General features: G+C 73.6%; 40 protein-coding genes, 1 tRNA gene and 1 pseudogene (1 of these 42 running past the window's edge). 26 read left to right on the top strand and 16 right to left on the bottom strand.

What is annotated here, in order from left to right; all coding sequences use genetic code 11:
- The 9 genes and pseudogenes from H5397_RS19170 to secA all read left to right on the top strand — a co-directional run.
- Positions 1 to 513, top strand: a pseudogene (locus tag H5397_RS19170) (MsnO8 family LLM class oxidoreductase) (it extends 50 nt beyond the left edge of the window).
- 58 nt (positions 514 to 571) lie between these two features.
- On the top strand, positions 572 to 1,147 hold the full coding sequence (locus tag H5397_RS12320; RefSeq protein WP_309224361.1) for a YqgE/AlgH family protein: 576 nt from the start codon (positions 572 to 574) through the stop codon (positions 1,145 to 1,147).
- A gap of 22 nt (positions 1,148 to 1,169) precedes the next feature.
- Positions 1,170 to 1,865 (top strand): MtrAB system response regulator MtrA, encoded by a 696-nt coding sequence (gene mtrA / locus H5397_RS12315; RefSeq protein ID WP_182817782.1) that lies wholly within the window; start codon positions 1,170 to 1,172, stop codon positions 1,863 to 1,865.
- Between the two features lie 50 nt (positions 1,866 to 1,915).
- On the top strand, positions 1,916 to 3,415 hold the full coding sequence (gene mtrB, locus H5397_RS12310) for an MtrAB system histidine kinase MtrB (RefSeq protein ID WP_255438884.1): 1,500 nt from the start codon (positions 1,916 to 1,918) through the stop codon (positions 3,413 to 3,415).
- Positions 3,412 to 5,106: an LpqB family beta-propeller domain-containing protein gene (locus H5397_RS12305; RefSeq protein WP_182817775.1), complete on the top strand. Its 1,695-nt coding sequence runs from the start codon at positions 3,412 to 3,414 to the stop codon at positions 5,104 to 5,106. Before mtrB ends, H5397_RS12305 begins: the two co-directional genes overlap by 4 nt.
- Before the next feature lie 25 nt (positions 5,107 to 5,131).
- On the top strand, positions 5,132 to 5,824 hold the full coding sequence (locus H5397_RS12300; protein ID WP_182817774.1) for a ComF family protein: 693 nt from the start codon (positions 5,132 to 5,134) through the stop codon (positions 5,822 to 5,824).
- Positions 5,825 to 5,915: 91 nt separating this feature from the next.
- The gene (gene hpf / locus H5397_RS12295; protein WP_182817773.1) at positions 5,916 to 6,524 is read left to right on the top strand and encodes a ribosome hibernation-promoting factor, HPF/YfiA family; all 609 of its coding nucleotides are present in this window, start codon (positions 5,916 to 5,918) and stop codon (positions 6,522 to 6,524) included.
- 40 nt (positions 6,525 to 6,564) lie between these two features.
- Positions 6,565 to 7,773 carry a winged helix-turn-helix domain-containing protein gene (locus H5397_RS12290; protein WP_182817771.1) on the top strand — a complete coding sequence of 403 codons (1,209 nt, stop codon included), beginning with the start codon at positions 6,565 to 6,567 and terminating at the stop codon, positions 7,771 to 7,773.
- A gap of 100 nt (positions 7,774 to 7,873) precedes the next feature.
- Positions 7,874 to 10,567 carry a preprotein translocase subunit SecA gene (gene secA, locus H5397_RS12285; protein WP_182817781.1) on the top strand — a complete coding sequence of 898 codons (2,694 nt, stop codon included), beginning with the start codon at positions 7,874 to 7,876 and terminating at the stop codon, positions 10,565 to 10,567.
- Positions 10,568 to 10,570: 3 nt separating this feature from the next.
- On the opposite strand, the gene H5397_RS12280 is transcribed toward secA, so the two are convergent.
- Positions 10,571 to 11,065, bottom strand: coding sequence for an Rv3235 family protein (locus H5397_RS12280; protein ID WP_182817770.1), 495 nt, complete (start codon positions 11,063 to 11,065; stop codon positions 10,571 to 10,573).
- 82 nt (positions 11,066 to 11,147) lie between these two features.
- On the opposite strand from H5397_RS12280, the gene H5397_RS12275 reads away from it, so the two are divergent.
- From H5397_RS12275 to pruA, 3 genes are all read left to right on the top strand, one after another.
- Positions 11,148 to 11,606, top strand: a complete 459-nt coding sequence (locus H5397_RS12275; protein WP_182817769.1) for a DUF6912 family protein — start codon at positions 11,148 to 11,150, stop codon at positions 11,604 to 11,606.
- A 5-nt stretch (positions 11,607 to 11,611) separates the two neighbouring features.
- Positions 11,612 to 12,418 (top strand): Ku protein, encoded by an 807-nt coding sequence (locus H5397_RS12270; RefSeq protein WP_182817767.1) that lies wholly within the window; start codon positions 11,612 to 11,614, stop codon positions 12,416 to 12,418.
- A gap of 92 nt (positions 12,419 to 12,510) precedes the next feature.
- On the top strand, positions 12,511 to 14,142 hold the full coding sequence (gene pruA / locus H5397_RS12265) for an L-glutamate gamma-semialdehyde dehydrogenase (protein ID WP_182817766.1): 1,632 nt from the start codon (positions 12,511 to 12,513) through the stop codon (positions 14,140 to 14,142).
- 15 nt (positions 14,143 to 14,157) lie between these two features.
- On the opposite strand, the gene H5397_RS12260 is transcribed toward pruA, so the two are convergent.
- On the bottom strand, positions 14,158 to 14,628 hold the full coding sequence (locus H5397_RS12260) for a DUF2505 domain-containing protein (protein ID WP_182817765.1): 471 nt from the start codon (positions 14,626 to 14,628) through the stop codon (positions 14,158 to 14,160).
- Between the two features lie 104 nt (positions 14,629 to 14,732).
- On the opposite strand from H5397_RS12260, the gene H5397_RS12255 reads away from it, so the two are divergent.
- The 4 genes from H5397_RS12255 to H5397_RS12240 all read left to right on the top strand — a co-directional run bounded on the left by H5397_RS12255 (position 14,733) and on the right by H5397_RS12240 (position 22,558).
- A complete protein-coding gene (locus tag H5397_RS12255) occupies positions 14,733 to 19,493 on the top strand; it encodes an NAD-glutamate dehydrogenase (RefSeq protein ID WP_182817763.1) in 4,761 nt (1,586 codons plus the stop codon).
- Between the two features lie 52 nt (positions 19,494 to 19,545).
- The gene (locus H5397_RS12250; protein ID WP_182817762.1) at positions 19,546 to 20,394 is read left to right on the top strand and encodes a PHP domain-containing protein; all 849 of its coding nucleotides are present in this window, start codon (positions 19,546 to 19,548) and stop codon (positions 20,392 to 20,394) included.
- 176 nt (positions 20,395 to 20,570) lie between these two features.
- Entirely contained in the window at positions 20,571 to 21,701 is a 1,131-nt protein-coding gene (gene trpS / locus H5397_RS12245; protein ID WP_182817761.1) for a tryptophan--tRNA ligase, read from the top strand.
- Positions 21,701 to 22,558 carry a hypothetical protein gene (locus tag H5397_RS12240; protein WP_182817759.1) on the top strand — a complete coding sequence of 286 codons (858 nt, stop codon included), beginning with the start codon at positions 21,701 to 21,703 and terminating at the stop codon, positions 22,556 to 22,558. Before trpS ends, H5397_RS12240 begins: the two co-directional genes overlap by 1 nt.
- Before the next feature lie 45 nt (positions 22,559 to 22,603).
- Here the strand turns inward: H5397_RS12240 and H5397_RS12235 are convergent, their stop codons facing one another.
- The 4 genes from H5397_RS12235 to H5397_RS12220 all read right to left on the bottom strand — a co-directional run bounded on the left by H5397_RS12235 (position 22,604) and on the right by H5397_RS12220 (position 25,732).
- Positions 22,604 to 24,187 (bottom strand): DEAD/DEAH box helicase, encoded by a 1,584-nt coding sequence (locus tag H5397_RS12235; RefSeq protein ID WP_375539446.1) that lies wholly within the window; start codon positions 24,185 to 24,187, stop codon positions 22,604 to 22,606.
- A gap of 127 nt (positions 24,188 to 24,314) precedes the next feature.
- Positions 24,315 to 24,545 carry a DUF3107 domain-containing protein gene (locus H5397_RS12230; protein ID WP_182817758.1) on the bottom strand — a complete coding sequence of 77 codons (231 nt, stop codon included), beginning with the start codon at positions 24,543 to 24,545 and terminating at the stop codon, positions 24,315 to 24,317.
- A 94-nt stretch (positions 24,546 to 24,639) separates the two neighbouring features.
- Complete coding sequence (ligD, locus tag H5397_RS12225; protein WP_182817755.1) at positions 24,640 to 25,551, bottom strand: non-homologous end-joining DNA ligase; 912 nt, start codon at positions 25,549 to 25,551, stop codon at positions 24,640 to 24,642.
- A gap of 4 nt (positions 25,552 to 25,555) precedes the next feature.
- Entirely contained in the window at positions 25,556 to 25,732 is a 177-nt protein-coding gene (locus tag H5397_RS12220) for a DUF6019 family protein (RefSeq protein ID WP_182817754.1), read from the bottom strand.
- Positions 25,733 to 25,918: 186 nt separating this feature from the next.
- Here H5397_RS12220 and H5397_RS12215 point away from each other — a divergent pair, with 186 nt between their 5' ends.
- The 4 genes from H5397_RS12215 (at position 25,919) to H5397_RS12200 (ending at position 35,483) form a co-directional block, all read left to right on the top strand.
- The gene (locus H5397_RS12215; protein WP_182817753.1) at positions 25,919 to 28,999 is read left to right on the top strand and encodes an ATP-dependent DNA helicase; all 3,081 of its coding nucleotides are present in this window, start codon (positions 25,919 to 25,921) and stop codon (positions 28,997 to 28,999) included.
- A gap of 1 nt (position 29,000) precedes the next feature.
- The gene (locus tag H5397_RS12210) at positions 29,001 to 32,144 is read left to right on the top strand and encodes an ATP-dependent DNA helicase (RefSeq protein WP_182817751.1); all 3,144 of its coding nucleotides are present in this window, start codon (positions 29,001 to 29,003) and stop codon (positions 32,142 to 32,144) included.
- Positions 32,145 to 32,154: 10 nt separating this feature from the next.
- Entirely contained in the window at positions 32,155 to 33,021 is an 867-nt protein-coding gene (nudC, locus tag H5397_RS12205) for an NAD(+) diphosphatase (RefSeq protein ID WP_182817750.1), read from the top strand.
- 107 nt (positions 33,022 to 33,128) lie between these two features.
- Positions 33,129 to 35,483, top strand: a complete 2,355-nt coding sequence (locus H5397_RS12200) for an excinuclease ABC subunit UvrA (RefSeq protein WP_182817749.1) — start codon at positions 33,129 to 33,131, stop codon at positions 35,481 to 35,483.
- Here H5397_RS12200 and H5397_RS12195 read toward each other — a convergent pair.
- The 4 genes from H5397_RS12195 to H5397_RS12180 all read right to left on the bottom strand — a co-directional run bounded on the left by H5397_RS12195 (position 35,480) and on the right by H5397_RS12180 (position 44,154).
- Complete coding sequence (locus H5397_RS12195; protein WP_182817747.1) at positions 35,480 to 36,004, bottom strand: CarD family transcriptional regulator; 525 nt, start codon at positions 36,002 to 36,004, stop codon at positions 35,480 to 35,482. The genes H5397_RS12200 and H5397_RS12195 overlap by 4 nt on opposite strands.
- A 76-nt stretch (positions 36,005 to 36,080) precedes the next feature.
- Complete coding sequence (recD, locus tag H5397_RS12190) at positions 36,081 to 37,739, bottom strand: exodeoxyribonuclease V subunit alpha (RefSeq protein WP_182817746.1); 1,659 nt, start codon at positions 37,737 to 37,739, stop codon at positions 36,081 to 36,083.
- Positions 37,736 to 41,050 (bottom strand): UvrD-helicase domain-containing protein, encoded by a 3,315-nt coding sequence (locus tag H5397_RS12185; protein WP_182817745.1) that lies wholly within the window; start codon positions 41,048 to 41,050, stop codon positions 37,736 to 37,738. The genes recD and H5397_RS12185 overlap by 4 nt, the downstream gene beginning before the upstream one ends.
- The gene (locus tag H5397_RS12180) at positions 41,047 to 44,154 is read right to left on the bottom strand and encodes an exodeoxyribonuclease V subunit gamma (RefSeq protein ID WP_182817743.1); all 3,108 of its coding nucleotides are present in this window, start codon (positions 44,152 to 44,154) and stop codon (positions 41,047 to 41,049) included. The genes H5397_RS12185 and H5397_RS12180 overlap by 4 nt, the downstream gene beginning before the upstream one ends.
- Positions 44,155 to 44,259: 105 nt before the next feature.
- Between H5397_RS12180 and H5397_RS12175 the strand changes: the two genes are divergently transcribed.
- Both H5397_RS12175 and H5397_RS12170 read left to right on the top strand, forming a co-directional pair.
- Positions 44,260 to 44,844, top strand: a complete 585-nt coding sequence (locus H5397_RS12175; RefSeq protein WP_182817742.1) for a nitroreductase family protein — start codon at positions 44,260 to 44,262, stop codon at positions 44,842 to 44,844.
- Between the two features lie 30 nt (positions 44,845 to 44,874).
- Positions 44,875 to 46,932, top strand: coding sequence for an ATP-dependent DNA helicase UvrD2 (locus H5397_RS12170; protein ID WP_309224359.1), 2,058 nt, complete (start codon positions 44,875 to 44,877; stop codon positions 46,930 to 46,932).
- 6 nt (positions 46,933 to 46,938) lie between these two features.
- Here the strand turns inward: H5397_RS12170 and H5397_RS12165 are convergent, their stop codons facing one another.
- Together H5397_RS12165 and H5397_RS12160 are read right to left on the bottom strand one after the other, a co-directional pair.
- Entirely contained in the window at positions 46,939 to 47,736 is a 798-nt protein-coding gene (locus tag H5397_RS12165) for a hypothetical protein (RefSeq protein ID WP_182817741.1), read from the bottom strand.
- Positions 47,737 to 47,878: 142 nt separating this feature from the next.
- The gene (locus H5397_RS12160) at positions 47,879 to 48,040 is read right to left on the bottom strand and encodes a DUF5679 domain-containing protein (RefSeq protein ID WP_165490092.1); all 162 of its coding nucleotides are present in this window, start codon (positions 48,038 to 48,040) and stop codon (positions 47,879 to 47,881) included.
- 225 nt (positions 48,041 to 48,265) lie between these two features.
- Between H5397_RS12160 and H5397_RS12155 the strand changes: the two genes are divergently transcribed.
- Positions 48,266 to 48,790 carry a M48 family metallopeptidase gene (locus tag H5397_RS12155; protein WP_182817739.1) on the top strand — a complete coding sequence of 175 codons (525 nt, stop codon included), beginning with the start codon at positions 48,266 to 48,268 and terminating at the stop codon, positions 48,788 to 48,790.
- A 1-nt stretch (position 48,791) separates the two neighbouring features.
- On the opposite strand, the gene H5397_RS12150 is transcribed toward H5397_RS12155, so the two are convergent.
- Positions 48,792 to 50,144 (bottom strand): zinc-dependent metalloprotease, encoded by a 1,353-nt coding sequence (locus H5397_RS12150; protein WP_182817738.1) that lies wholly within the window; start codon positions 50,142 to 50,144, stop codon positions 48,792 to 48,794.
- A gap of 82 nt (positions 50,145 to 50,226) precedes the next feature.
- On the opposite strand from H5397_RS12150, the gene H5397_RS12145 reads away from it, so the two are divergent.
- The 3 genes from H5397_RS12145 to H5397_RS12135 are packed head-to-tail and all read left to right on the top strand — an operon-like array spanning position 50,227 to position 54,697.
- The gene (locus tag H5397_RS12145) at positions 50,227 to 51,276 is read left to right on the top strand and encodes a PDZ domain-containing protein (RefSeq protein ID WP_182817737.1); all 1,050 of its coding nucleotides are present in this window, start codon (positions 50,227 to 50,229) and stop codon (positions 51,274 to 51,276) included.
- Positions 51,273 to 51,788 (top strand): PPA1309 family protein, encoded by a 516-nt coding sequence (locus H5397_RS12140; protein ID WP_375539445.1) that lies wholly within the window; start codon positions 51,273 to 51,275, stop codon positions 51,786 to 51,788. The genes H5397_RS12145 and H5397_RS12140 overlap by 4 nt, the downstream gene beginning before the upstream one ends.
- A gap of 23 nt (positions 51,789 to 51,811) precedes the next feature.
- Positions 51,812 to 54,697: a UPF0182 family protein gene (locus H5397_RS12135; protein WP_182817734.1), complete on the top strand. Its 2,886-nt coding sequence runs from the start codon at positions 51,812 to 51,814 to the stop codon at positions 54,695 to 54,697.
- 22 nt (positions 54,698 to 54,719) lie between these two features.
- On the opposite strand, the gene H5397_RS12130 is transcribed toward H5397_RS12135, so the two are convergent.
- From H5397_RS12130 to H5397_RS12120, 3 genes are all read right to left on the bottom strand, one after another.
- Positions 54,720 to 56,063 carry a pitrilysin family protein gene (locus H5397_RS12130; RefSeq protein ID WP_182817733.1) on the bottom strand — a complete coding sequence of 448 codons (1,344 nt, stop codon included), beginning with the start codon at positions 56,061 to 56,063 and terminating at the stop codon, positions 54,720 to 54,722.
- Positions 56,064 to 56,065: 2 nt separating this feature from the next.
- Positions 56,066 to 57,364: a pitrilysin family protein gene (locus tag H5397_RS12125; protein ID WP_243760766.1), complete on the bottom strand. Its 1,299-nt coding sequence runs from the start codon at positions 57,362 to 57,364 to the stop codon at positions 56,066 to 56,068.
- A 58-nt stretch (positions 57,365 to 57,422) separates the two neighbouring features.
- Positions 57,423 to 57,496: transfer RNA gene (locus tag H5397_RS12120), tRNA-Met, on the bottom strand.
- Between the last annotated feature and the right edge of the window lie 175 nt (positions 57,497 to 57,671).

Genomic DNA, 57,671 nt, shown 5'->3' with positions numbered 1-57,671 from the left:
GAAGGACGCCCTGGCCGACGCGCTGGAGAACGTCCGGCACGCCGAGGGCCTGGGCTACCACCGGGTCTGGTTCGCCGAGCACCACCTGAGCCGCTCGGGGGCATCCCACCACCCCGAGCTGCTGATCGCCGCCGCGGCAGCCACCACGTACCGGATCAGGTTGGGGTCGGGGCGGTCCTGATGAACCACTACAGCCCCTTCAAGGTCGCCGAGCTGTTCGAGCAGTTGGAGGCGATGGCGCCCGGGCGGATCGACCTGGGCATGGGGCGGGCGACCGCCGGCCCGGTGCTCGACCTGGCGTTGCAGCAGAACCGCCAGCACCCCGCGCAGGCCGATCACCAGCAGCAGGTCCTGGAGACCCTGGCCTGGTTGTACGAGTCCTTCCCCGAGGACCACCCGTTCGCCGGGCACCCACTGATGACCACCGTGCCCGAGGTGCCGCAGACCTGGCTGCTGGGGTCCAGCCCGAACGGATCCCACCTCGCGGCGGCGTTGGGCATCGGCTACACCTAACGCGGGGCGTCCGGCCCGGCTCGGACCCCGGGTGGGGGCGCCGTGGCAGGATGGGCCCGTGGACCCGGAGATCACCAACGCGCCGATCGAGCCCGGCACGCTGCTCGTGGCCGGGGTCGAACTGACCGACGGGGTGTTCGACGGGTCCGTGGTGCTCCTGCTCGACGTGGACGCCTCGGGCGCCCTCGGCGTGGTGCTCAACGCCTTCACCGGGGTGGACCTGGCCAGCGTGCTGCCCGGCTGGGACGCGCTGACGACCTGGCCCCACCGCCTCTACGACGGGGGCCCGGTGTCGCAGGAGGGGGCGATCTGCCTGGCCACCCCCAGCCACCCCACCGAGGAGCCGCCGGGCTGGCGTCCGTTGTTCGACCGGGTGGGCCTGCTGCACCTGGAGACGCCGATCGAGCTGGCCACCGATGCCTACAGCGACCTGCGCATCTTCGCCGGCTACGCCGGGTGGGCGCCGGGCCAGTTGCAGGGCGAGGTGGCGCAGGGGATGTGGCACCCGGTCCGGGCGCTCCACGCGGATGTGTTCGACCCGGATCCCGAAACGCTGTGGCGGCGCGTGCTCGCCCGGCAGGGGGGCCAACTAGGCTGGTTGTCCACGTGGACGCCCACGCCGGAACTGAACTGACGACCAAGGGGGATCGGTGAGTGTGGACGGCAGCAAGGTGCTGGTGGTCGACGACGACGCCGCGCTGGCCGAGATGCTGCAGATCGTGCTGCAGGCGTCGGGCTTCGACACGGTGTGGGTGGGTCGCGGCGACGAGGTGCTGGAGGAGTTCCGGCGCTTCCGGCCCGACCTCGTGCTGCTCGACCTCATGCTGCCCGGCCGCGACGGCGTCGACGTGTGCCGCGACCTGCGCGCCGAGTCCGACGTGCCGATCGTCATGCTCACCGCCAAGTCCGACACCTCCGACGTCGTGGAGGGCCTCGAGGCCGGCGCCGACGACTACGTGCCCAAGCCCTTCAAGACCCAGGAGCTGCTGGCCCGCGTCAAGACCCGCCTGCGCCGCTCGGCCGCGGCGGGGGAGGACGCAGCCGTCCTCCGCATCGGCGACATCGTCATCGACGTGGACGCCCACACGGTCCTCCGCGGCGACGAGCCGATCGCGCTCACCCCGCTGGAGTTCGACCTGCTCCTCGCGCTGGCCCGCAAGCCGCGCCAGGCGTTCACCCGCGAGCTGCTGCTGCAGGAGGTGTGGGGCTACCGCCACCCCGGCGACACCCGCCTGGTCAACGTGCACGTGCAGCGGCTGCGCAGCAAGATCGAGGCCGACCCCGAGCACCCCGAGATCATCGTGACGGTGCGCGGCATCGGCTACCGCGCGGGGACCCCGACGGCCCCATGAGCCGGCTCGGCAGGGTGCTCCGTTCCCCGGCACGGTGGTGGTCGCGCTCCCTGTCGTTCCGGGTGGTCACCAACAGCGTGGTCGCGGCGCTGGCCGTGTTCGGCGTCACCGGTTGGTTGCTCGTCGACCAGTCGACCCGCGGCATCCTGGAGGCGAAGACCGACCAGTCGGTGTCCGAGGCGTCCGCGGTGCTCGAGGGCATGCAGGCCTCGCTGCGGGACGCCGACCTGCGCACGTCCACCGTCAACGAGCGCCTCACCCTGCTGGCCCGCGACGCCGCCAGCCGCGGCAACGTCGGCAACCAGTACGAGGTGGTGATCACCGGACCGGTCTCCGACATCACCTCGGCCGGTGTCGACGTTGCGTCGGTGCCCGAGCCGATCCGCGAGGCCGTGCAGGAGGGGGGACAGGACCTGTTCACCACCCCGACCTCCATCGAGTTCACCGACGGGCGGACGCCGCGGACCGGCCTCGTGGTGGGCGGTGCGCTGCTCGCGCCCGGCTCGGGGCGCTACCCGGTCTACTTCCTGTTCGGGATGGAGCAGGAGGAGCAGACGCTCCAGGTCGTGCAGCGCTCGGCCCTCACCGCCGCCGCGGTGTTCCTGCCGCTGATCACCGGCCTGATGTACCTGATCTCCCTGCAGGCGCTGCGGCCGATTCGGGCGGCGCGCGTGACATCCGAGCGGATCGCGGCGGGGCACCTCGACGAGCGCATGCAGATCCGGGGTTCCGACGACCTCGCCGGCCTCGGCCGCTCCATGAACCACATGGCCGACGAGCTCGGCCGCAAGATCCAGCAGCTGGAGAACCTGTCGCTGGTGCAGCGGCAGTTCGTCTCCGACGTGAGCCACGAGCTCCGGACGCCGCTGACGACCGTCCGCATGGCCGCCGACGTGCTCTACGACGAGCGCGAGGAGTTCGACGTGGTGACCCGCCGCTCCACCGAGCTGCTCAAGGGGGAGCTGGACCGGTTCGAGTCGCTGCTCACCGAGCTGCTCGAGATCAGCCGCTTCGATGCCGGCGCCGCCGAACTCCAGGTCGACGACGTCGACCTGGTCTCGCTGGTCGCCGCAGAGGTCGCCGCCCAGCGGCCCCTCGCCGACGCCAACGCCACCCGCCTTGTCCTGGACGCCCCCGAGGAGGTGCGCTGCCGCGTCGACCCGCGCCGGGTGCGGCGGATCATCTCCAACCTGCTCAGCAACGCCATCGAGCACGGCGAGGGGCGCGACGTGGTGCTCACCATCGGGGCCAACCAGACCGCGGTCGCCGTCACCGTGCGCGACCACGGGGTCGGCTTCAGCGCCGCCCAGGCCCACCAGGTCTTCACCCGGTTCTGGCGGGCCGACCCGTCCCGCCAGCGCACCGTCGGCGGCTCCGGCCTCGGCCTGTCGATCGCCCTCGAGGACGCCCAGCTGCACGGCGGCTGGCTCAACGCGTGGGGGCGTCCGGGCCACGGGGCCCAGTTCCGGCTCACCCTGCCCCGGGACGCGGGCGGGGAGGTCGGGGAGTCGCCCCTGCCGGTCGTCCCCGCCGAGAGGAGGACGTGGTGAGGCGCCTGCTCCTGGCCGTGCTCGTGCTGGCCGTGGCCCTGGCCGGCTGCAGCGGCGTGCCCACCACCGGCCCCGTCGAGCGCGTGTCCGCGGCCCCGGGCCGGCTCAACCCCGGCGTGGAGATCGCGCCCGCGCCCCCGGGCCGCAACGCGACCGCCATCACGGTGGTCGAGGGCTTCCTGCACGCCATGGCGTCCTACCAGCCCGACTACTCGGTGGCCCGGGCCTACCTGACGCCCGAGGCGTCCCGGACCTGGAGCCCGGAGGCCGGCGTGCGCATCTACGCCGAGGGCAACCCCGTGGTCGCCACCGAGACCAACGCCACGCTGCGCGCCCCCGTGGTCGGCACCCTCGACTCCCAGGGCGCCTACCGGCAGTCGACGGAGACGATCGAGCACGACTTCGGGCTGGTCCGCGACGACGACGACCAGTGGAGGATCAGCAACCCGCCCGCGGGACTGCTGATCTCTGAGTACCTGTTCTCGAGCGCGTTCACCCGGGTCACCCCGTACTTCTACGCGCCGGGCGGAAGCTGGCTGGTGCCCGACCCGCGCTTCTACCCCCGGGGCCCGGGGGCCTACGAGGGCACCGCCCGTGCGGTCGTCTGGGGCGCCACCGAGTGGCTGGCCCCCGCGGTCGAGCCGGCCCTGCCGGGCATCCGGCTCGCGAGCGCGGTCGTCACCTCCACCGGGGTGGCCCGCGTCGAACTGACCCGCGGGGCGTCCGACCTCGACCCCGCGCAGCGGATCGCGCTGGCCACGCAACTGGTGTGGAGCTACCGCTCGTTCGAGTCGGTCGTCGCCGTCTCGGTCGGCTGGGCCGGCGAGGAGCCCTGGGCCGTCGAGCCGTACGGCCAGGTCATCCCGGTCACGGGCTTCCCCGAGGCCGACCCCGCCCCCCGCCAGGGCAGCCGCCAGCTGTTCGGGCTGGAGCAGGGGCAGGTCGTCCGCGTCATGGAGGGCCCCGGGAGCGGCCAGAACCTGCGCGTCGCGCCCGGCGTCACCGCTGCGACGCACGCGGCCGTGCGTCAGGACGCCCTGGTGGCCGTGGCGGTCAGCGCGGACCGGTCCGGGCTGGAGCTGGCCCCCCTCGGCGAGGCGGTGCTGCGGCCGCTCGGCACCTCCGCCGGGCTGCGCCGCCCGCAGTTCTCGCGCGAGGGCGCGGTGTGGGTCAACAACGACGCCGGCGAGCTCGCGGTGGTCTCCCCGCAGGGGGAGTGGGCGCTCGGCACGGCGACCGACCTCGGCGAGGGACTGATCCAGGCCTTCCGGCTGTCCCCGGACGGGACGCGCGTCGCCCTCGTCGTGCAGCGCCCGGGCGGCCAGCAGGTGCTCGGGCTGGCCCGGGTCACCGACGCCGACACGCTGCCCGTGGTCGACGGGTGGCGCGAGCTCAACGTGGCCACCGGGTCCCTGGCCCAACTGACGGTGCTCGACGTGGGCTGGCGTGCGGCGGACTCGTTGCTGGTCCTGGTCTCCGACGGGCGCACCACCAGCGTGCTGGCGGTCGCCCAGGACGGCTCCACCGTGGTCCCGATCGGGCCGTCCGCGGCCACCGACCTGGTGGAACTCGCCGTCGCGCCCGGCGTGCCCCCGATGGTGCGCTCGGCCGAGGGCGCGGTGTGGCGCTACAACAGCGACTTCCGTTGGTCGAGCCACGCGACCGGCCTGACGACGATCTTCTATCCCTGACACGGGCCGCCTATACCTGTAGGGCGTGCTGGCCGGTTGGGTGGACGCCGCGGCGTCGTTGCTGCTCGGCTCGGCGTGCCCGGGGTGCCGCGCGCCGTGCGCCCACCTGTGCGCGGCCTGCGCCGCAGAGGTGGCTGCGGCCGAACCCTTCGCCGTGGCGCTGCCGGCCGCGCCGGTGCCGTTCGTGCCCGTTGTGGCCGCGGCCCGGTACGAGGAGCTGTGGCAGCGCTGCATCCTCGCCTACAAGGAGCGCACGGGCTGGTGGCTGGGCGGCGTGCTCGGGGCCGCGCTCGCCCTGGCGGTGGCGGACGCCCTCCGGCGCGGTCCCGGACGCCCCGACCCGCTGGTGCTCGTGCCCATGCCCTCGCAGCGGGCGACCGTGCGTGAGCGCGGGCTGGACACCACGCTCCTGCTGGCCCGGACGGCGGCCCGCCGGCTCGCGGCGTCCGGGCTGGCGACACGGGTGGCCCCGGTGCTGTCCCACACCCGGGCGGTGGCCGACCAGTCCGGCCTGGACGAGCGGCAGCGCCGCACGAACCTGGCGGGCGCGCTGGGCGCCCGGCCCGCCCCGGAGGGGACGCTGGTGGTGGTCGACGACCTCGCCACCACGGGGGCAAGCCTCGTCGAGGCGTGTCGCGCGCTCGCGTCGGCGGGGACCCCGCCGACGGCCTGCGCGATCGTGGCCGCCACCCCCCGCCGGGACGGTCGCCGGTGCTAGGTTGTGGGTATGGCACACACGCCAGCTTCCGACCCTCGGTCGGAGGGGTGGGCGCGGGTGCCGTTGTTGTTTCCCGACACAGGAGGTTGACATGGACGTCATCGTCACCGGCCGTCGCTGCACCATCTCGGACGACTTCCGGGAGAAGGTTGCCGAGCGCATCACCGGCATCGAGCGGTTCCGCGATCGGGTCCAGCGGGTGGAGGTGCAGGTCTCGACGAACCAGCACAAGCAACCGGACCAGGCCATCCAGGTGGAGATCACCCTCATCGGGAAGGGACCGGTCGTCCGGTCCGTCGCGTCCGCCGACGACAAGTCGGTCGCCTTCGAGCACGCGCTCGACAAGATGAAGGCGCAGCTGCGTCGTGCCGCCGACCGGCGCAAGGTCCACCGCGGGCTCCGCGTGTCCGACACCCTCGAGGTGCCCGCGACCGCCGACGCCGGCGCGCAGGCCGAGGACGGCCCGCAGGTGCGCCGCATCGCCGGGCTCGAGGTCACCGGTGACGGCCCGCTGGTCGTCCGCGAGAAGATCTTCCCCGCGACCCCGCTGACGCTGGCGCAGGCCCTGGACGAGATGGAGCTCGTGGGCCACGACTTCTTCCTCTACGTGGACGCCGAGTCCGGCGCCCCCAGCGTCGTCTACCGCCGCAAGGCCTACGACTACGGCGTGATCCACCTGGACGTCGACGGCAAGGAGTGACCCAGCAGTACGAGGCGGCCGGGCGTCGGGAGCGATCCTGATGCCCGGCCGCCGCCTGTCCCACGCGCAGGCCCGTCGGATCGCGCTCGCCGCCCAGGGGTTCGGGCGCCCGCGCCCGGCGGTCCCGACCATGCGCCACGTCCAGGCCGAGATCGACCGGGTGGCCCAGTTCCAGATCGACTCGGTCAACGTCGCCGTGCGCGCGCACCTGATGCCACTGTTTGCGCGCCTGGGCCCCTACGACCCGGGGTTGGTCGAGCGGGCGTGGTCGTGGGCGCCGCGCCGCGTCTTCGAGTACTGGGGCCACGCCGCCAGCCTCATCGACGTGAGGCTCGAGCCCGCCCTGCGGGTGCGCAAGCGCGCCTGGGCCGCCGACGACAACCGCCGCGTCATCGAGATCCTCGGCCGACACCCCGACCTGGCCGACCGGATCCTCGCCGACGTGGCCGCGCACGGCCCGCTCACCCCGCGCCAGGTCGAGCACGACGAGGTCCGGCAGAAGGTGCACTGGGGCTGGAACTGGTCCGAGGCCAAGTACGTGCTGGAGCACCTGTTCAACGTCGGCACGCTCAGCGTCGCCGGCCGCAACCCCACCTTCGAGCGGCGCTACGACATCACCGAGCGGGTGCTGCCGCCGGCCGTCCTCGCCACCCCCGACCCGTCGGACGCCGACGCCCGCGACATCCTCGTGGCCCGGGCGGCCCGCGCCCTCGGCGTCGCCGACCTGACCGCCCTGGCCGAGTACTTCTACCTCGGGCAGGCCTCCGCGCTGGCGGCCGTGGGGCGGCTCCAGGCCCGGGGCCTGCTCGAGCCGGTCGAGGTGGTGGGCGTGCCCGGCCGGCACTGGCTGTGGCACGAGGCGCGGCTGCCGCGCAGCCTGCACGCGCAGGCCCTGGTCAGCCCGTTCGACTCGTCGGTCTTCGAGCGGAAGCGGCTGGAGAAGCTGTTCGGCACGTACTTCCGCATCGAGATCTACGTGCCCGAGCCGCAGCGGCAGTACGGCTACTACGTGTACCTCTTCTGGTTCGGCGACCGGCCCGCCGCCCGGGTCGATCTCAAGGCCGACCGTGCCGCCGGCGTCCTGCGGGTCCAGTCCGCCTGGCTGGAGGACTGGGCGGGGGACCGCGCCGGCGACGTGGCCGGGGCGCTGGCGTCCGAGTTGCACCTGATGGCGGGCTGGTTGGGCCTGTCCGAGGTCGCGGTGGCGCCGCGCGGCACGCTGGCCGCCCGCCTTGCACCGGCGGTGTGAGCCGCCCGCGGGCGGACCCCCTACGATGGGGGATGGTGCCGACCCCGGCGCCTGAGTGGACGACGAGGAAGCACGAGACGTGGGCCTGTTCGACAAGTTGATGCACCTGGGCGAGGGACGCCAGATCAAGCGCCTCGAGGCGATCGCCAACCAGGTGAACTCCATCGAGTCCGAGTTCGAGGCCATGAGCGACGAGGAACTGCGCGGCATGACCGCCGAGTTCCGCACCCGCCTCGAGGCGGGCGAGACGCTCGACGACCTGCTCCCCGAGGCGTTCGCGACGGTGCGCGAGGCGTCCCGGCGCGTGCTCGGCAAGCGACACTTCGACGTGCAGCTCATGGGCGGGGCAGCCCTGCACCAGGCCAACATCGCCGAGATGAAGACCGGTGAGGGCAAGACCCTGACCGCGACGCTGCCCAGCTACCTCAACGCGCTGACCGGCAAGGGCGTCCACGTCGTCACGGTGAACGACTACCTGGCCAAGTACCAGTCCGAGCAGATGGGCCGCGTGCACCACTTCCTGGGCCTGGAGACCGGCGTCATCCTGCAGCACATGACCCCCGCCGAGCGCCGGGTTGCCTACGCCGCCGACATCACCTACGGCACGAACAACGAGTTCGGCTTCGACTACCTGCGCGACAACATGGCCCTGTCGCTGGAGGACTGCGTCCAGCGCGGCCACCACTACGCGATCGTCGACGAGGTCGACTCGATCCTGGTGGACGAGGCGCGTACGCCGTTGATCATCTCCGGCCCCGCCGAGGACAACAAGCAGTGGTACCCGGTGTTCGCCCGACTGGCGAAGCGGATGATCCGCGACACCCACTACGAGGTCGACGAGAAGAAGAAGACCATCTCGGTCCTGGAGCCGGGCATCGGCCTGGTCGAGGACCGGCTGGGCATCGACAACCTCTACGAGTCGGCCAACACGCCGCTGATCAGCTACCTGAACAACGCCATCAAGGCCAAGGAACTGTTCGCCCGCGACAAGGACTACATGGTCACCGGTGACGGCGAGGTCGTGATCGTCGACGAGTTCACCGGCCGCACGCTGGCGGGCCGGCGCTACTCCGAGGGCCTGCACCAGGCCCTGGAGGCCAAGGAGGGCGTGGAGATCAAGGAGGAGTTCCAGACCCTCGCCACGATCACGCTGCAGAACTACTTCCGCATGTACGACAAGCTCGCGGGCATGACCGGTACGGCCAAGACCGAGGAGAGCGAGTTCCAGAAGATCTACGGCCTCGGCGTGCTGCCGATCGCCACCAACCGACCGATGGTCCGCGTCGACCAGCCCGACCTGATCTACCGCACCGAGGACGCCAAGTTCGACGCGGTCGTCGCCGACGTCGTGCAGCGGCACGAGGCCGGCCAGCCCGTCCTGCTGGGCACGGCGTCCGTGGCCAAGTCGGAGCTGCTGAGCAAGCGCCTGGTCCGGGCCGGGGTGCCGCACGAGGTGCTGAACGCGAAGAACCACGCGCGCGAGGCCGCGATCGTGGCCCTCGCCGGGCGCAAGGGTGCGGTCACCGTCGCCACCAACATGGCCGGTCGAGGCACCGACATCATCCTGGGCGGCAACGCCGAGTTCCTCACCGACGCGATGCTCCGCGAGAAGGGCCTCGACCCCGTCGAGGGCCCCGAGGAGTACGAGGCCGCCTGGGCCGAGCTCTACCCGCAGGTCGAGGCGCAGTGCGACGCCGAGCACGCCGAGGTCGTCGAGCTGGGCGGCCTGTACGTCGTGGGCTCCGAGCGCCACGAGAGCCGCCGCATCGACAACCAGCTGCGCGGTCGCTCCGGCCGCCAGGGCGACCCGGGTGAGTCCCGGTTCTACCTGTCGCTGCAGGACGACCTGATGCGCCTGTTCCAGGCCGACCTCATCGAGCGCGTCCTGCTGGCCCTCAACGTCCCCGACGACGTTCCGATCGAGAACAAGCAGGTCACCAACTCCGTCGCCAAGGCGCAGGAGATGGTCGAGAGCCAGAACTTCGAGATGCGCAAGAATGTCCTCAAGTACGACGACGTGATGAACCGCCAGCGCCACACCATCTACGGCGACCGCCGCCGCGTGCTCGAGGGCGCCGACGTCGACACCCGCCTGCGCGACGCGACCGGCAAGGTCGTCGAGCAGGTCGTGCGCAACCACACCGAGGGCTTCGCCGAGGACTGGGACCTCGACTCCCTGTGGTCGCAGCTGCGCACCCTGTACCCGGTGGGCCTGGACCAGGCCGACTACGAGGACGGGTCGGCCACCGCCGACCAGCTCGTCGACGACTTCCTCGCCGACGCCGACCGCGCCTACGACGCCCGCGAGCAGCAGCTCACGGCGCCGATCATGCGCGAGGTCGAGCGCCGCGTCGTGCTGTCGGTGCTCGACCGCAAGTGGCGCGAGCACCTCTACGAGATGGACTACCTGCGCGAGGGCATCGGCCTGCGCGCCATGGCCCAGCGCGACCCGCTCATCGAGTACCAGCGCGAGGGCGGCGACATGTTCAACGCCATGATGGACGCCTTCCTCGAGGAGTCGATCGGCTTCGTGTTCAACCTCGAGGTCAACGTCACACCGCAGCAGGCCGCGCCCCAGGTGGGCGTCGTCCGGGACGCCCAGGGTGCGGCCGTCGACGTGGCCGGTGCCGCGCGCCAGCTCACCTACTCCGGCCCGGAGGAGGGCGGCGGCGTCGAGGTGCACACCGAGGACGAGACCGGTGCCGAGGTGGCGACGGACGACGCCGAGGCCGTGCAGCCGCCCGTGCCCCCGCAGAACCGCAAGCAGCGCCGCTCCAACAAGAAGCGCCGCTGATCCTCACGAGCGGGCGGCCACCCGCCCGTCGGGGGCGAGGGCGGCCTCCAGGACGGTGACGGCCCAGCGCCGTGGCCGGCGCTCCAGGCGCAGGGCGAACGCGGCGCACCGCCGCGGGGACGCCAGCCTGCCCGTCGCCTCGACGACCCCGTCGCGGGGGCTCTGCAGCCGCAGGCCTGCCAGCCGCATGCCCTCGGCGGCACCGCTGCGCACCAGGTGGTCGAGCAGGTGGGCCACGCGCGGCACCAGCGCCGGCCGCACCTGGGCCGGGTTCCGATTTCCGGCCAGTACCTCGGCGAGCGCCCGTGCGATCGTGACCGCGGCACGTTCGGCGTCGGCGGCCACCCCCTCGGTGGTCGTGGTGGGCGCCGCGTCGTGCTCGCCCGGCAGGGGTTCCTGGGTCGGGGCGTCCTCGGCTGGCGGTGGCACCAGGCGCAGCAGGGGCGGCCGGGTCGAGGGGGCCGACGGCGGCGCCAGGGGGGTGGCAGGCAGGCTCATGACCCCACTGTGCGCGGGATCGGTGTCCCGGAGCCAGAGACTGGTGGCGCCCCTTGTGGATGGCGCGTGAGACGATGGGGCCATGCTCGTCTTCGTGCCCCTGGCCCCCGCCGACCTGGCGGACTGGGCCTCCACCGGCGTTCGTGACGTGACCGGCTTCGCCGCGACGCCCCTGTTCCTCGAGGCGTTCGGCCTGGGTGGGCCCGAGGGCGAGGACACCGACCTGACCCTGCTCGAGGTCGCCGGGGTGGCGGGGATGCTGGCCCACGGCGTCCGGCTCGTGGCCGTGTGCGAAACCGACGCGGCCGGCGCGGAACCCGCCGAGTTCGGCGCGGTGGTGGCCGAGCGCGTCGCCTGGTCGGCCGTGGAGAGCCTCTTCGCCGACGACGAGGCGGGCGCCGCCAAGGCCACGGCCGCGCGGGCCGCCGTGGGGGATACCGACCTCGACGCGGCGTGGGAGGCGGACGAGGTCAGCGACCTGCTGCGCACCACCGAGCTGCTGTGGCACGGTTCCTCCGAGTGGGAGCGCCTGTCACACTAGGGGGCATGCCTCGTAGCTTGTGGAAGGGTGCCGTCAGCTTCGGCCTCGTCACGATCCCGGTGAAGCTCTACAGCGCCACCGAGGAGAAGGACGTCACGTTCCGGCAGGTGCACCCCAAGGACGGCGGACGCATCAAGTACAAGCGCGTCTGCGAGGTGTGCGGCGAGGAGGTCCCCTACGCGGAGATCGCGAAGGGGTACGAGTCGGCCGACGGGCGGATGGTGATCCTCGAGGCGTCCGACTTCGACGACCTGCCGCTGCCCACCGCCAAGCAGGTGGAGATCGTCCAGTTCGTCGAGCTCGACGAGATCGAGCCGACGGCGTTCAACAAGTCCTACTTCCTGGAGGCCGAGGGCCCCGGGGCCAAGCCCTACGTGCTGCTGCGCGAGGCGCTGCGCAAGGCGAAGAAGGTGGCCGTGGTCAAGGTCGCGCTGCGCTCGCGGGAGTCGCTGGCGCTGATCCGCGCGACCGACGAGCTGCTGGTCCTGCACACGCTGCTGTGGCCCGACGAGCTGCGCGACGGCTCGTTCGCGGCGCCGTCGGACGAGATCAAGGCGTCCAAGGGCGAGGTCGACATGGCCAAGATGTTCATCGACCAGCTGACCGCGCCGTACGACCCCGAGCAGTTCACCGACTCCTACCGCGAGGCGCTGGAGGCCGTGGTGGCGGCGAAGCTGGGCGACGCCCCGGCCCCCGAGGCGACGGAGGAGCCGGCGGCCGGCGGCGGCGACGTGGTCGACCTCGTGGCGGCCCTCAAGGCGTCGGTGGAGGCCGCGAAGAAGCGCCGGGAGGCCGCCGCCAAGGCGGGATGATTGCGCGTCGAGGCGCGTGAGCGCGCGAGGTTTCCCGGCGGCGCGGGGTCCCGTGTGGGGATCGTCCGGCGCGCGTGCCTAAGATGAATCCCATGGACGCCGTGACCCGAGTTCCCGTGCCCGTCAACGAGCCCGTGCTGGGCTACGCCCCCGGATCGCCCGAGCGCGCCGAGCTCGAGGTGCGCCTGGCCGAGCTGGCCGGCGGCGGGCCCATCGCCCTCGACGCCTGGATCGGCGGTGAGCGCCGCCCCGGCTCCGGCGGCGACACCTTCGAGGTGACCATGCCGTCGGACCACGCGCACGTGCTGGGCGTGGTCGTGCAGGCCGACGGCACCGACGCCGAGGCGGCCATCGAGGCCGCGCTGGCGGCCGCGCCCGCGTGGGCGGCCCTGCCGTTCGACCAGAAGGCCGCGATCTTCCTGCGCGCCGCCGACCTGATCGCCGGGCCGTACCGCGCCACGATGAACGCCGCCACGATGCTGGGGCAGGGCAAGACGGTGCAGCAGGCCGAGATCGACTCCGCGTGCGAGCTCGTCGACTTCCTGCGCTACAACGTGGCCTACGCCCAGCAGATCATGTCCGACCAGCCCGACAACGCCCCGGGCGTGTGGAACCGGATGGAGTACCGCCCGCTGGAGGGCTTCGTGTACGCCATCACCCCGTTCAACTTCACCGCCATCGCCGGCAACCTGCCGACCTCGGCGGCCATCATGGGCAACCCGGTGGTCTGGAAGCCCGCGCTCACCCAGACCTTCGCCGCGCACTTCCTGGTGGAGGTGCTGGAGAAGGCCGGCCTTCCCGCCGGCGTGATCAACATGCTGCCGGGCCACGGCAAGGAGATCTCCGACGTCGTCCTGAGGCACCCGGCGCTGGCCGGCATCCACTTCACCGGCTCGACCGCGGTGTTCCAGGGCCTGTGGGGCGAGGTCGGCGCCAACATCGCCGGCTACCGCTCCTACCCGCGCCTGGTCGGCGAGACCGGCGGCAAGGACTTCGTGCTCGCGCACCCGACAGCCGACCGCACAGCCCTGGTCACCGCGCTGGTGCGAGGCGCCTTCGAGTACTCAGGCCAGAAGTGCTCGGCCGCCTCGCGGGCCTACATCGCGGCCTCGGTGTGGGAGGACATCCGCGACGACCTGGTCGCCCAGACCGAGGCCCTGGCGGTCGGCGACGTCCGCGACCTGGCGAACTTCACCTCGGCCGTCATCGACGAGCGCGCCTTCACCAAGCTCGCGAAGGTCATCGACACCTGCAAGGCCGACGCGACCATGGAGGTCATCGCCGGCGGGACGTACGACCGCTCCAAGGGATGGTTCGTGCGGCCGACGATCGTCACCTCCACCGACCCGAAGGCCGACATCTTCGTCACCGAGTACTTCGGCCCGATCCTCGGCGTGTACGTCTACCCCGACGACGAGTTCGAGCAGGTCATCGAGCTGGTCGACCAGGCCTCGCCCTACGCGCTGACCGGGGCCGTCTTCGCCACCGACCGCGCCGCGGTGGACGCCGCGCTCGAGGGGTTGCGCTTCACCGCCGGCAACTTCTACATCAACGACAAGCCGACCGGCGCGGTCGTCGGCCAGCAGCCGTTCGGCGGCGCGCGCGCCTCGGGCACCAACGACAAGGCCGGGTCGATGTGGAACCTGATCCGCTGGGCGAGCCCCCGGGCGATCAAGGAGACGCTGGTCCCGCCCACGTCCACGGGCTACCCGCACATGCGGTGAGCGGGCGGGCCCGCGTCAGCGGGTGAGCCAGGCGCGGCCGACGCGGGCCTGGACGTCCAGCGCCTCGAGGATCGCGGGGGCCGCCTCCTTCTCGATGCGTGCCCCCAGCAGCGGGATGCGGACGCTCAGGTCGCCGGCGTGGTCGATCACGCTGCCGGACGCCGTGGGCTCCAGCCGGACGGTGCCCTCGAACGTCACCGGCTTGCCGGGGACGGTGATCGAGAACGTCCCCGACCGGGCCCCGTCGGCGTCGACCGGGCCCCAGCGCACCTCCTGGACGATCGCCAGCCGCTCGCCCACGAACGGGCGCACCTCCGGCGGCGCCTCCACCGACGCCTCGACCGCGGTGTGGTCGGAGGACGCGGCCACCCGGGCGTCGGGCGACCCCATCTCGGCGGCGGCGTGGCGGAGGAACGCCTCGTCGGTGACCATGGCGTACACGTCGGCGGGCGGTGCCGGGAACTCCTGACGGCTGGTGAGCTGCATGCCCCGATTATTGCGGTCGGAGGCGGTTTGCGCCGTGACGTTCCCAGCGGACGCGCCGCCAGCTACTGTGGATCGCCACTGGCAACGCAAAGGAGCGGGACCGCATGTCATCCGTCGTCGGGACGTCTGAATACCTCGCGCAGGTCGCCGAGGACCTCGCGCAGATCACCACCACCCCCGACCCCGAGGCGTTCGTGGGCGCCTACCTGGGGCAACACGTGGTCGGCGACGACGGCAGCGTGCCGGTCGGCCGCGCCGGGCGCCAGGCGGCCGCTCACCTCGACCTGGGCCGCACGCGGCACCGGGGCGAGGACCTGGTGGCGCTCTCCACCCCGAGCGAGAAGGCCGACGGGTGGAGCGCGGGCGGCTCGACGCTGCTGCAGGTCGTCACCGACGACCGGCCCTTCATCGTCGACACGGTCTCGACCGCGCTGACCGAGCTGGGCTGGAGCATCCGGGCCGTGCGCCACCCGATCCTGGTGGTCCGGCGCGACGCGCACGGCGTCCTCGCCGGCGTCGCCCCGCACGGCACGCCGGGTGGCGGCGAGCCGGAGTCGTGGATGACGGTCGAGGCCTACCCGCCCTTGGGCACCGCTGCCGAGGACCTGCGACCCGCCACAGTGGCCCGCGTGCAGGAGGGCCTGGCGGCGTCCCGGCTCGCCCACGACGACGACGGGCTGATGCACGACCGCCTCCTGGACGCGATCCACCACCTCGAGGAGACGCCACAGCCCGTGGTGGCCGCGTGGGTGCGCCGGATCGGCGACCTGCTGCGCTGGATGGCCGACGACCACTTCGAGCTGCTCGGCTACCGCGAGTACACCGTCGACGGCGACACCTTCACCCCGGTCGAGGGCACCGGCCTGGGCCTGCTGCGCGATGCCGGCCCCGACGTGTTCGACGCACGGCAGATCACCGAGGGACCCGAGGTGATGGTGGTGACCAAGGACTCCCGGCACTCGCCGGTGCACCGGGCGGGCTACCTCGATTACGTCGCGATCCGGGACTACGACCGACAGGGCCGCCTCGTGGGGGAGCGCCGGTTCCTGGGCCTGTGGTCCTCCCGTGCCTACTCCGAGCCGGTCGAGTCGATCCCGCTGGTCAAGGACAAGGCCCAGTGGGTCTGGGAGGCCCTCGACGTCGACCCCTCCTCGCACAGCGGCCAACTCGCCCGCGAGGCGATGGCGTCGCTGCCGCGCGACAACTGGTTCGCCGACACGGTCGACGACCTCGTCTCCCTGGTCCGCCGGATCGCCGGCGTCCACGAGCAGCGGCACGCCCGCCTGCTCGTGCAGCGGGCCCCGCACGGCCGGTTCTGGTCGTGCTTCGTCTACGTGCCCCGCGACCGGTACCGCACCATCACGCGCGAGCGGATCACCGCGCTCCTGAAGGATCGCCTGGGCGGGGAGAACATCGACTTCCGGGCCCTGGTCAACGAGAGCTCGATGGCCCGGCTCCTGCTCATCGTGAAGCGCCCCGACGGCGCCCCCGAGCCCGACCTCGACCTGGCCGCCCTCGAGGCGGAGGTCGTCGCGGCGACCCTCACCTGGGACGACGAGTTCAACGTGGTCGCCGACGCGCTGCCCGCCGAGGAGCGCGGGGTCGAGTTCGGCGAGGCCTACGAGTCGGCCTACACCGCCAAGCAGGCGCTGGCCGACCTCCGCCTTGCCAACACCATCACCTCCGACGACGACCTGCGGTTCGCGCTGTTCAAGCCCGACCGCGACGACGACCCGGCCGACCTGCGCTTCAAGGTGATCACCAAGGGCACCATGTCGCTGTCGCGCGTCATGCCGCACCTGGACGCCCTGGGCCTGCAGGTGATCGACGAGCGGCCCTTCAGCTGGGACCTGCGCGGCGACGTGGTGAACGTCTACGACTTCGGGTTCATGCTGCCCCCGGGCCAGACGTTCGACGACTGGCAGCTGCACGACCGCGCCCGGTTCGCCGAGGCGTTCGAGGCGTCCTACACCGGCCAGGCGCATGCCGGCCAGATGAACCGCCTCGTGATGGGGGCCGGCCTGACCTGGGTGCAGGTCTCCTGGCTGCGCGGCATCGCCCGCTACCTGCAGCAGGCCGGCATCCCCTACAGCCAGCAGTACGTCGCGGCCGCACTGAACGCCAACCCCGAGATCACCGCGGCGCTCGTGGCTGCCTTCGAGTCGCGGTTCGACCCGGCTCAGCACCCCAACGACGACGCGCGCAACGAGGACCACGACCTCGAGGTCGGCGAGATCCTGCGGGCGCTGGACGCCGTCGAGAGCCTCGACCAGGACCGCATCCTGCGCATGTTCGTCGCCGTCATGCGCGCCATCAAGCGCACCAACGCCTTCGCCGAGGACCGCCCGGCGCTGGCCTTCAAGATCGCCCCCGGCGAGCTGGACCTGCTGCCCGAACCCCGCCCGGCGCACGAGGTGTTCGTGTACAGCCCGCGGGTCCAGGGCGTCCACCTGCGCTTCGGGTCGGTCGCCCGCGGCGGCCTGCGCTGGTCCGACCGTGCGGAGGACTTCCGCACCGAGGTGCTGGGCCTGGTCAAGGCGCAGATGGTGAAGAACACCGTGATCGTGCCCGTGGGCGCCAAGGGTGGCTTCGTGCCGGCCCGCCTGCCCGACCCGCGCGTGGACCGCGCGGCGTGGCTGGCCGAGGGCACCGCCTGCTACGAGATCTTCATCTCCTCGCTGCTCAGCCTGACCGACAACCTGGTCGACGGCGAGGTCGTCCCGCCGCCGGACGTGGTCCGCCACGACGGCGACGACACCTACCTCGTCGTGGCCGCCGACAAGGGCACGGCCACGTTCTCCGACACCGCGAACCGGATCGCGCTCGAGCGCGGGTTCTGGCTGGGGGACGCCTTCGCCTCGGGCGGGTCGGTGGGCTACGACCACAAGGGCATGGGCATCACCGCGCGCGGCGCGTGGGAGTCGGTCAAGCGGCACTTCTACGAGGTCGGCGTCGACTGCCAGGCCGAGGACTTCACCTGCGTCGGCATCGGCGACATGGCCGGCGACGTGTTTGGCAACGGGATGCTGCTCAGCGAGCACACCCGCCTGGTCGCGGCGTTCAACCACATGCACGTGTTCCTCGACCCGACCCCGGACGCCGCCGCCTCCTTCGCCGAGCGCAAGCGGCTGTTCGAGCTACCCCGCTCGACCTGGGCCGACTACGACGAGGACCTGATCTCCGCGGGTGGCGGGGTGTTCCCGCGGACGGCGAAGACCATCCCGGTCACGCCGCAGGTGCAGGAGGCCTTGGGTCTGGACGCCGGCGTGAAGTCCCTGACCCCGACCGAGATGATCCGGGCGATCCTGCTCGCGCCCGTGGACCTGCTGTGGAACGGCGGCATCGGGACGTACGTGAAGGCGTCCGACGAGACGCACGCCGAGGTGGGGGACAAGACCAACGACGCGGTCCGCGTCGACGGGCGGGACGTCCGGGCGCGGATCGCGGGCGAGGGCGGCAACCTGGGCTGGACCCAGCGCGGCCGCATCGAGTTCGCACAGGCCGGCGGCCGGGTCAACACCGACTTCATCGACAACTCCGCCGGCGTGGACACCTCCGACCACGAGGTCAACATCAAGGTGCTGCTGCAGCCCGAGGTCGCCGCCGGACGCCTCGACCCCGACGACCGCGTGGCCCTGCTCGCCTCGATGACCGACGAGGTGGCCCAGCTGGTGCTGACCCACAACGTGGACCAGAACATCGCGCTGTCGACCGAGCAGGCCCAGGACGACTCGATGGGGGGTGCCCACGAGGCGTGGATGCGCTCGCTGGAGAAGGTGGGCCTGCTCGACCGCGAGCTCGAGTCCCTGCCCAGCCGGGCCGAGATGGCCCGGCGGCTCGCCGAGGGGGAGGGCCTCACCCGTCCCGAGCTGGCGATGCTGCTGGCCTGGACCAAGATCCACCTCGAGGCCCTGGTCAACGACTCCACGCTGCCCGACGACCCGTACCTGGCCGACCGGCTGGTGACGTACTTCCCGCGGCCCCTGCGGAACGACCAGTTCGCCGACGCGTTGCAGGCCCACCCGCTGAAGCGCGAGATCGTCACGATGGTGACGGTCAACCGGTTCGTAAACTCCCAGGGCATCACGGCGTTCAGCCGCCTCGCCCACGAGACCAGCTCGAGCGTCGCCGAGATCGTCCGGGCCCAGCTGGCTGCCCGCACGATCTTCGCCGTGGCCCGCGACGAGCTGGCGGTCGCGGAGGCCGGCGTCCCGGCGGAGGTGGAGCTGCAGGTCCGGGTGGCGCTGCAGCAGATGATCGAGCGCGCAACGCGCTGGCTGCTGCACAACCGCCGGGGCGAGCTCGACATCAAGGGCGAGGCAGCCGTCTTCACCGACGCCGTCGCCGAGGTGTCCTCCTCGTTCGACCAGCTCGCCACGGCGCACCTGCGCGAGCAGACCGAGGAGGCGCGTGCGGCGCTGCTCGCCGCGGGCGTGCCGGAGGACCTGGCGCGTACGGCCGGGCAGGCCCCGTACCTGCACCTGGCACTCGCCGTCGTCGACCTCGCGACCAGGCTCGGGCGTCCGCTCGAGGTGGTGGCGGAGGTGTTCTTCGGCCTCGCCGAGCACCTCGGCCTGGACAAGGTCGCGGACCGGGTCAACGAGCTGCCGCGCACGAGCCGGTGGGACACCATGGCGCGCGCGGCCCTGCGCGACGACCTCACCCGCCTGCACTCCGACCTGGCCCGCGCCGTCCTGGAGCGCTCGCCCGAGGCGACGGCGGGCGCCGACGCCATCGAGGCGTGGGTGGACGCCGCCGGGGGCGTCGAGCGCGAGGCGGAGGAACTGGTCGAGATCGCGTCCGAGGAGGCGACGCTCGCCCGGATGTCGGTGGCGCTGCGCACGATCCGGACCCTCTTGGTGTGAGCCGGCGCCGCGCCTGCCGGGGTGCGGGCGCGGCGTCCGGTTGAATGGGGGGATGCGGATCGACCTGCACACGCACACCCTCGTCTCTGACGGGACGGACACCCCGACCCAGCTCGTCCGCAAGGCGGCGCAGGAGGGTCTGGACGTGATCGGCCTGACCGACCACGACACGTTCGACGGCCTGCGCGAGGCGAGGCTGGCGGGCGAGGAGGCCGGCGTGCAGGTCCTGGCCGGCATGGAGTTCTCGACCGAACGGCGCGGGGCCTCGGTGCACCTGCTGGCCTACGGCTGCGACCCGCACGACGAGGCCCTCCTCGACGAGTTGGCCCGCGTGCGCGTCGGCCGGTCCGACCGCGTGCCGACGATGGCCGCGCGGCTGACCGAGCTGGGCATGCCGCTGACGGTCGAGGACGTGCTCAGGCACGCGACCGGGACCTCGCTGGGCCGCCCCCACATCGCCGACGCGATGGTCGAGAAGGGCTACGTGGCGCACCGGGACGAGGCGTTCAGGCTGTGGCTGCACGAGGGCAGCCCCGCCTACGTCGACCGGTACTCCACGGAGCTGACCCGCGCGATCGAGCTGGTGCGCCGCGCGAAGGGCGTGGCCGTGCTGGCCCACCCGTGGGGCCGGGGCCGCCGGGGCGACCTGCCCGAGGCGTTCCTCGCCGAACTGGTCCTCGAGCACGGCCTGGACGGCATCGAGGTCGACCACCCCGACCACGACGACGACACCCGGGCCGACCTTCGGGCGGTCGCCGAGCGGCTCGGCGTCATCGTCACCGGGTCGAGCGACCACCACGGCCTGGGCAAGCGCAACAACCCGCTGGGGGCCGGCCTGACCCACCCGGACGCCCACGCCGAGATCGTGCGCAGGATCCAGGCCCGCGGTGGCCGCCCTTGAGGACGCCCGGTCGGACGCGGTGCGCAGGGTCACCGTCTGGCACGTTAGGATGGCCCCATGACACGCGGGGGATGGTGGCGGCCGTAACGACGGCCCCGTCCCCCCCACGCACACCACGGCCGTCCAGCGGGCGGCCGTTTTGCGTGCCCGTGGGACCGAACGAACAGGAGTAACCCATGACCGAGCAGGTCACCGCGACCGAGGTCGACACCGAGGCCGCGGACGCCCTGGCCGCCTCGACCTCCGAGGCGTCCCTGCGCCGCTCGGAGGAGCGCAGCCGGGCGATCGAGGACCAGATCGCCAAGGACCCCTCGGGCTTCCGCATGCTCACCGGCGACCGGCCGACCGGCCACCTGCACATCGGGCACTACTTCGGGTCGCTGGCCAACCGGGTGCGCCTGCAGGACGCCGGCGTCGAGACCTTCGTGCTCGTGGCCGACTACCAGGTGATCGCCGACCGCGACGGCGTGGGCGAGATCGGCGACCGGGTTCGTTCGCTGGTCACCGACTACCTCGCGGTGGGCATCGACCCGGCGCGCACGACGATCTTCGCCCACTCGGCGATCCCGGCGCTGAACCAGCTGATGTTGCCGTTCCTGTCGCTGGTCACCGACTCCGAGCTGTACCGCAACCCCACGGTCAAGGCCGAGCACGAGGCCACCGCCGGACGCCCCATGTCCGGCCTGCTGCTCACCTACCCGGTGCACCAGGCCGCGGACATCCTGTTCTGCAAGGCCAACCTCGTGCCCGTCGGCAAGGACCAGCTGCCGCACCTGGAGCAGACCCGCGTGGTGGCGCGTCGGTTCGACGAGCGCTACGGCCGCGTCGACCCGGCCCGCCCGATCTTCCCGCAGGCCGACGCGCTGCTCAGCTCGGGGTCGCTGATCCTGGGCATGGACGGCACCAAGATGAGCAAGTCCAAGGGCAACACGATCGAGCTGCGCATGACCGCCGACGAGACGGCGAAGATCATCAAGCGCGCGGTCACCGACTCCGACCGCCACATCACCTTCGACCCGGTCAACCGCCCGACCGTGGCCAACCTGCTCACGCTCGCGGGGCTGTGCGCCGACCGTGACCCGGCTGCCATCGCCGAGGAGATCGGCGACGGCGGCGGGGGCGGCCTGAAGAAGTACCTCACCGAGGTTCTCAACGAGAAGTTCGCGCCCATCCGCGCCCGCCGGGCCGAGCTCGAGGCCGAGCGGGGCCACATCGAGCAGGTCCTGCGCGCGGGCAACGAGCGGGCCAACGCGGTGGCCGACGCCACCCTCGCCGAGGTCCGGCAGGCGATGGGCATGGTCTACTGATGGAGACCGCGAACCCCACGTGGGTCGTCTCGCGCCGCTCCGGCCGCCGCGGGTTCTGGGGCCTGCTGGGCGTGGCGCTGTTCGGTGCCGCATTCGTCGCGGCGCTGGTGGGGTTCGTCCGGGCCCCGCACGTCGACTCCGGCGTGCTCGTGGCCATCGTCACTCCGTTCCTGGTGATGGCGATCGTGCTCGCCCTGGAGGGCCTGACCCAGGGCATGGTGCGCCTCGACCCCGCCGGTTTCGCCACCCCCCTCGGACGCCGACGCGCCTGGGCCGACGTCCTGGCGATCGGCACCGGCCTCGTCGACGGCCGGGAGACCCCGGTCGTCGCCGTGCGCGGCGGATCCGGCATCGAGCAGGACCTCTTCCCGGGCTTCTCCGACGACGAGGCGCCCCGGCTGGTGGCGGCGCTGCGCGAGCGGGTCGTCCCGGCCGGCTTCGCCTCGGTCGACCCGGGTGCCCAGCACTGGGCCGCCGTGGACGCCGAGGCCGACCGGGCCGAGGCCGTCGTCCGCGACACCGCCGGGCGCCGCCCGGTGGAGCGTGAGCGGATCGAGTTCGGCTACCCGGGCCTGGTGCACGCCGTCCGCCTCGACTACGGCACCAACGACGCCGGCGAGCGGGTGGAACTCATCGTGCGCCAGGGCACCACGCTCGCCCTGACGGCCCACGGACGCCGCTGGCTGCGGCAGGACCGCAAGCGATCGGCCGACCCGGCCACGCAGGTCGGCCTGCTGTTCGGGCCGCACACCACCGAGGTCCTCGGCGCGACCGGCGGCGGGTTCGACCGGCTCGTGGTGCGCGCGGACGGCCACAAGGCGCTGCCGTTCAACGCTGAGGAGCCCGACCGGTTCTGAGGCGCGGCGCGGGCCACCGCCGGGGGTCGAGAGGCCCCCGGAGCACTACTCGGCGGCGGGGGCGCCGGCCTCGCCGGTTCCCCGACCCCGCCCGCGGCCGCCACGACGGCGGCGGCGACGCGGAGCGTCACCCTCGGATGCCTCGATGCCCTGGTCCGTCGACTCGGCCGTCTCGCCGGTCCGGCCGGGCGCCGGGGCCGAGCCCTCGGCGTCCGTCACGACCTCGCCGTTGCGCAGGCGACGGCGGGTGCGGTCGCGGCGCGGACGCTCCTCGCGCGGCTTGCGCGGCGCACGCTCGCTGGGGGCCTCCTCGCGCGGCTTGGCGTCGCGGAGCCGCCCCTTGGTGCCCTCGGGGATGTTCAGGTCGGTGAACAGGTGCGCGCTGGTGGAGTACGTCTCGGGCGGCTCGGGATGGGCCAGGTCCAGGGTCTTGTTGATGACCTTCCAGCGGGTGATGTCCTTCCAGTCCACCAGCGTGACGGCCACGCCCTTGGCGCCGGCCCGGCCCGTGCGGCCGATGCGGTGCACATAGGTCTTGTCGTCGTCGGGGCACTCGTAGTTGATGACGTGCGTGATGTCCGAGACGTCGATGCCGCGGGCGGCCACGTCGGTCGCGACCAGGACCTTGACGCGGTCCTCGCGGAACTTGTTCAGGGCCTTCTCGCGCAGCACCTGCGACAGGTCGCCGTGGATGCTGGTGGCCGAGAAGCCGCGCTCCTCGAGGTCGTCCGCCAGGCGCTGGGCGGCGCGCTTGGTGCGCGTGAAGACCATGACCTTGCCGGCGTGGTCGGCCTGGATGATGCGGGCGACGATCTCGGGCTTGTCGAGGTCGTGGGCCTGGTACACGAACTGGGTCGTGTCCGGGACCGTCATCTCGGCGTCGTGGGCCTCGGCGCGGATGTTCACCGGCTGGGTGAGGTGGCTGCGCGACAAGCCGACGATCGCGCTCGGCATGGTGGCCGAGAACAGCAGCGTCTGGCGGGAGGCGGGGGTGCGGGCGATGAGGCGCTCCACGTCGGGCAGGAAGCCCAGGTCGAGCATCTCGTCGGCCTCGTCGAGCACGAGTACCTTCACGTGGCTCAGGTCGAGGCTGCGGCGGTTGGCCAGGTCGAGCAGGCGGCCGGGCGTGCCGACGACCACGTCGACGCCGCTCTCGAGGGCCTCCAGCTGCGGCTCGTAGCCGACGCCGCCGTAGACGGTGAGGATGCGCGCGTGGCGCACCTGCGAGGCGTCCTTGAGGTCGTCGGTGATCTGCAGGGCCAGCTCACGGGTGGGCGTCATGATCAGCGCCTGCGGCTTGCCCGGGTACTTCAGGTCGGCGTAGCCGGGGTCGGTCGGCACGACGGCCTGCTCGAGGACGGCGATGCCGAACGCGAGGGTCTTGCCGGTGCCGGTGCGGGCCTGGCCGATCATGTCGGTGCCGGCCATCGCGATCGGCAGGCTCATGGCCTGGATCGGGAAGGGGTGCGTGATGCCCTTGCGGGCCAGCGACTCGACGATCTCGGCGCGCACGCCCAGGTCGGCGAAGGTCGGCTGGGGCGCCTCATCGGGGATCTGGGTGGCCTCGGGGGCCTCAGGTGGGGTGGTTTCTGCGGTGTCTGCCTGCTCGGGCAGGGTGGTCTCGGTCAGGGGAGTGCCTCACTACTTTCCGGCCGCGAGGCCGGGCAACGATACCCGTCACCGAGGCGCGACGCGCATGGGTGCGCTCAAGCGGCGGGGACGCACATGTGCCGTGCGTACCCGCCCATGGTAGCGCTCAGGAGGTGAGCGCGCCGAAACCGACCGCTCGGGCGTGCTCGGCACCCAGGTCGACGTAGGCCACCTGCGCGGCCGGGATGAGCACCTTGCGGCCCTTGTCGTCGATCAGCGTGAACACGCCGTTCTTGGCCAGGGCGTCGGTGAGGGCCCCCTCGACCTCGTCGGCCGAGTCCTTGGTCTCGACCACGAGTTCGCGCGCCACGTGGCGGATTCCGACCTTGACTTCCATCTGGACCCCTTCTGAGTGGTTGCGGGTTCACCCTACCCGCGGGCACCGACAGAACCCGGCGCGCTTCGCGCGGGGCGAACGGGACGGGCCGGGGTCAGGCGGTCAGGCGGCCGCGGCGTCCGGTCAGGAGGGGCTCGAACAGGTCGCCTTGCCGCTCGACGCGGGCCAGCACGTCGGCGGAGGTGAAGGTGAGCGGGGCACCCTCGGTGGCGGCCTCGACCTCGTCCCAGGTGAGCGGTGTGGACGCCGTGGGCTCGGCCTTGGCCCGCAGCGAGTAGGCGCACACCGTCGTGCGACCCGGGAGGTTCTGGTTGACGTCGACCAGGATCTTGCCCGCGCGGGCGGCTTTGGCGATCTCGGTGACGAACAGCTCGGGGTGGAGTTCGACCAGCTTCTCCCCGAAGGTGCGCACCCACGGGACGAGGGTGCCGGCGGGGGTCGGTTCCAAGGGGGCGTAGAGCTGGAGCCCCTTGGAGCCGGAGGTCTTCACGAAGGGGGTCAGCCCCGCGTCGGCGAGTTCCCCCGAGATGATCAGCGCGGCGGTCGCGATGAGCGGCATCTCGACGCCCTGGCCGGGGTCGAGGTCGATGACGAGTTGGTCGAGGGGGAGGTCGTCGTCGATGGTGGTCTGCCGTGCGTCGGGGTCGGCGCGCCACTGGTGGGTGTGCAACTCGAGGGCGGCCAGGTTGGCCAGCCAGACCAGCGTGGGGGTGTCGTCGACGATCGGGTAGGTGATGTCCTCGCTGCTGCCGACGACATGGTGGACGTGCACCCACTCGGGTGTCCCGTTGGGGATGTTCTTCTCGAAGAAGTTCGCGGCGTCGGTGCCGTTGGGGAAGCGGATCCGGGTGACGGGGCGTCCGGCCAGGTGGGGGAGCATGACCGGCGCGATCGCGTGGTAGTAGGCGATGACCTCGCCCTTGGTGAACCCGTTCGGGTAGAGCACCTTGTCGAGGTTGGACAGCTTGAGGGTGCGCCCGTCCACCTCGGTCATCACATCGGACATGGGCTCACAGGACGCGCGGCGGCAGGTGGCTGCGGAGGGAGTCGTCGCGCAGGGCCTCGCGCATGCCGTCGCGCACGGCCATCCTGATGACGAAGTAGGCCACGATGAGGCCCACCACGAGCGTCACCAGCGGGATCATCAAGCCGACGAGTGCGAACCACTCGAAACCGTTCATCGCCATGGGCACACGGTACCCGTCTGGGTTGCGGGGTGGGTGATCGGGAGGCTGGACGAAAGCCACTCCACCGGGTGGCTCGGGCACGGGAATTGTCAGAACCTCGCGCGCGAGCCACCCGGTGGAGTGGGTTCGGTCCGCCGGGCGGGGGCCGATCGGGGAATGTCCGAGGCGTGTGCTGGGATGGGGGCCATGGTGAACGTGGTGGCCGACGCGACGGGCCCGGTGCTCGTCCTGGGGGCGGCCGGCACGGGGAAGACGACCCTGCTGGTCGAGGCCGTGGCCGAGCGCATCCGCTCGGGGGTGACCCAACCGCTGGTGTTCGCGGCGACGCGGCAGGCGGCGTCCGAGCTGCGCGACCGCATCGTGCGGGCCGCCGGGCGCACCACGCTGGCGCCGCAGGTGCTCACCATCCACGCGTTCTGCCTGGCGCTGGTGCGCCGCTGGGGCGATGCCGACGACGCCGTGCCCGAACTGCTGACGGCCCCCGAGCAGGAGTTCCGCATCCGCGAGTTGCTCCGCGGCTGGCGCGGCCAGTGGCCGGCCGACCTCGAGGCCGCGGTCGGCACGCGGGGCTTCGCCCAGCAGGTGCGCGCGGTGCTGGCCCGCGCGCGGCAGCTGGGGCTCGGCCCCGAGGACGTGGCGGCCTTCGGGGCCGCCGCGGGCGAGCCGGCCTGGGTGACGGTCGGGGCGTTCATGGCCGAGTACCTGACGATCCTCGACGCCGAGGCCAAGCTCGACTACTCCGAGCTGGTGCACCGGGCGCGCATCCTGCTCGAGCGCGACGACGTGCTCGCCTCGGTGCGCCGCCAGTTCGGCGCGGTCTGGGTCGACGACTGGGCCGAACTCGACCCCGCCCAGATGGAGCTGGTGCGGGCGCTGGTGCCCGACGGCCTGCCCGTGGTGGCGCTGGCCGACCCCGACACGTCCATCTACCGCTTCCGGGGCGCGCACCCCCGGGCCGCGTCCGCGTTCCTGCAGCTGTTCACCGGGCCCGCAGTGACCCCGCGCGTCGAGGTGCTCGGCACGGCATGGGGCCGGTCGCAGGCCCAAGCCGGGGCGCTGGCGTCCCTGGCCCGGCGGCTGGGGGCGCCGGCCGTCGACGCCGACCTGGCGCAGGCCTACCGCACGCCGCGCCCGGCCGGCGCAACCGAGCTGCGCACGGTGCAGGCGCTCACCTTCCCCGACGAGGCGACGCAGGCGCGGCACATCGCCGGCGAGCTGCGCGCCGCCCACCTGGACGAGGGGCTGGCCTGGGGTGAGATGGCGGTGCTGGTGCGGTCGGGGCGCTCCCAGATCCCGCCCCTGGCCCGGGCACTCGCCGACGCGGGCATCCCGGTCGAGGTGGCGGGCGACGAGGTGGGCCTGGCCTCCGAGCTCGCCGTCCGGCCGCTGCTGCTGGCGCTGGAGGTGGCCGGCCGCGGGGGCGTCCCCGACGCCGACGAGGCGCACCGCCTGCTGCTGTCGGGCTGGGGTGGGCTCGACGCGGTCAGCATCCGCACGCTCGGCCGCCTGCTGCGGGGGTCGGACCCCGCAGCCGGCGGCACGCCCGCCCCCACCCTGGTGGCCGAGGCCCTCGGCGGGCTGCGGGCCCTGCCGCCCGAGCAGCCCGAGCTGGAACGCCGCCGGGACCTGCTCGCGTCGGCGGCCCGGCTCGTCGCTGAGGGGGCGCGCCCCGACGAGGTGCTGTGGGAGCTGTGGTCGGGCACCGCGTGGCCCGAGGCACTGCGGGCCGAGGCCCTGCGGTCCGGCGACGGCGCGGCCCGGGCCAACCGCGACCTCGACGCGATCGTGGCGCTGTTCCAGCTGGCGCACGAGTCGCTCGCGCCCGGTGGCGCCGACGGCGTCGCGTGGTTCCTCGCCGAGGTCGCCCAGCAGCAGATCCCGGCCGACAGCCAGCGCGAGTCGGCCGTCTCGGGCCGGGGCGTCCGGGTGCTGACCGCGCACCGGGCCAAGGGCCGGCACTGGGCGTTCACCGTCGTGGCCGGGGTCCAGGAGGGCGTGTGGCCCGACGTGCGCCGCCGCGGGTCGGTGTTCGACGCCCAGCGGCTCACGTCGACCGGCCTGGGCGAGGGCGTCGTGACGCGCGAGCTCGTGGCCAGCGAGCGGAGGTTGTTCCTGCTGGCGTGCTCGCGGGCGCAAGGCCGGCTGCTGGTCACCGCGGTCGAGGGCACCGAGGGGGAGGAGGACCGTCCGTCCCGCTTCCTCACCGAGCTCGGCCTGCCGATCCGGCACATGGTCGACCCGCCCGCCCGGCTGCACACCCTGCGCGCCCTCGTGGCCGAACTGCGCCGCGTGGCCCAGGACGCGGAGCTGTCCCCGGGGCTGCGCGAGGCGGCCGCTGCGCGCCTGGCCACGCTCGCCGACGCGGTCGACGACGACGGGCGGGCGCTGGCGCCCGACGCCGACCCCGCGCGCTGGTGGGGGCTGCTCGACCCGACCGGGACGACGGCCCCCCCGCGCGGCGACGAGATCCGGCTGAGCCCGAGCCAGCTCGAGTCGGTGCTGACCTGCCCGCGGCAGTACTTCCTGGGCCGCGAGGTGAAGGCCGACCCCCCGCGGGGCTCCACCACGATCCTCGGCTCGGTGATCCACGCGGTCGCCGAGCGCGCGGCCACGGGGGAGCTGACGCAGGCCACGGCGTCCGAGCTGCTGGACGAGGTGTGGGCGACGATCCCGTTCCCGGCCGCGTGGCTGTCGGCCTCCGAGCGGGCCGAGGCCGACGCCGCGGTGGAGCGGTTCGTGGCCTGGCAGGCCGGGCACGAGCACGCCGACGTGGTCGGGGTGGAGGTGCCGTTCCGCGCCGAGGTCGAGGTGGACGGCGAGACGGTGGTGCTGGCGGGGTCGGTGGACCGGCTCGAGCGCACCCCGGCCGGGGACCTGCGCGTGGTCGACTTCAAGACCGGCCGGTCGCTGCCCACGGTGGCCGATGCGGCGGCCAGCCCGCAGCTGGGGGTGTACCAGCTCGCCATCGAGCACGGCGGCTTCGATCAGCACGCGCCGGGGGCGCACGCGGTGGGCGCGAGCCTGGTCTACCTGCGGCACGACGGCTCACCGGGCTGGCCCAAGGATTTCCGGCAGCCCTCGCTGGCCGAGAAGCCGCACCTCACCGACGACCCCGAGGAGCGGGCCTACCCGACCTGGGTGCACCACAAGGTGGCGCAGGCGCGGCGGGTGCTCGCCTCCGGCCGGTTCGACGCGCAGCCCGGCGGGCACTGCCAGTGGTGCCCGGTCCGGTCGAGCTGCCCGGCCCGCAGCGGGCAGGTGGTCTGACGTGGCGCGCTTCACCGACCGGTCCCAGGTGTCGGACGCCCTGGGCATCCCGTTCTCCGACCAACAACTCGACGCGATCACCGCCCCGCTGGAGCCCGGCGTCATCATCGCCGGCGCGGGGTCGGGCAAGACCACGGTGATGGCCGCCCGTGTGGTGTGGCTCGTGGGGACGGGGCAGGTGCGGCCCGAGCAGGTGCTGGGGCTGACGTTCACCCGCAAGGCCGCGGCCGAGCTCAGCTCCCGGGTCCGCGAGGCGCTGGCCCGGGCCGGGGTGGTCGACACCGACGGCATCGACGACGCCGGGGAGCAGCTGATCATGACCTACGACGCGTTCGCCGCCCGGCTGGTCGCCGACCACGGGCTGCGGATCGGGGTCGAGGGCGACGCGCGGATGGTGACGGGGGCGGCCCGGTTCCGGATCGCCTCGCGGGTCGTGGCCGCGGCGCCGGGGCCGTTCCACCAGGTCGCCCGGCTGCGGCCCGACTCGGTCACCGACAAGGTGCTGGCCCTCGACGGCGACCTGGCCTCGCACCTGGTCGACCCGGCCGACCTCGTGCCGCACGCCGAGGAATTCCTCCGCGACGTCGAGCAGTCGCCGCGCTCGCGGACCAAGGACCTCTACGCGTCGATGAAGAAGGCCGCCGCGGTGGCCGCCGAGCGGGTGGAGCTGGCCGGCCTCGTTGAGGGCTACCAGCGGGCCAAGCGCCAGCTGGGGGCGGTGGAGTTCGCCGACCAGATGGGCGTGGCCGCCGAGCTGGCCCGCCGGGTGCCGGCGGTGTCGGCCCTGCTGCGCGAGCAGTTCGCGGTGGTGCTGCTCGACGAGTACCAGGACACCTCCTCGGCCCAGGCCGAACTGCTCAAGGCGCTGTTCTCGGGGGCGACCGCCGCCGACGGGCGCGGGCACCCGGTGACCGCGGTTGGTGACCCGTGCCAGGCGATCTACGGCTGGCGCGGTGCGGCCGCGGCGAACATCATCACGTTCGCGCACGAGTTCCCGCAGGCCGACGGCACGCCCGCCACCCCGTACGCCCTCACCGTGAACCGCCGGTCGGGCCAGCAGATCCTGGACGCCGCCAACGCCCTGTCGGCGCCGCTGCGCGCCGACGAGGAGCTGCAGTGGGACGGCATCGACACCGACCTCGTCGCCCCGCCCGGCACGCCGCCCGGGGACATCCGGGTCGCCAGCTTCGACACGTGGCCCGACGAGGTGCGGTGGGTCGCCGACGACATCGCGGCCGCGCACGACTCCGGCCGGGCCCGGGCGTGGTCCGACATCGCGGTGCTGGCCCGGCGCAACGCCCACATCCGGCCGCTGTACGCCGAGCTCGTCGCCCGCGGGATCCCGGTCGAGATCGTCGGCCTGGACGGGCTGCTGCAGGTGCCCGAGGTCGCCGACGTGGTCGCGGTGCTGCGCGTGCTCGGCGACGCGACGGCGAACCCCGACCTGGTCCGGGTGCTCACGGGCCCCCGCTGGGCGATCGGGCCGGCCGACCTAGCGGCCCTCGGGCGTCGTGCCCGCGACCTGGCCGGCGCCCCGTCCTGGGACGACGTGCCCCCCGCCGAGCAGATCGCGCGCATCATCGACACCACCGAGGCCGCCCATGCCCCGAGCCTCGCCGAGGCGCTCGCCGACCTCGGGGACGGTCCGTACACGGCGGAGGGGCGCCGGCGCATGGCGGCGTGCGCGGCCGAGCTCGCGTCGCTGCGCGCCCACGCCGGGGGGCCGGTCACCGACCTGGTCCGGCGCGTGGTCACCAGCCTGGGGCTGGAGGTCGAGCTCGCGCTGCGCGGCCCGGGCGGCACCCGCCAGCTGGACGCCTTCGTCGCGCAGGTCTCGGGCTACACCGACGTGGACGGCGACGGGTCCCTGACCGGGCTGCTCGCCTGGCTGGCCGCCGAGGAGGACCGGGGGGTGGGCCTGGAACAGGCGGTGCCCACGGCGTCCGACTCGGTGAAGCTGCTCACGATCCACAGGGCCAAGGGCCTGGAGTGGGAGGACGTGTACCTGCCCGCGCTGGCCGACAAGGTGTTCCCCTCCGACCGGGTGCAGGGCAATTGGCTCAGCGCCTCGGCCGTGCTGCCCGCTGACCTGCGCGGCGACGCGGCGAACGTGCCGCAGCTGACGGACGTGTCGGATGCGGCCAGCAAGGGCTACGCACAGGCGCTGAAGGACGAGGCCCGCCGGGCCGACGACCGGCTCGCCTACGTCGCGGTCACGCGGGCGCGCCAGCACCTCGTGGCCACCACCCACGCGTGGAGCGACCTGAAGAATCCCCGCCAGCATTCGCCCTACCTGCGGGTGCTCGAGCGGTTCGCCGCCGAGGCCACCCACGCCGAGGTCTCCGCCGAGAACCCGCTCTTGGGTGAGGGCCGGGGCTTCCCGTGGCCGGCGCCGATGGACGCCGCCGCCCGGGCCCGCCGGGCCGAGGCGGCGGCGTCCGTGGAGCGGGCGCGGGCCGGCGACCGGCCCGACCCCGACGGGTTGCTGCTCGACGAGGCGGCCGTCGTCGCGACGTGGGACGCGGCAGCCGACCAGCTGCTGGCCGAGGCACGCCTGCGCCGGGCGGACGCCGGGGTGGCCCTTCCGCCCTACCTGTCGGCGACCGCCCTGATCGCGCTCGAGGACGACGCCGAGGGTTACCTCGCCGCCCTCGCCCGGCCGATGCCCCGCCCGCCCCGCCGGGCCGCCCGGGTGGGCGAGCTGTTCCACGCGTGGCTCGAGCGCCGGTTCGTGGCGACCCCCGCGCTGCTGGAGGACCCCGACGAGGACGTGGCCACCGACGCCGACCTCGCCCGGTTGGTGGCCGCGTTCGAGGCCGGTCCCTTCGCCGACCGGACGCCGCACGCCACCGAGGTGCCGTTCTCGCTGTTCCTCGCCGGCCAGGTCGTGCGGGGGCGGATCGACGCCGTGTTCACCGACCGGGGCCGACCCGAGGTCGTGGACTGGAAGACCGGCCGGGGCCGGGCCAACCCGCTGCAGCTCGCCGTCTACCGGCTCGCGTGGGCCGAGCTGAACGGGCTGGCCGTCGACGACGTGGACGCCGCGTTCTTCGACGTCACCCGCGGGGTGCTGGTGCGGCCGTCCGGGCTGCCCGACCGCGCGGGGCTGGAACGCCTGGTGGGCAGGCTGACGCCCACTCGCTAGGGTCGGCCCCATGGAACCGTGGGTCTCGACGAGCCTGCTCGAACGCGTGCTGGACGGGCGCCTCGACTCGGCCTGGGTGGCCGAGCAGTGGCGGCACACCGGCGCGCGCGTGATCGGCGTCGACGACCGGTCGAACGTCTCCTCCGACGACACGGGCGACCAGCTGCGCTGGATCACCCCCGGCGGCGCCTACGACCCCGAGCACCACTTCCTCATCGGCTCGGTCGACGGCGCCCCGTGGTTCGCCGTCGCCGCGACGCCCGAGGGGCCCTCGGCGTCCCTGCGGCAACTGGGCGGCGTGCTGCCCGAGACCGAGGCCGACATCGCCACGACCGCCGTGGCGCTGGTCAACTGGCACCGGGTCGCCCCCTACTGCGGGCGTTGCGGTGCGCTCACCGAGGTCCGCGAGGGCGGGCACATGCGCTGGTGCGAGGCGTGCCAGCGGGCGCGCTTCCCGCGCACCGACCCGGCGGTGATCGTCGCGATCCTCGACGACGCCGACCGCCTGCTTCTGGGCCACCACGCCGGGTGGGAGCCGACCCGGGTGTCGATCCTGGCCGGCTTCGTCGAGGCGGGGGAGAGCCTCGAGATGGCCGTGCACCGCGAGATCCGCGAGGAGTCGGGCCTCGAGTTGCGCTCGCTGCGCTACGTCGGCAGCCAGCCCTGGCCCTTCCCGCGGTCGCTGATGCTGGGCTTCGTCGCCCGGGCGGTCGGCGCCGAGGTCGCCGTCGACGGCGCCGAGATCGAGTGGGCCAACTTCTACACCGTCGGGGAGCTCGACCGGCTGGTCGACGCGGGCGAGCTGACCCTGCCCATGACGTCGTCCATCGCCTCGCGGATCATCACCGCTTGGCGCGAGGGTCGGCTCACGGCCTGACCTCGTCGCCTTCGTCGACGCTGCACCCTGAGGACAACGGATCGGTCGATCCCTATGCTTGGCTGGCCCACGCCGACCGGCCGGGCAGCGACCGATCAGGGGGACCCATGGCGCACGCCGCCGACAGCCACGACGTCATCCGCGTGCAGGGCGCGCGCGTCAACAACCTGCGCGACGTCTCCCTCGACATCCCCAAGCGCCGGCTGACCGTCTTCACGGGCGTGTCGGGCTCGGGCAAGAGCTCGCTGGTGTTCGACACAATCGCGGCCGAGAGCCAGCGCCTCATCAACGAGACCTACTCGGCCTTCGTCCAGGGCTTCATGCCGACCCTCGACCGGCCCGACGTCGACCTGCTCGACGGGCTGACCACGGCGATCGTCGTCGGCCAGGAGCGGCTGGCGCCGAACATCCGCTCCACCGTGGGCACGGTGACGGACGCCAACGCCCTGCTGCGCATCCTGTTCAGCAAGCTGGCCACCCCGCACATCGGCTCGCCGCAGGCCTTCTCGTTCAACGTGCCCTCGGTCACCGGCGGCGGTGCCATCAAGGTCGACAAGGGCGCCGGCGCGACGAAGGTCGTGAAGCAGTTCACCGTGGTCGGGGGCATGTGCCCGCGCTGCGAGGGCACCGGCAGCATCAAGGACATCGACCTCGACGAGCTCTACGACGCCTCGAAGTCGCTGAGTGAGAACCCCTTCAAGATCCCGGGCTACTCGATGGACGGGTGGTACGGCCGCATCTTCGCCGGCTCGGGCTTCTTCGACGTGGACAAGCCGATCGCCGACTACACCCAGCGCGAGCTCCACGACCTGCTCCACAAGGAGCCGACCAAGATCAAGGTCGAGGGCATCAACCTGACCTACGAGGGCCTGATCCCGAAGATCAGCAAGTCGATGCTCGCCAAGGACCCCGAGGCCATGCAGCCCCACGTCCGGGCGTTCGTCGAGCGCGCCGTCGTGTTCGGCACCTGTCCCGACTGCGACGGCACCCGGCTGGCCGAGGGCGCCCGCACCGCGAAGCTGGCCGGCATCACGATCGCCGACGCCTGCGCGATGCAGGTCTCCGACCTCGCCGAGTGGGTGCGCGGCCTCGACGAGCCCTCCGCCGCGCCGTTGCTGGCCGGCCTGGGCCACCTCCTCGACTCCTTCGTCGCCATCGGCCTGGGCTACCTCTCCCTGGCCCGGCCCTCGGGCTCGCTCTCGGGCGGCGAGGCGCAGCGCCTCAAGATGATCCGCCACCTCGGCTCGTCCCTGACCGACGTCACCTACGTCTTCGACGAGCCCACGGTCGGGCTCCACCCCCACGACATCGACAAGATGAACGAGCTGCTCCTCCAGCTGCGTGACAAGGGCAACACGGTGCTCGTCGTGGAGCACAAGCCCGAGGTGATGGCGATCGCCGACCACGTCGTCGACCTGGGCCCGCGCGCCGGCTCCCACGGCGGCGAGGTCGTCTTCGAGGGCGACCTGGCCGGGCTGAGGGCGTCCGACACCCTGACCGGACGCCACCTCGACGACCGCGCCTCGCTCAAGCCCGAGGTCCGGACGCCGACGGGCCACCTGCCCATCCGCGGCGCGTCCGAGAACAACCTGCAGGACGTGGACGTCGACGTCCCCACCGGGGTGCTGGTCGTGGTCACCGGCGTGGCGGGGTCGGGCAAGAGCTCGCTCATCCACGGTTCGCTGGGTAGGCGCGACGACGTGGTCACCGTCGACCAGGGCGCGATCAAGGGGTCACGCCGCTCCAACCCGGCCACCTACACCGGCCTGCTGGAGCCCATCCGCAAGGCCTTCGCCAAGGCCAACGGGGTCAAGCCCGCCCTGTTCAGCGCCAACTCCGAGGGCGCCTGCCCGACGTGCAACGGCGCCGGCCAGGTGTTCACCGAACTCGGGTTCATGGAGACCGTCGCCTCGACCTGCGAGGAGTGCGAGGGCAAGGGCTTCCGGCCCGAGGTGCTGGAGTTCACCCTCGGCGGGCGGAACATTCGCGAGGTGCTCGACATGCCCGTCGACGAGGCCGTCTCGTTCTTCGCCGAGGGCGAGGCCAAGCTGCCCGCCGCCCACACGATCCTGAAGCGGATGGCCGACGTCGGCCTGGGCTACGTGCACATCGGGCAGCCGCTGAACACGCTGTCGGGCGGCGAACGCCAGCGGCTGAAGCTGGCCACGCACATGGGGGAGAAGGGCGGCACCTACATCCTCGACGAGCCGACCTCGGGCCTGCACCTGGCCGACGTGGACCAGCTCCTGGGCCTGCTGGACGCCCTCGTCGACGCCGGCAAGAACGTGATCGTGATCGAGCACCACCAGGCCGTCATGGCGCACGCCGACTGGGTCATCGACCTCGGTCCGGGTGCGGGCCACGACGGCGGCCGGGTCGTGTTCGAGGGCACGCCCGCCCAGCTGGTCGCCGACGGCTCGACCCTCACCGCCCAGCACCTGGCCCGCTACGTGGGAGCCTAGGCGGCCACCAGCCCACGGCGCTGCAGGACGTCGTCGCTGCGCTCGGCGACCATCGCCTCGAGCACGGCGAGGGCGTCCTCCTCGTCGGAGCGCACGGCGATGGCGACCTCGGCCACGAGGGGCGCGACGCCCTCCTGCAGGAGGTCCTTCTCGGCCAGCGAGAGCCCACGTTCGTCACGGCGACGGATGAGTTCACGGACGACGGCGGCGATACGGAGGGGGTCACCGGTCGCGAGCTCGATGCGCTGCCCCTTCACACGACGCGCCCACTGGGGCTCGGCCGGGGGCGACTCGGCGCAGAGCACGGTCGTGAGGTCGGCGAGCTGGGCGGCACAGGCCACGGTACGGATGCCGACCTCGGCGAGGCTGGCCAGGGGGACGCTCACCGCCATCGCGTTCGCCGTGACCACCAGGTCCACGTAGTCGATGCGCCGACCCTTCACCGTGCGGGTCACGAGCCCTCGGACCTCGGCGGGCCCATGGTGCGGATGGATGACGGTCTGGCCCACGGTGAACTGCACGGCTCCCTCTCACTACGTCGTTCGGTGGTCCGATTCTATCGAACGTGCGTGCGATGGTTGCCGTTGGTTGCCACCGTCACCGCAGGCGTTGCGCCAACCGGCTCATCCGGCGAGCGGGGTTCGCGACGGCCTCGGCGACGGCCTCGGGGTCACCCAGGAGCAGCACCGAGGACCGCGCGCGGGACACCGCCGTGTACAGCAGTTCGCGGGTCAGCAACGGCGAACCCGGGGGCGGGAGGACCACCGAGACGTCGTCGAACTGGCTGCCCTGCGCCTTGTGGACGGTCATCGCGTGCACCGAGGTGAGCCCGTCGAGCAGGAAGGGCGAGAACGACTTCGGGACCCCGCCCGGGGCGAACCAGGCCTGGGGCCGGTCTTCGTCGACCAGCACGACGCCGGTGTCGCCGTTGTAGAGGCCGAACTCGGGCCGGTTGGCGGTCACCATCACCGGACGCCCCGCGTGGAACTCGCCGTCCACCGAGTAGCCCGGCACACCCTCGACGAGCCAGGACTGGACCTGCCGCGTCCAGTGCGCCACCCCGAACGGGCCACGCCGGTGGCCGCACAGGAGGCGGTGGGCGTCCAGGGCGGCCAAGGCCCCGTCCGGGCGCCCCGCGGCGGCCGCCTCGAACACGCGGCCGCCCGAGGCGACCACCCGCTCGCGGAGCGAGGTCGCCCCCTCGGCCACCCCGGCGAGGCGCACCGAGGGATCCGGCCCTGTCAGGACGGCCAGCGCGGCGTCGGCGTCCCCGGTGCGGATCGCGGTGGCCAGGTCGGCGATCGCCCCGGTGAACCGGTAGTTGCGCACCAGCCGGGCCACGATGCCCGCGGCCGCGGGGGCGCGGGTGATGTCGGCGAGCACGCTGCCGGCGTCGACGGAGGACAGCTGGTCGGGGTCGCCGACCATCACGAGGCGGGCCGAGGGCTTGAGGGCCTCCAGCAGCCGGCTCATCATCACCATCGAGACCATGGACATCTCGTCGACGACCACGACGTCGTGCGGCAGCGGGTTGTCGGCGTGGTGCCGGAACCGGGTCATCGAGCCGGGGCGCTTGCCGAGGAGTGCGTGCAGGGTCAGCGCCGTCAGCGAGCCGTCGCCCAGCGACTCGGTCATGCGGGCCGCCGCCTTGCCGGTCGGGGCGGCGAGCGCGACGAGGGCGTCGGGGTGTTCGGCGCGCAGCCGGTCGATGATCCGGCGGATCGTGTAGGTCTTGCCCACCCCCGGCCCGCCGGCGATGACGGTCACGGGGCTGGTCAGTGCGAGGTCCACCGCCGCGTCCTGGCCCTCGGGCTCGCCGGTGTGCGGGGCCGAGCCCAGGCGCGCCAGCAGGGCCCGGCGCACGGACTCCTGGTCGGCGAAGTGCCGCTCCAGGTACAGGGCCCCGTCGACGAGCCGGAGCGGACTCTCGCCCGCGGGGCCGTCACCCACGGTGACGGCCGGGCTGGCCTGCAGCGCGGCCTCCCACCCCGGCTGGTCGGGCCACCAGTCGTCGGGGATGGTGACCTCCTCCTCGCCGAGGTCGAGTTCGCGGATGCGGTCCAGCTCCACGCAGATCGATCCCGAGCGCAGTGCGCGGACGGTGAGCGCCAGCGCGAGCTGGACGCGCTGGTCCTTCTCGCCGAACAGGTGGCCGAGTTGCTGGGCGGGGTGGACGTCGGCCCAGGTCAGGGCGCCGGCCCGGTTGAAGTCGGCCAGCAGGCCGGTCGCGCTGACGGCGACGTGGGACTCGGTCATGCGGCACCTCCGGCCAGCAGGCGGGACGTGGCCAGGACGAGCGCCGTGGGCGGGCGCCACGCGAACACGCCGAGGGGGGAGCCGTCGACCACGGGGGTGTCGGGCCCGGCCATGCCGCGCACGAACAGGTAGAGCACGCCCGCGAGGTGGCGCTCGGGGTGGTATCCGGCCATGCGCAGGCGCAGGAACCGGTGCAGGGCGACGCAGTACAGCAGCGCCTGCAGCGGGTAGTGGCTGGCCATCATGGCCTCGGCCATGGCGGCGGGCGTGTAGTGGCCCAGCGTCAGCTCCTCCTCGACCCCGGCGAGCCGGTTGGTCTTGTAGTCCACGACGAGGAAGCCGGTCGTGTCCTCGCCCTCGCGCAGCCGCAGGACCGAGTCCACCGACCCCGTCAGGAAGCCGTGGAGCACCTGGTCGGCCAGGCCCGGGTGGTCGAGGCGGGCTGCGTACCCCGCGAGCGGGTCGTCGGCCGGCAGGTGCTCGGCGAGCAGGGCGGCGACGTCGGCCAGCGTGGCGGCGGGGTTGTCGAGGGCGAACTCGAAGTCCATCTCGGACAGGCGGTCGGCGGGGCCGAAGCTGCGCAGGGTGCGGCCCGGTGCCAGGACCCCCAAGGGGGTGGTCAGCGAGGGCTCGAGCGCGGACGCCAGCGCCGCGGCCTCGACGTCGCCCAGTGGCCAGCGGCGCAGGGCCTCGGCCACCGCGTCGGACAGGGCCGCGCGCCAGTCGTCGCCCGTGGCGTCGGTGTGCTCGTAGATGGCGTGGACCAGCGTGCCGAACGCGGCGCCGGCGGGGAGGCCGGCCATCGGGGAGGGCTGCGCCCAGGTCGGGTCGGCGTCCACCTCGAGGTCGGTGACGAGTTCGTCGGCCACCAGCGGCGAGTCGACGACCGGGGCGAACTCGTGGGCGGCCGCGGTCAGCCCCGAGTAGGAGGTGCGCCGCCAGTCGCGGTCGATGGTCCGGGTCCACGGCCGGGCCCGGAGCTCATCGGGGGCGGGGAGCACGGCGGCGTACCCCGACCCGGCCGGGGCTGCGGACTGGTCCACCCGGACGCAGGCGACCTGGGACCCGGCGAGCCAGGCCAGCCCCACGGGGGAGCCGCCGCCGGGCAGCTCGCGGGTGGGGTAGCTCAGCGCGGGGCGGGCCGGGGACCCCGGGTCGTGTGTCGCGTGGAGCAGCCGGTGGAGGGGGGATGCCGCGGTGTCCCAGTGGTGGGCCCACCACGCGACCACCCGCGACTGGGCGCGGGTCAGCCCGACGTACAGCGAGCGCAACGACTCGTCGGCCTCCTCGGTCCGCCACCGCTCCCAGCGGTCGGAACGGGCCGGCGTCCGGCGCCCCGCCACGTCGAGCAGCCGACCGTCGCCGCGGGGGAGCACCAGCTGGCGCCCGGTGTCGCGGTCGGCCTCGCGCTGGTGGCTGACCTCGGGCAGCAGGACGACCGGCCACTGCAGGCCCTTGGCGCGGTGCACGGTCATGACCTGCACGGCGTCGGCGTCGGTGTCGCGCCGGCGGGTGCTGTCGCCCCCGCCCAGCGACGCCCCCTCACGCTCGCCCACCAGCCACGCGACCAGCTCGCGCGCCCGGCCCGCGCCGGACCCGGACCCGTGGTGGTGCAGCAGCTCGGCGAGGTGCCGGTGGTCGGTGACCAGCCGCTCCCCGTCGGGGCGGGAGAGCAGCCGGGCCCGGAAGTCGGTGTCGGCGTCGAACGCGGCGAACAGCGCCGGGACGCCGTGGCGCTCCAGCACCCGGGCCCAGGTGTGCACGAGGAGGGTCCAGCGCTCGACGGCACGCTCGTCGGCCGAGGCGAGCTCGGCCACGGTGGCCCCGACGAAGTCGGTCAGGAAGGCCCGGCGCAGGTACGGGCGCCGGGGCTGGTCGAGGGCCCGCAGCAGGGTCAGCCAGTCGCCGGCGGCCGCGGTGGCGAGCACGCTGTTGGACCCGTTGAAGGTCGCCGGCACGCCCGCCGCGGCGAGCGCCGTCGCCAGCTCCTGCCCGCGCTCGTTCGACCGGACCAGGACGGCGATGTCGGACGGGGCGAGGCCGCCGCCGGGCCGGCGCAGGGGCGCGGAGGGGCTGAGCAGGTCGCCGACGACCGCCACGAGGTCACGGGTGATGGCGTTGCGGGCGGTCGCCGGGTGGACGGCCTTCTCGGCCTCGACGGCGCGCACCTGGACGCCCTTCTCCCACGGCGTCCCGGTGGCGCCGACGAGGCGCGCCCGCCGCGCGGTCGCCACGGGTGGCACCCCGATGTCGGCGCCGAGCCGGACCCCGTCGAACAGGGTCGCCACGCCCTCCACGACCTCGGGGTCGGAGCGGTGGTTGACCCCCAGCGTCGTGCGGGCGTCGGCGGCACCCACCGCCAGCGCGTAGGTGTGCACGTCGCCGCCGCGGAAGCCGTAGATCGCCTGCTTGGGGTCGCCGATGAGCACGAGCGTGCCCACCCCCGAGAACGCCTGCCGCAGCACGCTCCACTGGGTGGGGTCGGTGTCCTGGAACTCGTCCACCAGCACCACGGGGAACCGCGCCGCCAGCCGGGCCCGGGCCTGCGCGCCCGTGGCGGGGTCGGACAGCGCCTGGTCCAGCCGGGTCAGCTGGTCGTCGAAGGAGAACAGCCGCCGCTCGGCCTTCCGCCGCTCGACCTCGTGGCGCACCGACTCGGCGAACGCGACCCGCGCGCCGGCCGGCCCGGGGGAGCCCGCGCCGACGAGGTCCGCGACCTCGCTGACGGCCTGGCGGGCGATCTCCTGCGCGCCGGGGTCGGCGTCCCACTGCTTGCCGAACGGGAAGGGTGCGCCGTGGGGCTCGTCGGCGAACATGCGGACGTACACGTCCTCGGCGGCCTCGTCGGCCAGCCCGCGCAGGTCCTCGACGAGCGACGACTGGGGGGTCTGGGGGGCCAGGATTCCCAGCCCGGCGAGCATGCCGTGGCAGAACTCGTGGGTGGTCATGATGGCGGCGCGGTCGAAGCGCGCGAACGCGGTGGCGAGCCGGTCGGCCCGCCGCGCGACCTCGTCGGCGGGTGCGTCGGCCAGGTGCGCCGCCACCGCCTCGAGGGGCCGGACGCCCCCGGCTGCGGCCCGCAGCGCCTCGGCGGTGTCCCGGATGCGCTCGCGGACGCGCGAGCGCAGCTCGGCCGTCGCCGCCCGGGAGAAGGTGATCAGCAGCAGGTGGTCGACCTCGGCCGCCCCCTCCGCGAGGTAGCGGGCGGCCAGGGCGGCGATGGCGAAGGTCTTGCCGGTGCCCGCCGACGCTTCGAGCACGGTGGTGCCCGACGGCAGGGGGCCGGTGAGGTCGAACAGCGTCGGGTTCACGGCGTCGCCTTCCTGATCGGCTCCCACACCCGCATCGCGAGCGCACCGAGCTGGGTGTCCTCCGCGGGGTGGCCCCACGGGTCGTCGGCCTCGCGGCGCAGGGCCCACGGCGTCCGGTCGCCGGGGAACCAGAGCTTCCACACCTCGTCGCGGTCCCACCGCCACAGCTTTTCCAGCTGCTCGGTCGTGTCCTTGGGGTCGCGGCCGCGGGCCCGGTCCTCGACCCAGAACTGGGCGACGCGCGGGGGCAGCGGCAGCACGCGCTCGGTCGCGTGGCCCGCCAGCACGACGAGGTCGGCCAGGAACGCCCGCGCAAGATCGGCCGGTGGCGCCACCAGGCGCTGGGTACCGCGCCCCCCGACCAGCACGGCGTCGGTGCGCTGGCCGAGCTGGACCGTCAGCGCCAGCAGCCGCACCCAGGCCTCGCCCAGGTGCCGGGGGCCGACGCTGCCGTAGTGGGACTCGGCGAGCACCCCACCGCGCAGCGCGAACCGCCCGGTGAGGCGCACCCCGTCGACGTCGAGGTCGACGACCTGCACCTCGGGCGGGGCGTCGGCGACCGCCAGGAAGTCGCGGTGCACGCGGCCGGCCTTGGCCGCGATGCCGCGGATGGCCTCCGCCCCGAGGTTGCGCGGCGGCAGGCCGCCGCTGAGCCACTGGGCGGTGGTCACGGCGTCCAGCGTGTGCCCGGCACGGAGGGCGCCGAGCATCGCGTCCCCGACCTGCCAGGCCTCGAGGTGGCCCAGCTCGAGCGGGATGGAATCGGCGGGCGGTTCGTCGTCGCCCAGCGTGAGGTCGGCCCGCTCCTTGAGCAGGAACCGGCCCGGGTGCTTGAGCAGGGCGGCGAGACGGTCGACGCCCAGCTCGGTGAGGGGGGTGGTGCGGTGCAGGTGGCCGACGGCCCACCGCTCGGGAGCCGGGGTGCGCTCGGCGACGAGGGCGCGCGCCCCGTCCAGGGCGGTGACGTCGAAGGAGGACGGGGCGTCGCCGAAGTTCGTCCAGGCGAAGCCCTGCAGGGAGGCCCGGCGCACGGCCGCCTCCCCGCCCACGGCCTCGATCAGCTCCTGCACCCCTGCCGGCGGGTGGTGGGGCTCGGGCGTCAGCGACGACTGGCCCTGGTAGACCACCACGAGGTGGTCGCGCGCGGCGAGCAGCGCGTCCAGCACGGCCTGGCGGTCGTCGGCCCCGGGGTCGGGGTCGCCGGGGGCGGGATCGCGGGCGAGCAGGTCGTCGCCGTCGCCCAGCCCGCGCCGGGGGAAGCTGCGCTCGTCGAGCCCGACGAGGCAGACGACGCGGTGGGGGACCCGGGCCAGGGCCTCGAGGGAGCACACCACGAGGGCGCCGCTGCCGAACGCCGGGCGGACGCCCCGCTCGGCGAAGGCGTCGGTGAGCAGCGCGAGCGCGTCGGCCGGGGCGAGCCGGGCGCCACTGGCCGCGCCGCGCGCCTCGATGGACTCGAGCACCGCCCAGACCTGGGACAGCTGCCACCCCTCGGCGAACGGCACGTCGGCCATCAGCTCGACGGCGTCGCGCAGGCGGGCGACCCACTCGGCGACCGTGCCGTCGCCCGACAGGGTGCGGACCAGGCGCGACACCCGGCTGACCAGCTCGGCCAGCGCCCCCACGAGGCCGGTGTCGGTCGAGGACACGTCGTCGACGGTCGCCACCACGCCCACGCTGGCGAGGTGGTCGTCGCTGAACGCCTCGCCCAGCACGAGCCGCTGGACGCCCAGCTGCCAGGTGTTCTGCTGCACGTCGCGCAGGCCGAAGCGGGCGCGGTGCTCGGGGTTGATGCCCCACCGGATCGCCGACGCCGCCACGAGCTCCTCCAGCCGCTCGAGCTGGTCGGGGCCCAACCCGAACCGGCGCGCGACGAAGGGGTGCGCCGCCAGGTCGAGCAGCTGGGACGCCGTCGCCCGGCTCGCGCCGAGGGTCAGCAGGTCGCGCAGCAGCGAGAACAGCTGGTTCGCGCCCGCCGCGTCGGCCCCCACGACCTGGAGCCGCAACCCGGTCGCGGGGTGCCGCCAGGCGCGGGCGGTGCCACCCGGGTCGGTGAAGGCCGCCGCCAGGTGGGGGGCCAGCGCCGCGGGGTCGGGGCAGGCCACCACCACGTCGCGGGGTTCGAGCGTCGGGTCGTCGGCGAACAGGCCGGTCAGCACCTCGCGGAGCACCTCGACCTGGCGGCCGGCCGCGTGGCTGGCGTGCACCTGGACCGTGCCGTCGTCGACGGGCTCGGGGACGGGGACGCCGGCCAGCACCGAGGCCTGCAGACGGCCCAGCGCGGTGGCCCGGGGCGCGTGGTCGTCGTGGACCTCGACGACGGGGGAGAGCGCCGACCACTGCGCCTGCGCCTCGCGGGCCGCGCGGCCCAGGCTGCTGCCCAAGGCGTTCGCGGGCGCCTCCGGCCCGGAGGCGGGCAGCCAGACGTGGACGGGCACCCGGGTGGCCAGGGCCGCCAGCAGCGCCCGCTGCACGGGCGTGGAGCGGCGCGGGGCGAACACGTGCACGGCGGGCCACGGCACCGGCACGCGGCCGGCCGCGATCGCGGCGGCCAGGCCGGCCCGGCGGGCGACCGGGTCCTCCCCGGTCGCGTGGTCGTGCAGGGCGGACCAGAGCCGGACCTGCCAGCCGTCGAAGCCCAGGGCCGCCGCCTCGGCCTCGGGGTCGGACGACCAGGCGGCCAGCATCGCGGGCCGGTGGTCGGCGTAGCGGCGCAGCAGCCTGCTGACCCGCAGGGCGTTGGCGTAGCGCTGGTCGTTGGCAGCCAGGTGGGCCGCCAGGGGCTCCAGCCCCGGGGACCCGGCGCCGACGGCGGCGAGGACCGCCCACACGAGGCGCTCGGCCTCCCACCCGTCGACCGCCCCCTCGCCGGTGAGCAACCGCTCGAGGGCGCCCACCCGGTGGACGTCGAAACCGGCGAACACGCCCTCGCCGTCGGCGGCGCTCGCGCGGGCCACCTGCTGGCCGAGCCAGCGCTGCACCCCCGCGCCCGGGACGAGCAGGAGGGGGCGGGCGAAGGGGTCGCCCTCGCTGGCCGAGGCCGCCACGAAGGCCCGGGCCAGGGTGCCCAGGTCGCCGGCGGTGTGGAGGCGCATCTCGTTCATCGCAGATCACCCTAGAGGGCGGCCCCGACAATTCCCCGCGGCCCGAGAACAGAACGGACACCGTGAGGATTGAAACTTCGACCAACGATGCGAGAGGACCCCTCCATGACGCCCGCCGCGACCGCGACCCGCAACGCGACCGACCTGCCCATCGCCCCCCTCCGGGCGCAGCGGTGGAGCCCGCGCGGGTTCGACGCCGACCACGTCATCAACAGCGACGAGCTGGCCTGCATCGTGGAGGCCGCCCGCTGGGCGCCGTCCGCGGGCAACACCCAGCCGTGGGCGTTCGCCGCCGCGCGCCGCGGCACCGAGGCGTTCGCCGCCATCCACGCGACGCTGGCCGGGTTCAACCAGGTCTGGACGCCCGCGGCGTCCGCCCTGCTGGTCTTCGCCGTCGTGCCCGAGCGTGCCGGCCGGATGACCGCGTTCACCGCCTACGACCTGGGCCAGGCGGCCGCCCACGCGACCGCGCAGGTGGAGCACCTGGGCCTCAACGCCCACCAGATGGGCGGCTTCGACGCGGACGCCCTCCGCACGGCCCTCGACCTGCCGGAGGGCGTCCGGCCCCTGGTGGTCATGGCCGTGGGCCGCCACGACGACTCCGACGCGGTCGCGCCCCAGGTGCGCGAGCGGGACGCCGCGGCCCGCAGCCGCCTGCCGCTGGCCGAGGTGCTGCTCGTCGCGCAGTGAGTGTCGGCGGGGCCGCCTAGAGTGCTGGGCGTGACCGCCGATCCCGACCGCATCCTCGAAGGACTCGACCCCGAGCAACGCCGTGCCGCCACGGCGCTGGAGGGGCCGGTCGTCGTCCTCGCGGGTGCCGGTACCGGCAAGACGCGCGCCATGACCCACCGCATCGCCTACGGCGTCGCGACCGGAACCTTCGACCCCACCGCCGTCCTCGCGCTCACCTTCACGACGCGCGCGGCCGGCGAACTGCGCGAGCGCCTGCGCGCGCTGGGGGTGGGCCGGGTGCAGGCGCGCACGTTCCACTCGGCGGCGCTGCGCCAGGCCCAGTACTTCTGGCCGCGCGCCTACGGCACCGAGCTGCCCCCGGTGGCCGACAACCGGCTGGGCCTGGTCGCCGACGCGCTGCGGCGGGACCGGTTGCAGCCCGACACCGGGCTCCTGCGCGACGTCGCGGGCGAGATCAGCTGGGCGAAGGTCAGCAACGTGGCGCCGGGGGAGTACGCGGCGCTCGCCACCGGTCGTGGGCGCGCCGTGAACGGCGTCGCGCCCGACCAGGTGGGCCGGGTGCTGGCCCACTACGAGGCGGTCAAGGCCGCACGTGGCGTGATCGACTTCGACGACATCCTGCTGTGCACTGCGGGCCTGCTGGCCGACGACGCCGACGTCGCGGGCGAGGTGCGCCGCACCTACCGGCACTTCGTCGTCGACGAGTATCAGGACGTCAGCCCCCTCCAGCAGGCGCTGCTCGACCTGTGGCGGGGCCCGTCGGAGGAGATCTGCGTGGTCGGCGACCCCGCCCAGACCATCCACTCCTTCGCCGGGGCGCAGGCGTCCTTCCTGACCGGCTTCACCCGCCGCCACCCCGACGCGACCGTGGTCGAGCTGGTCCGGGACTACCGCTCGACCCCGCAGGTCGTCGCCCTCGCCAATGCCGTGGTGCGCGGCCACGGGCCCGGCGTCGAACTGCGGGCCCAGCGGCCCGACGGCCCCGACCCGGCGTTCGCCGCCGCCGCGAGCGAGGCGGCCGAGGCCGGCGACGTCGCGGCCTGGCTGCGGGCCCGGCACAGCGCCGGGACGCCGTGGCACGAGATGGCGGTGCTGTACCGCATCCACGCCCAGTCGCCCGCGCTGGAGGCCGCGCTGGCCGACGCCGCGATCCCGTTCACCACCCGGGGCAGCGAGGGCTTCTTCGAGCGCGCCGAGGTGCGCGCCGCCCTGCGCGCGCTCGCGGCCACCGCCAAGGCCGGGCCCGACGAGCCGCCCGGGCAGGCGCTGCGGGCCGCGCTGGCCGGCCTCGGCTTCACCGACGAGCCCCCCGCCGGGCAGGGCACGGCGCGGGAGCGCTGGGAGTCCTGGTCCGCCCTGGCCGGGCTGGGCGACGAGTTCGCCCGCACCCACCCCGAGGCCGACGTGGCGGGCCTCGTCGACGAGCTCGAGACCCGTGCGCGGGCCCAGCACGCGCCCACCGGGCAGGGCGTCACCCTGTCCACCCTGCACGCGGCCAAGGGCCTGGAGTGGGACGCCGTGGCGATCATCGGCGCGCACGAGGGGAGCCTGCCCTTCGTCCTGGCCACGTCGCCCGAGCAGGTCGCCGAGGAACGACGCCTGTTCTACGTCGGGGTGACCCGCGCCCGCGAGCACCTGCGGGTCTCGTGGTCGGTCACCCGCAACGGCGGGGGCCAGCGGCGGCGGCAGAGCCGCTTCCTGGACGGGATCGTGGCGGACGCGGCCCCCGCGGCGACGGCGTCCCGGGGTGGCCGGAAGCGGGGCACGACCTCGGCGCTCTCGCAGACCTGCCGGGTGTGTGGCCGTGGCCTGACCACGGGCGCCGAGCGCAAGCTGCGCCGGCACGCCGACTGCGAGGCGACCTACGACGAGGCGACGTGGGAGGCGCTGCGCGCCTGGCGCAAGGCCGAGGCCGACGCTGCGAGCATGCCCGCCTTCGTGGTCTTCACCGACGCGACGCTGATGGCGATCGCCGAGCAGATGCCGGGCGACCTCGCGGCGCTGGGCACGATCAGTGGCGTGGGCCGTACCAAGCTCGAGCGTTACGGCGCCGGGGTGCTGGCCGTGCTGGCCGAGCACCGCTGACGGGCCCTACGCGGCGGCGAGCACGCACCCGCAGTCGGGGTGGCGCGGCCAGCGGCGCGCCCCCAGCGCGCCGGTGTGGGCGTCCAGTTCCAGGGTCGTCCCGCCCGTCTCGGGGACCTGGCCGGAGCGCCAGCACGCCACCTGCGCGGCAGCCATCGCGGCCGCCCAGGCCGCCTGCCGGGGTGCGGGGAGGTGCTCGCTGCGGCACAGCTGGGCCAGCAGGTGCGGCCAGCCGGGGTCCAGCTCCCGCCGGACGAGGTCGGAGCAGTGGACGCACGCGGTCCGTCCCGGGACGACGAAGGGGCCGACCACCGCGCGCTCCGGTTCCGCGCGCACGACCAGGTGGGGGATGCCCGCGGCCGTGAGGTCCCGGGTGAGCACCCGGTCGGGCTCCACCGTCGCCGTGCATACGACGACGAGGCCCACCGCGTCGGTGGCGGCCCGGGTGCCGGTGCGGACGGCCATCCCCTCGCCGGCCAGGAGCTCGGCGACGCGCTCGGCCAGCGGCCCGGTGCCGAGCACCGTCGCGGTGCCGGCGTTACCGGCGGGCTCGGGCGCGAGGAGCCCGCGGTCGAGGAGGGCACCCAGGACGCGGTCCAGGTCCTCACGGGGGACCAGCGGCACCAGGCGCGACACCTCGAGCGGGGTGCGGGGGGAGCGGAAGGCGCGCAGGGCGGCGTCCGTGCCGGCGGGGACGTCGGCCAGGACCAGGCCGTCCTCGCAGTCGAGGCCGAGTTGGAGGCGCCCGTCGGGGCGCCAGAGGACGCACAGGGGGCGGGTGAGGGTCAGGCGTGGGGTGGGCACGCGCACCAGCGTGCCGCAGCGGGGGCGTCGGGGGGAGGGACCACGGAGGACGGACAACAATCGGACAACACCGTCCCGTCCGGGGACGGACGAGGGGCGCCGGTAATGATCCCGACGCCCCTCGTGGCTGTCTGCCGAGGACTCAGGCCTTCGGCAGGAAGCGGGTGAGGTTGGTGCCGCACTCGGGGCACTTCGCCTTGGCAATGCGGGTGCCCTTCTCGTTGACAGAGACGGCGCCCTCGGCCTCGCGGTGGTCCTTGCACTTCACGCAGTAGAACTTGCCGCTGTAGGTGTCGTTCGACACGGGTTTCCTCCTGGCTGTTCGGTTCCCCACCGGACTCCCGCTGGGACTGACCCTGCCAAGCATAGGCGAAACGCCCACAGGGACCGCGCAGCGACAAGGCAAGACCCCCGGGCGTGTCGGACGCCTGCCTTCCCCTGCGGGCATCCGACCCCTTCCCGGGGGTCCTGCGCACAACCTACTGGCCGCCGACGCGCGGGGTCAAACATGCGTCCTACGCTGTGAACCATGGCCCAGGAGGACTACGAGGTGCGCACCTCGACGCGGCGGACGCGGACCATGACCGCGTTCCGGGAGGGCGGCAGGCTGGTCGTCGTGGTGCCCGACCACATGACCGCCCGGCAACGCCGTGACCTCGTGCCGGGGCTCGTGGCCCGCTTCCTGGCCAAGGAGGCGCGCAACCGCCCGCCGCGGGCCGACGACGAGCTCACCGCCCGCGCCAAGGACCTGTACCGCACGCACATCGCCCCGCACGCGTCGGGGCCCGAGCCGGCCATCGGGGTGCGCTGGGTGTCGAACATGTCCCAGCGTTGGGGGTCGTGCACGATCGCCACGGGGGAGATCCGGATCAGCGACCGGCTGCGCACGCTGCCGACCTGGGTGGTCGACTACGTCCTGTTGCACGAGGTCGCGCACCTGGAGGAGCGGGAGCACAGCGCCCGGTTCTGGCAGCTGGTCAACGCGCACCCGTCGTCGTCGCGGGCGCGCGGCTTCCTCGAGGGCGTGGACTTCGCCGCCCGCAACCCGGCCTGAGTCAGTCGGCCCGGGGCCCCTCGCCGCCGCGCTCCTCCTCGATCAGGCGCGCCAGCGCCGCGTCGAGGTCGTCCAGCTCGGCCGCGGTCTGCTCGGCCACGTGGCCGTGGGCGGCGAAGCCGAGCGGGTCGTCCAGGTCGGCGCCGGTGGGCACGAGATCGGGGTGGCTCCACACGGCGTCCCGCTCGTCGACGCCCTTGGCGCTGCGCACGGCGGCCCACACGTTCGCCGCGTCGCGGACGCGGCGGGGGCGCAACTCGAGGTTGAGCAGGGTCTTGAGCGCGCTCTCGGACGCCCCGGCGCTCGCACGGCGGCGGCGCACCATCTCCAGCAGCGCGTCGGCGCTCGGCATCAGGTTCGCGGTGGCCTGCGAGACCACGTCGTCGACCCAGCCCTCCACGTTGGCGACCAGCGTCTCGAGGCGGCCCAGGATCTCGACCTGCTCCTCCGACAGCGCCGGCTGGAAGATGCGCCCGGCCATCTGCTGGCCGAACTCCTCCATCTTCTCGGGGGTCAGCCCGCCCTGCATCTGGGCCTCCATGGCCTCCTCGAACGCCGAGGGGTCGATGCTGATGCCGCGCGCGTAGTGCTCGATGAGCGCCAGCATCTGGGGGCCCAGCCAGGCCACGTTGGCGAAGAGCCGCTGGCGTGCGGCCTCGCGCAGGGCCAGGTAGAGGCGGACGTCGGCGAGCGGCACGTCCAGCCCCTCGGCGAAGTGGGAGATGTTGGTCGGCAGCAGCGCGACCACGGGCTTCGGGGTCAGCGGGAAGCCGAGGTCGGAGCCCGAGAGCACCTCGGTCGCGAGGCGTCCGATGCCCTGGCCGACCTGGGCCGACAGCATGCCGGCGGCGGCCATGCGCATCATGGGCTCCATCATCTGCACCATGGCGGCGGCCTCGGGCTCGGCCCGCTGCAGCAGCGACCCGACCGCGGCGGCCAGCGAGTTGGAGACGCTGCCGGCCAGCTGCTCCCACGTGCCGATCGTGGCCTCGACCCACTCGGCGCGGCTCCAGGTGGCCGCCGAGGCCGACGTGCGGCCGAACGAGGTGTGCTCGTCCAGCCACAGTTCCGCCAGCCCGACCGTGTCGCGGATCGCGACCGCCTCGGACGCCGCGGGCGACGGGTCCGGCCCCGAGGACGCCGTCACCTTGCGGGCGATGTCCTTGATGAGCGTCCAGTTGAGCCCGTCGCCGGTCCCGGTGCCGGCCGCCGACATCTGGCGGCTGAACTGCTGCATCGCCTGCTGCAGGGGACCCATCAGCTGGTTGAGGTCGAAGGTGCCGTCCGGGCCGGGCGTGATGCCGAACTGCCGGAGGAACTCCTCCATCGGGTTCGGCTGGTCCTCGGCTGCCATGGTCTGACTCCCTTCCTCGACGCCCCCATTGTGGTGCATCGGGCAAGGGGGGGCGTCCGGACCGCACGGTAGGATCGCCCGCATGACCAGACAGACGTGGACGGCCGCCGTGTCCGCGTTGCTGTTCGTCATCGCCGCGGCCATCATCGCCATGACGCCGGTGCCGTTCGTGACGTACTCCCCGGGGGCGACCCACGAGCTCCTGTCCCCGTCCGGCGGCGAGCCCGTGATCGCGGTCGAGGGCCTCGACACCTTCGAGTCCGCCGGGCAGATGCTGGTCCCCACCGTGAGCATCACGAGGGCCGACGCGCCGGTCAGCCTCCCCGAGGTCCTGTACGCGCACTGGGCCCCCGACCGCGAGGTCTACCCCCGCGAGTACGTCTACCCCGCCCGGACGAACGCCACCGACGTGCGCAACCGCGAGGCCCAGCAGATGGCCACCTCGCGGGCGGACGCCGCGGCCGCGGCCCTGCGCGCCGCCGGCATCTCGGTGGAGCAGATCCCCATGGTCCAGTCGGTGGCCAGCACCGGCCCGGCGGCGGACAAACTGTTCCCCGGCGACTTCGTGGTCGCGATCGACGACACGCCGACGCCGACGGTCGCGGCCGTGCGCGAGGCGATCGAGAAGCGCGGGATCGGCCAGTCGGTGATGTTCACCGTGCGCCGCGACCGCACCGAGCGGGTCGTCGCGATCGACACGGCGGCGTCCAAGACCCAGGCCGGCGTCCCGGTCTGGGGCGGCAACCTGGTCATGGGCTACTCCTACGCCCCGCGTATCGACATCCGCCTCGACCCGGCACTCGGCGGCTCGAGCGCGGGCCTGATGATGGCGCTGGCGGTCTTCGAGCGCGTCACGCCCGGCGACATGGCGGGGGACCGCGTCGTGGCCGGCACCGGTGCCATCGACGGCGCCGGGACGGTCACCGCGGTCGCCGGCATCCGTGAGAAGCTGGCCAGCGCCGAGCGCGCGCAGGCTGACGTGTTCCTCGTGCCCGACGCGAACTGCAGCGACCTGGCCGGCGTGCAGTCCCGCGTCCGCGTCGTCAGCGTGGGCACGCTCGAGGACGCGATCGCCTCGCTCGACCTGCTGAACGACCCGGCCAACGAACACCTCGTGAAGGGATGTGCATGACCGACGACGCCCTGGTGGCAGCCCTGATGGAGATCGAGCGCCACGTGTCCCACGGGGGGTGGGACCAGCCGGCGCGGCTGTTCGCCCTCGTGCTGACCGCCGAGCTGGTGGCCGCCGAGCCGTCGCTGGCCGAGCAGGTCGCCCGGGTCGACGACCTCCCCGACGGTGCGCTGAGTTCCATCGAGCAGGACGGCTTCCGCACCGGCGCCGACCTGGTCGATGACCTGGACCGCATCACGTGGCCGGCGACCGTGCACGGCTGCGCGCTGGCCGTCGAACGACTGTTCGTCCCCCCGCACCTGGAGGCCGACATCCCGGACGACCCCGAGGCCGCGGCGTCCTTCGTCGCCGAGCACCCCGAGCGCCGTGACGTCCGCGTCGTGGTGGGGGTCACCCGGGCGGGCACGCGCTACGGCGTGGCACGCCTGCGCAGCAACCCCGAAGACCTCCTGGCCGCGGACGACCTCGTCCCCGGTCTGGGCGACGCCCTCGCCCGCACCCTGTCCGCCTGATCCCCACAGAGGAGCCCGCCGTCGTGCAAGCCCCCGCCTCCCCCCGCCGCAGCCCCCTCGTGGTCACTGCGGTCATCCTGGCCGCCGTGCTCGGAGCGTTCCTGCTGTTCTCGGGGATCTGGACCGAGAAGCTCTGGTTCGACTCGATCGGGTTCACCGGCGTGTTCTGGACCCAGCTGGTCACCCGCGCCGTGCTCTTCCTGGTGGGTGCCCTGGTCGTCGGCGGCCTGCTGTGGGTGAACATGGCCCTGGCGTTCCGCAGCCGGCCCCAGCACCGCCGCACGGGCGCCTCCGCCGTCCTCGACCGCTACCGTGACCTGCTCGAGCAGAACGCCCTGGCCGCCCTGGCGCTGCCCGCGGGTGTGTTCGGCTTCATGGCGGGGCTGTCGACCGCGACCCAGACCCTGCCGGTCCTGGGCTGGCTCAACCGGCAGACATCGGGGGTGACCGACCCCACGTTCGGGCTGGACACGACGTTCTTCATGCTCGAGTACCCGGTGTGGCGCCTGGCGGCGTCCCTGCTGATGAGCGGGCTGGTGTTCTCCTTCGTGGCCGCGGCCGCGGTCCACTTCGCCGTCGGCAACCTCGGGGCCGGTCGGGAGCCGGGCCGGCGCGCGACGCGTCCGGCGCTGGTGCACCTGTCGGTGCTCGGCGCGGCCGTGCTCGCGCTCTACGGCCTGCAGAACCTGCTCGACCGCTACGCGCTGGTCCTCGACCAGGGCACGCTGTTCACCGGCCTGCACTACACCGACGACCAGGCGCGGATGAACGCCAAGCTCGTCATCGCGATCATCGCGTTCATCGTCGCGGTGCTGTTCGTCGTGAACATCTTCTGGCAGCGGACGGTCGTGCCCGGCGCGGGCGTGGTGCTCATGGTGGTGTCGAGCCTGATCCTGTCGGCGATCTACCCGATGATCGTCCAGACCCTGCAGGTGCGCCCCAACGAGCCCGACCGCGAGAACGACTACATCGCCATGCACCTCGAGGCGACCAAGCAGGCCTACGGCATCGAGGGCACCGACATCACCGAGTACGAGGCGGTGACGCAGGTCTCGCCCGGCCAGCTGGCCGAGGACGCCGCGGCCCTGCCCGGCATCCGCCTGATGGACCCGCAGGTGATCGGCCCGACGTTCGACCAGCTCCAGCAGGTGCGCGGCTACTACGCGTTCCCCGAGATCCTCGACATCGACCGCTACATGATCGACGAGCAGATGACCGACGTCGTGATCGCGGCCCGCGAGCTGAACCAGGCCAACATCCCCGACCCCAACTGGAACAACATCCACACCGTGTACACCCACGGCCACGGGTTCGTGTCGGCCTACGGCAACCGCCGCCAGGGCAACGGCGAGCCGGTCTGGATCACCCGCGACATCCCGCCGGTGGGCAAGATCGAGGAGGGCCAGTCGCGCATCTACTTCGGTGAGCAGTCCGACAACTTCGCCATCGTCGGGCGCGCCGAGGGCCAGCAGCCGATCGAGCTCGACTCGCCCGGTGGCGCCGAGGGCGGCGGCGAGCAGTACAACGAGTACGACGGCACCGGCGGCGTCCCCATGGGCGACCTGTGGCACCGCCTGCTGTACGCCACCCGCTTCGCCGACATCAACATCCTGCTTTCGGAGCGGGTCAACGAGAACTCGCGCATCCTGTACGACCGCACGCCCAAGCAGCGCGTCGAGAAGGTCGCGCCGTGGCTGACCGTCGACAACAACCTGTACCCGGCGATCGTCGACGGCCGCCTGGTGTGGATCGTGGACGCCTACACGACGTCCGCGACGTACCCCAACAGCCAGCGGGTGCTGCTGCGCGACGCCACCTCGACCACGCAGACGACCGTGCTCGGCGCCCAGCTCGACCAGCCGATCAACTACATGCGCAACTCGGTCAAGGCCGTGGTCGACGCCTACGACGGCACCGTCAAGCTCTACCAGTGGGACGAGGAGGACCCGCTGGTCCGCACGTGGGCCGCCAGCTTCCCCGGCACGGTCACCCCGCGCAGCGAGATCAGCGACGACCTGCTGGCGCACCTGCGCTACCCCGAGGACCTGTTCAAGGTGCAGCGCGAGCTGCTCGGCCGCTACCACGTCGACCACCCGCGCGTCTGGTACGGCGGCACCGACATGTGGCAGGTGCCGGTCGACCCGGTGCAGCAGAACGAGCGGCTGAAGGAGCCGACGTACTACCTGTCGATCAAGTGGCCCACCGACGACGAGCCCGTGTTCAGCCAGACCGCCGTGTTCGTCCCCCAGAACCGCGCCAACCTGGCCAGCTACCTGGCGGTCAACGCCGACGCCTCCAGCGACAAGTACGGCGAGCTGCGCATCCTGCGGATGTCCGACACCCAGCAGATCGACGGGCCCGGCCAGACGCAGAACGCGATCACGCAGAACCCCGAGGTCGCGGCCAAGCTGCTGCCGTACACGCAGACGCGCGGGTCGGCGTCCATCAAGTTCGGCAACCTGCTGACCCTGCCGATGGGCAACGGCCTGCTCTACGTCGAGCCGATCTACACCGAGCGGACCGGCAGTGCCGGCGCCTACCCGGCCCTCACGTTCGTCGTGGTGCGCTTCGGTGAGCACGTCGGCATCGGCAACACGCTGCAGGAGGCGCTCGACCTGGTGTTCCGCGGCGACGCGGGGGCCGAGACGGGCGAGCTGCCGGTCGGCTCGGGTGCGACCCCGCCGCCGACGACGGGGGAGACCCCGGCGCCCACCGAGACGCCCGCCCCCGGCCAGGCGCCCACGGGCGTGGTCGACGAGGCGGCGGCCGTGGCGGCGATGCAGCGGGCCGAGACGGCGTTCACGGACGCCGAGGCGGCCCTGCGCGCGGGCAACCTCGCCGAGTACCAGGCCAAGACCAACGAGGCCAAGGCGGCGCTCGAGGAGGCCATCCGGGCGATGGGCCGCTAGGCCCGCGCCGGGGTGGGCCGGCTCAGATCCACGCCCCGGCGGGCACCACCGTCGGCTCCCACCCGGCGTCGCGCAGGGGCTGCTCGAGGGCGCCCGCGTCGCCGACGACCACCAGCGACCCGGCGTGCACGTCCACGAGGCGCGCGGCGGCCTCGGTCGCGGTGTCGGGGGTGACCGCGCGGTAGGCGTCCAGCTGGCGGCCGACGTGGTCGGCGTCCAGGCCGGCCGCGATCAGGCTCAGGACCCCGAGGGTGACCCCCGGCGCCGTCGCGTACCGGAGCGGGCTCGTCCCGACCAGGTAGTCGCGGGCACGCGCCACCTCGTCGGCGGTGATCGGCTCGGCCGCCACGTCCAGGAGCTGCGGCATCAGGGCGAGCGCCTCGCCGACGACCTCGTTGCGGAACGAGCCGTGCGTGGAGGTGTACCCGCCGTGGCGGAGCGGGGAGTTGACGAGGCTGACCCCGTAGCTGAACCCCTTCTCCTCGCGCAGCACGCGGTTGAGCCGGCTGAGGTAGGCCCCGCCGAGGGCGTTGGCGGCGACCTGCAGGTTCGCCCAGTCGGCGTGGGCGCGGTCGAGCGTGAACCAGCCCCAGCGGATGTCGGCCTGGACCGACCCCGGCCGGTCGATCAGCCACGCCGCGGGGGCACGGCCGGTCGGCACCTCGTGCCGGGCGGCTGACTGGTCGGGGTTGTCCCAGGACCCGAAGCTGGACGCCACGCAGTCGAGGACGCCGTGGTCGAAGTCGCCGGAGATCACGAGGACCGACCCGCGCGGCCCGTGCGTGGCGGCGTGGTGGGCGCGCACGTCGGCACCGGTGACGGCCTGGAGGCTGCCCGGCATGCCCTGCTTGCCCCGGGAGGCGCGGAAGGCCGGGTCGATGAGGGCGCGGCGCAGCGCGTGGTTGGCCCGGCCCGCACCCGTCGCGAGCTGCTGCTCGAGCTGGGCGGCGTGGAGGAGGCGGTGCCGCTCGACGTCGGCGTCGGCGAGCTGGGGCTGCGTGATCGCCTCGGCCAGGAGCGCCATCGCCTCGGGCAGGCGTGCCCCCGGGACGTCGACCAGCACGTGCGCGTGGCTCTGGCCGACGGCGGCGTCCAGCACCGCCCCGCAGGACTCGACGGCCTCGGTGAAGCTCGTCCCGGGGTGGTCGTGGGTGCCCTCGCTCAGGGTGGACGCCGTGAGCAGCGCCACGCCTTCGAGGTCCTCCGGCTCGCTGGTGAGCGGGACGTCCAGCATGAGGCCGGCCGAGACCACGTACTGGCCGGGCAGGTCGTGGACGATGACGCGCAGACCGTTGTCGAGGGTGAAGCGCTGGCTGCTGGGGAACGACCAGGGCCCGGGCGGGGTGGTCGTCGGGCGGGTCGGCATCGTCACCATTGGTCGGGTCCCATCGGTCCGCGGCGGTACTCCAGCACGGCGCGCTGGTCGGGGCGCAGCCAGGCGCGCGCGGCGTCCCGCACCTCGGCCGCGGTCACGGCCGTGTACTCGACGATGCGGCGGTTCACCCGCCCCGGGTCGCCGAACATCGTGGCGTGCGCGCTGAACAGGTCGGCGCGCGACTCCAGGCGGGCGCACTCGCCCAGCCACTCGCGCTCGAACTGGATGTGGGCCCGCTGCAGTTCGGCGTCGGTCGGCCCGTCGGCGCAGAGCCGCTCGACCTCGTCGCACAGGGCCTGCTCGATCGCGGCGAGGTCGGCGCCGTCGAGCGCGCGGGTGTACGCCAGGGACAGCGAGTTGCCCCAGGCCAGGGGGATGGCCGACGAGCCGGCCCCCGAACAGGTCCCGTCCTCGCGGACGAGGCGTCGGTAGAGCCGCGACGTCTCGCTGCCGCCGAGCACCGTGAGCGCGATGTCCACCGCGTCGGCGAGCCGGGAGCCGCGGGCGGGCGTGCGCCACTGGAGGTACAGCATGTCGGCCGGGACGGGCGCCGTCGCGACCCGACGCGGGACGCCGGCGTGCGGCGGCAGCGGGCTCACCCGGGCGCGGGCCGGGACACCGCGGGTGGGGAGGTGCCCGAAGAGGGCCCGGGCCTTGGCCAGCCCGTCCTCGGCGGTGACGTCGCCGACCAGCGTGAGCACGGCGTTGGCGGGGGAGTACCAGCGGGTGAAGAAGGCGTGGGTGTCGTCGAGCGAGGCGGCGTCCAGGTCGGCCATCGAGCCGATGACCGTGTGCCCGTACGGGTGCTCGGGCGGGAACGCCAGGGCCAGCACGTGGTCGATGGTGTCGCCGTAGGGGGCGTTGTCGTAGCGCTGGCGCTTCTCCTCCTTGACCACCTCGCGCTGGGTGTCGAGGTTCTCCTGGGTCAGGGCGGGCAGGAGGTTGGCCATCCGGTCGGCCTCGAGCCACAGGGCCAGGTCCAGCACGCCGGTCGGCACGGCCTCGAAGTAGTTGGTGCGGTCGAACCACGTGGTCGCGTTGCCGGTGGCCCCGGAGGCCTGCAGGGTGTTGAAGTGCTCGCCGCTGGCGACGTTCTCCGAGCCCTGGAACATGACGTGCTCGAACAGGTGCGCCAGGCCGGTGCGCCCGGGCTGCTCGTCGCGCGAACCCACGTCGTACCAGAGGTTCACCGCGACGAAGGGGACCGCGTGGTCGGGGCTGACCACCACCCGTAGGCCGTTCTCGAGGGTGTGCTCGTGGATCGGGTACCCGAGGGGAACGGCGGTGGTCACCGGGCCAGTCAAGCACATGCGAAAGGGCCCGGATCAGATCCGGGCCCTTCGTGAGTCGTAGCGGGGAGGGGATTTGAACCCCTGACCTCTAGGTTATGAGCCTAGCGAGCTACCGAGCTGCTCCACCCCGCGTTGGTTGCTCGGACCACTTTAGCCCAACCACCGGGGAAGGCCAAATCGGCGACGACACTCACACATAGTCCCCGCGTAGCAGGGTGCTGTGCCTCACAGACTTTCCCCGCGTGAGGGGGTGGGGCCGGCCACGATGGGGTGTGCGGCTTGAGGAGAAGTTGTCGATGAAGGCCAG

This window comes from Propioniciclava sp. MC1683, from assembly GCF_014164675.1.
GTDB lineage: Bacteria > Actinomycetota > Actinomycetes > Propionibacteriales > Propionibacteriaceae > Propioniciclava.
This window is presented reverse-complemented; position numbering and strand designations above follow the sequence as displayed.

Coding starts and splice junctions, on each gene's coding strand:
- nudC (WP_182817750.1), top strand. CDS start 32,155: ATGGAACCGTGGGTCTCGACGAGCCTGCTCGAACGCGTGCTGGACGGG.
- H5397_RS12250 (WP_182817762.1), top strand. CDS start 19,546: ATGCGGATCGACCTGCACACGCACACCCTCGTCTCTGACGGGACGGAC.
- H5397_RS12130 (WP_182817733.1), bottom strand. CDS start 56,063: ATGCCGACCCGCCCGACGACCACCCCGCCCGGGCCCTGGTCGTTCCCC.
- recD (WP_182817746.1), bottom strand. CDS start 37,739: ATGACCGAGTCCCACGTCGCCGTCAGCGCGACCGGCCTGCTGGCCGAC.
- H5397_RS12175 (WP_182817742.1), top strand. CDS start 44,260: ATGACGCCCGCCGCGACCGCGACCCGCAACGCGACCGACCTGCCCATC.
- H5397_RS12180 (WP_182817743.1), bottom strand. CDS start 44,154: ATGAACGAGATGCGCCTCCACACCGCCGGCGACCTGGGCACCCTGGCC.
- H5397_RS12275 (WP_182817769.1), top strand. CDS start 11,148: ATGCTCGTCTTCGTGCCCCTGGCCCCCGCCGACCTGGCGGACTGGGCC.
- H5397_RS12270 (WP_182817767.1), top strand. CDS start 11,612: ATGCCTCGTAGCTTGTGGAAGGGTGCCGTCAGCTTCGGCCTCGTCACG.
- H5397_RS12200 (WP_182817749.1), top strand. CDS start 33,129: ATGGCGCACGCCGCCGACAGCCACGACGTCATCCGCGTGCAGGGCGCG.
- H5397_RS12215 (WP_182817753.1), top strand. CDS start 25,919: ATGGTGAACGTGGTGGCCGACGCGACGGGCCCGGTGCTCGTCCTGGGG.
- H5397_RS12290 (WP_182817771.1), top strand. CDS start 6,565: ATGCCCGGCCGCCGCCTGTCCCACGCGCAGGCCCGTCGGATCGCGCTC.
- trpS (WP_182817761.1), top strand. CDS start 20,571: ATGACCGAGCAGGTCACCGCGACCGAGGTCGACACCGAGGCCGCGGAC.
- H5397_RS12230 (WP_182817758.1), bottom strand. CDS start 24,545: ATGGAAGTCAAGGTCGGAATCCGCCACGTGGCGCGCGAACTCGTGGTC.
- H5397_RS12150 (WP_182817738.1), bottom strand. CDS start 50,144: ATGGCAGCCGAGGACCAGCCGAACCCGATGGAGGAGTTCCTCCGGCAG.
- H5397_RS12255 (WP_182817763.1), top strand. CDS start 14,733: ATGTCATCCGTCGTCGGGACGTCTGAATACCTCGCGCAGGTCGCCGAG.
- H5397_RS12145 (WP_182817737.1), top strand. CDS start 50,227: ATGACCAGACAGACGTGGACGGCCGCCGTGTCCGCGTTGCTGTTCGTC.
- H5397_RS12240 (WP_182817759.1), top strand. CDS start 21,701: ATGGAGACCGCGAACCCCACGTGGGTCGTCTCGCGCCGCTCCGGCCGC.
- H5397_RS12220 (WP_182817754.1), bottom strand. CDS start 25,732: ATGGCGATGAACGGTTTCGAGTGGTTCGCACTCGTCGGCTTGATGATC.
- H5397_RS12280 (WP_182817770.1), bottom strand. CDS start 11,065: ATGAGCCTGCCTGCCACCCCCCTGGCGCCGCCGTCGGCCCCCTCGACC.
- secA (WP_182817781.1), top strand. CDS start 7,874: ATGCACCTGGGCGAGGGACGCCAGATCAAGCGCCTCGAGGCGATCGCC.
- H5397_RS12140 (WP_375539445.1), top strand. CDS start 51,273: ATGACCGACGACGCCCTGGTGGCAGCCCTGATGGAGATCGAGCGCCAC.
- pruA (WP_182817766.1), top strand. CDS start 12,511: ATGGACGCCGTGACCCGAGTTCCCGTGCCCGTCAACGAGCCCGTGCTG.
- hpf (WP_182817773.1), top strand. CDS start 5,916: ATGGACGTCATCGTCACCGGCCGTCGCTGCACCATCTCGGACGACTTC.
- ligD (WP_182817755.1), bottom strand. CDS start 25,551: ATGTCCGATGTGATGACCGAGGTGGACGGGCGCACCCTCAAGCTGTCC.
- H5397_RS12155 (WP_182817739.1), top strand. CDS start 48,266: ATGGCCCAGGAGGACTACGAGGTGCGCACCTCGACGCGGCGGACGCGG.
- H5397_RS12260 (WP_182817765.1), bottom strand. CDS start 14,628: ATGCAGCTCACCAGCCGTCAGGAGTTCCCGGCACCGCCCGCCGACGTG.